We start from the raw sequence: 57,671 nt of genomic DNA on the forward strand, positions 1-57,671 counted from the left end.
TAACAAAAAGAGATAATTCAATGGTATTTCGATATTTCTAAGCAAAATGGGATCAGCGATCAAGGGATTCCTTTTTGGGATGATCTTTATTTAGATGTGATTGTTCTGCCGAATGGGAAATATCTTATTAAGGATATAGATGAATTGGAGGATGCTTTAAATACAAATGTAATTGAACAAGCTGATTATCTTCTAGCAAAGAATACAATGAAAGACTTAATGAAGAATTTACATTCGATGAGTCTTTCTTTTATGAAGAGTAGTCAAGAACACCTTCATCTATTATTAAAAGCTCACGAAAAACATTCCAGTTGAGTAAACGATTATGGTAGCTGAAGCAGCCGATTTTTTTAAGTGAGCCTGATAAATAAAGAATAACACGGATTCCAATATGAGTTATGTTATTATGGAATTTATATCCATATCTTCTTACGTTGGAGGAGATTATTTGTTTAAACGAGAAAATAAGGTGTCTATAGGTTGGTGGTGGATAGGTGTATTGTTTATGGTCCTGATCCTAGGCTGCAATCACTTCTACGGATACTCATTGTTGGACAGTCTTTTAAACTACATCGGGATAGGGAGCTGGACTACTCACAACGATCAAGTAAGATGGCATATTACATCATTTTTCACAATTCCTCTCATCCTGATCAGTATGATTCAATCAACACGGCATCTTAAGGAAAAATTCCCGCGCATTTTCATGACTTTGTTTATCTCTACTATGGTATGGAGTGCGGTATACCCTGATCTAACTGAATGGATCGTTAGTTCTAGTCAAGTATTGATTAGATAGCAAATGATTAGGCAGCAAATACAAAGCGCCCTATGCAAGGATATTAGTTAACTAAGGCAGGGGCGCTAGTAAAATACTAGGAGCCGAAATGAATGAGAAAGATTTTTATCGTAGGTATTGTAGCCAGCGGCAAAACAACTCTAGCAAAGCAATTAGGGGCAGAGATGAAAATATGTTGGTATGAATTGGATTCTATTGTGTATTATCAGACAGGGGACCAAAGAGTTAAACGTACACCAGACGAGCAGGTTGAAGTAATTATGGATATTGACCGAAAGGGATCCTGGATAATGGAAGGTACTGATAGAGAATCATATCGCTGTTTATATGAAATGGCGGATACTATTATTTTTCTTGATCCTCCGTTATGGAAGCGTAGAATAAGGATATTTACTAGGTTTCTAAAACAAAAACTACATATTGAACAGTGTCAATACAAAGCAGATTTAGCCATGTTAAAAATGATGTATAAATGGACAAGCGATTTTGAGAAGGATAGAGAAGCTTTTGAAGCAAACTTGAGCTTATATAATCACAAACTTATCAGATTAACTGATAATAAACGTTATAAACAGCTTATAACAATGGATTTTCGCTAGAAAATTATCCTAAGTAGGAGTTGGCTTATGAATATTGTCCTTATAGGTATGTCAGGGGCTGGTAAAAGCACCCTGGGTGTGCTGCTCGCAAAAGCATTAGGAATGAATTATGTAGATACCGATATTGTCATACAAAATCAGGAAGACAGGTTATTACCAGATATCCTTGCTGAAGAGGGTGTCTCTATGTTTATGGAGATCGAAGAGAGGGTCGTGTCTGGGTTAGAACTGGAAAACTGCATCATATCTACAGGTGGAAGTGTCATATATTCCGACAAAGCAATGAATTTCCTTAAACAAGGCGGGCAGATTATTTATTTGCAACTCCCCTATGAAGAACTTGAAAGAAGACTAGGTGATATAACAACTAGAGGAATTGTGATAAAGGAAGGGCAAAGTCTGAAGGATGTTTTTGATGACAGGGTTCCTTTATACATCAGGTATAGTGATACCATTCTAGATTGCTCAAATAAAAGTATAGAAGATTGTGTAAGTGAATTAATTGAGATCATTCAATGAATGATGCGGTAATTAATGGAGCAACTTTATGGAACAACTTTAAATCCATTCACGAGGGAGTAGGCGAATGAATCATTTTTTAACGTTAAAGGATTTAACTCAAGAAGATATCTCAAAACTATTTACCATGGCAGACCAAATAAAAAACGGGGACTTCTCAAAAATTTTAGAAGGAAAGACGTTCGCTTTATTTTTTCCAAATACGAGCATAAGGACTAGGATAACGTTTGAAAAAGGAATCAAAGAGCTTGGCGGGGTGGTATTATCCCCTCATGGTAGACAGTGAAAAAAGAGAACATGTTACAATGAACTCAAACACTGGAAAACCGGAGGGGATTTTTGTTATGTCAGCGAAGAAAGGTCAAACTTTTAATCGATATAGTGAAGAAACGAAGAAAGAGGCTGTCCGTTTGCGAGTAGAAGAAGGGTGGACGTACAGTCGAATCATGGAGAAGTTTGGAATCAAAAGTGAGAGCCAGATTATCACATGGGTTCGTAAATGCCAAAATGGTGAGGGGTTTGAGGATTACCGGGGACGTTGGGCGAAGAAGCATTTTAGTAGTGCGGAAGAAGAAAATGCATATCTGAAAGCGCAGGTAGAATATCTAAAAAAGCTAAATCCAAACTTGCACGGGGAGGGAAGCTGGATTTCGAAGCCCGGTGCCAGTCCATTCGAGAAATAAGCAAAGTGGCTCCCGTAGTTTGGCTATGTAGAATCGCTGAAATATCACGTGCAGGCTACTATAAATGGAAGAAGAATTTAGTTCATCGAGAGAAACGAGCAAATCGTGATGCAGATCTAAAGGCACACATCTTGAGCATTCATCGAATTCGTCCGTATTTCGGTTACAAGCGAATGCGTACTGCTTTAGGAAAAGAAGGCTTCGTTGTGAATCACAAGAAGGTCCGTCGCTTAATGAGAGAACTTCAGATTCGTTCTGTTATTCGCAAGAAACGTCCGTTTTGTGGCCGCAAACCATCGGCCTTGTTCCCTAATGTCTTAAATCGGGAATTCTCTGCGACTGCTCCTGTGCAGAAGCTTGTGACAGATATTACATATGTCCGGATTGGGCATGAATTTGCTTATCTCTCGGCTGTAATGGATTTATATAACAACGAAATAGTAGCCTGGGAACTCTCCGAGCGCAATGACCTAAAACTCGTTATGGACACTGTGCAGCAACTAAAAGATGGACCCTCTTTGCTCCATTCGGACCAAGGGTTTCAGTATACCTCGAAAAGCTATGCTAAGTTGCTTGAAGAGAAGCAGTTGACAGGGAGTCATTCCCGACGTGGAAACTGCTATGACAATGCTTGTATCGAGTCGTTCTTTTCCCACTTAAAGACGGAAAAGCTGTATTTGGAAAAGCCTAATAATCTGGAACAAGCAAGAAGCCAAATTACGGAGTATATTTCATTTTACAATAAGGAACGTTTCCAAAACAAACTCGGCGACCTCTCCCCAATCGAATTCCGGGAAAAAGTCGCCGCGTAAATGGAAAATCCTCTTTTTTTAATGTCTACTTGACGGGGCTATGACCAGGGAATGTATTCTTTTCCCTCCGGAGTCCCTAAATAAGAAGGAGAAACTCTCGGATGTAGCTGGTTATCTGAATCAATGGATCGATGGAGTGATCATCCGTCATCCTAGTTTTGAGGTAATGAAAGAATTAGCGGAACATGCAGAAATCCCTATTGTTAATGCAATGTCATCACAGAATCATCCGTGTGAAATCGTTGCTGACCTATACACAATCCGAACTATGAAGCCTCATTTTCAAAAACTCACCTACACCTTTGTCGGTCCGCCGGGAAATATTCTAAATTCATGGATAGAAATAGCCAGCGTATTTGATCTTACGTTTCAACACATTTGCAGCCCAGGAAATAGGGTCTGTATGGACGGACAGAATTATCAGTTTTGGACGGAGCTAGAAGATAAACTTGCGGGTAGTGATGTGGTGCTCACAGATTCGCTTCCTTCCGAATACCAAACTGAAGATTATATTAAAAAATATCAAATAAACCTAGAGAGAATGCGGCTAACGAATCCAGGGGCGATTCTCAATCCTTGTCCCCCTTTCGATCGAAATCAAGAAGTAAGTGAAAATGTAATGCAGTCAGATTACTTTGTCGGGCATTCTTTTAAAAAGAATTTACTATATGTTCAGCAAGCCATTATCATTCGATCGCTGGGTTTATCAGTTTAAAACGAAGTAGAGAGTGTCATGGGGAAGAACATGTCAGTAAAGAAAGAAGTGTGATCATATGAATATTTTATTTCTGTGTACTGATAACTATACTCGCAGCGTAATTGCAGAGTTCTGCGCGAAAAATTACCTGAGACTAAATCACATCACGGATATCACCATTGCTTCAGCAGGAATTAGGGCGAGTAGCGATATCAGCAGCTATTCAGATCTTCATTTTCAGGTGATGAGGGACATGGATATTGATGTTTCCGAGTTTAAGCGAACACCATTTGGAGAAAAGTCATTTGAGGAATATGATTTTATTATTGGAATGAGTGAATTACATAGGGAGTTTGTAAGAAAGGAGTACAATCAGGACATTTATCTATTTAATGAAGTTTATAAGAGACAAAATACTCCTGTAAACATCGGGGCTCCTGATGAGGAAGGTTTTGATCAGAAGATGAGGGGATTAATAGAGTATTTCAATAACGCCATACCTGTTGTGATAAAAAATATAAAAGCTTATCAAAATTAGGGAGGGCGAACGATGGGTTCGAGAATAATGCATTTGGTTATTGCGAATCGAATAGCACAGAATCTGTCTATGGAAGACAGAACCTTATTTTTACTAGGAAGCATTGCTCCGGATGCAGTTTCACTTAAAGATCAATCACATTTCTTTATTGGTGATGTGCAAGATTTTTCAAGAAGTGTTGATTATCAAAGCTTTTTAGAGAAATACAGATCGCAAGCAGATTCGCCTTATATTAGAGGATATTACACTCATTTAATCGCGGATGATGTATGGCTGAGAGGTTTTAATCTTCCTTGGCTGAGGAACAGAATGGAAGCAGATAAGGAACTTTTTAATTTGTATTATCATGATTTTTGGTTGTTGAATGGGAAATTACTAGAGTACTATAATTTTACAAATGAACTGAGTAAAGCGCTGAGTGTTGTACCAGAACTCTTGGACCTAGAAGAAGTTACCTCCAAAGAAGTACATGAATTCCTTCCTTGTGTAGTAGATGATATGAATTATGATACAGAAAGGATAAAAAAGAATCTGAATGTGTTTACCTTTACTCAAATGATTGGTTATATAGAGACATGTGTTGACCTTGGGACGTTACATATACAGCGTATTAATGAAGTAAAACGATTCAGATAACATCATATTATCCAGCGCGTTAATGAACATCTAAGCCTGGGAAAAGGAAAGGGGGTTGGGGGTTGCTGAGTGAGTAAACGTTCACAGATGATTATTTTATCCTTTGTCGCGCTGCTCATCCTTAGTGTTCTTATTATCTCCGAAGTCAGTTCCAGTACCTCATTTAAAGAACTAGTTATAAGATCAGATTGGTGACTCACATGGTTCACAAAAAATCTTTTCAATAAGTATTTCAGAGTGGGACGATAATACACTTAATAAATCAATTGAAATAACGGACATGGAAACCATAAATAAGGTAATGAATGTTTTTGCGGATCTCAAATTAAAGAGAAGTAAAAGCGATCATCCGGATTTAAGGGAAAGTTACTGGGTAACGATACAGCCAGATAACGGACCTACGCTAAGTGTAACTTTTGCAGATGATAAAATAATGCGTGTAGGAAATAGTTTTAGTACCCATAAGAAATATGGCTGGACCTATGAAGCTGTAGGTGGTTTTGACCTATCGACTATACAGACAGTGTTAAAGTAATAAACAATCCTCTCAGAATTTTGATAAAAATGTTTACCCATGAAAAGGTTTTATATATAATGATCATAATCATAATAAATGCGATGAAGAGAAGAGTAGATAAATGAATTCTTGTACAGAGAACTCCGGCAGCTGAGAAGGAGGAAAGGATTCCTTATTGAACAAAGACTCAGAGCAGCTCACCGGAAACGTAACTTCGTAGTGGATGGTGTGCCAGGAGCTCCTGTTATAGAGCTAGAGTATACGTATTTATAATACCGTACTCGATGAGGCTGATATGGCGACATATGAGCAAATTTGGGGTGGTACCGCGAGTATAATAATCTCGTCCCTAAGACTTTGCGTCTTGGGGGTGGGATTTTTTTATTGTTATACACTGTTATATAGAGATAAAATGTGAGAAACACACACCAAATCGTATGGTTTGCATAGTTAACTAGAAGACCATTTGAAAGGATTGAATCACGTATGTCAGAGAAACTTAAAGTAGGTATTGTCGGTGGAACAGGAATGGTAGGTCAGCGTTTTGTCCAATTGCTGGATGGCCATCCTTGGTTTGAAGTTACTTCGATTGCAGCAAGCAGTAACTCGGCAGGGAAAACTTATGAGGAATCCGTAAAAGGAAGATGGAAGCTTGCAACACCAATGCCGGAGAACGTAAAACAGATCGTCGTTCAAGATGCATCCAAAGTGGAACAAGTTGCTCAGGACGTGGACTTCATTTTCTGCGCAGTAGATATGAAGAAAGATGAGATTCAAGCGTTAGAAGAAGCATATGCAAAAACAGGTACACCTGTTATTTCAAACAATTCAGCTCATCGCTGGACACCGGACATTCCTATGGTTGTTCCTGAACTCAATCCAGAACATATTGAAGTCATCGCAGCACAAAGAAAACGCCTGGGAACTTCCACAGGATTTATTGCAGTGAAACCAAACTGTTCTATTCAAAGTTATGTTCCTGCACTCCATGCTTTGCTTGATTTCAAACCAACGAATGTGGTTGCTTCTACTTATCAAGCGATTTCGGGAGCAGGCAAGAACTTCACGGATTGGCCGGATATGCTGGATAACGTAATTCCGTATATCGGCGGTGAAGAAGAAAAAAGCGAGCAAGAACCGCTTCGCATATGGGGCAGTGTTCAGAATGGAGAGATTGTGAAAGCAAGCTCACCACTGATCACGACTCAGTGTATTCGCGTTCCTGTAACAGACGGCCATTTAGCTACTGTATTTGCTTCGTTCGAGAATAAGCCATCGAAAGAGGAAATTCTGAACCGTTGGAAAAACTTCAAAGGTCGTCCGCAAGAACTGGGCCTTCCAAGTGCGCCAAAACAGTTCATCACATACTTTGAAGAAGATAACAGACCACAGACGAAGCTCGATCGGGACATTGAACGCGGTATGGGTGTCTCCGTAGGAAGATTACGTGAAGACTCGATCTATGACTATAAATTTGTCGGACTGTCACATAATACACTGCGCGGAGCTGCAGGTGGTGCTGTTCTGATCGCGGAACTGCTAAAAGCAGAAGGATACATTCAAGCAAAATAGAAATCATTCTGTTTACCTGCTTTGATTCTTTTTATCCGTTAAATAAAATCAAAGACAAAAAGGCCCGAAATCATTGGGCCTTTTTCTTTTTTGCATCACTCTTCAGATGTTTATTTCACTTTCAGTTGAACACTTTTCGCAGTATAGACTACTTCCACTTTATTCTTACTTGGCAAGCCTTTGATTTCTACGGAAGAGAATGAACCCTTTCGTTTGTCAAAAGTGATAATTGCATCCCCGTTTTTAGGAACATAAAGGTTTGTAAAAGTAAGGCTCAATTTCCCGCTAAGCACAGCTTCTTTCTTTATTTGAAGCAAATCTTTCTTACTGCCAATCGTTAGTTCTGTTGTACCTTTATCTGATTGTCTGTAACTACCTCCAATCTTCCATTGACCATCTACGTTTTCACTCAGAATCCCCCCGTTATTGGTCACACTTGCTGCCCCAAATGCAGTCTTGGACATACCTTCAAGCGTGCCCTGTTCAATGAGAGTTCCGCCGGAGTATGTATTATTTCCTTCAAGTGTTAAAGTCCCGGTTCCTTTTTTAGTCAGTTTACCTTTGCCGGAAATATCATTACGCCAGCTGTCTTCTGCATAAAAACCTCCTTTATTCGCGTCCATCGTTACCGTTACATCTGTATCAAATGCACCATATCCATCCGCTGCTGCGAAGAGATTCAGTCGACCCCAGCCCTCAGGATCGTCCAATACGGGGTAACCGGAAGCAAGTCCAGTGGTTGCTAGTACCCAGCGACGCTGCGTATCATTTAGATAAGGAAGTCTTGTTTCGAGGAGAACTTCAGCACCTTTAGGGACTACGACCGGAGCAGTGGCTTTTTTGTCCCGTTTAAACCCGTAAGTTAGTCGTTCGGTATATACTTTTTTATTTGCAGCATGGTTACTGTAATCATCTGTTTCCGTTCCTTCTTGTGTTAACAGTAGTTCATGAGCTTCCTTATAAGCCGCTTTTTTGAGCTCTTTATTGGCTGGATCTGATAAGATAGCAGCCGCGGTTGCTGTAGCCATAACACGTCCTCCCATTACATCGAGTGGAGAATGCATTCCTGCAACAATACGGTTATTCCCAAGCTCTGATGCACGGGTAAGCAGCTCCTGATAACGTTCTGGTACCGCATAGGCTAGAGCAAAGGCACTAAGATAGGCAGCGTTGGTATGACCACTAGGAAAACCGCCGTCTTTCGTGGGGTCCGCATTTTGCACAGGGATTAGAGTGGGAAGGACTACTGAATTATTAACCCAGCGGAAGGGACGAGGATAACTAAAATAGCTTTTCGCCGGATTGGTCGATGAATATTGTCCCCGAAGCGTATTCACCAAGTTCACCATACTGCCGAGTTCGGATTCGGGATCTCCTGCATTATTTCCTTCATCACTGTACTTCTTAGAGGTGGCATCTGCGGCTACATCTTGAATGGTTGTCGTCGCCTTTGCTTTAGAACGGTAGACATCGGCTAGGGTACCAAGACCATCAATTACGCTGTAGCTCTGATTTCTGCGATCATCTAAGTAGGCCTCTTTTTCCTCATTTGCTGTGCGCCGCAGTGACATGTGGAGCACCTTTTGAATGTTGAGATCCAGCACTTTATGGTCAAGTATCGTTCCCGTGTTCCAAGAATCACCTGGAGTCCACAGTTTGTTAAATTCAGAGAGTAGACCGATCGTTGGATTATTTCTCACAGTTTGGTTATCCGGCACATTATTTTTATATTGATCTACAAAATGGCCCCAAGCAGGAGCTGCCGGGGGATTCACATTTTTAATACTAGCACTAGCACTGGCACTACTATCGCTGGCGCTGGCGTAACTACCGCCGAGCGAACTTAGAAGTATGCTTATAGATAATATTGCAGCAGATATCGTTGTCTTTTTCTTATTCATTCTATATACCGATCCTCTCTTCATTCCAATTTGTTGTATTATCGTACTTTAATAATGGTATCTTTGGTTTGTTAACTAGAGAAAGCAGGAATGTAATTTTATTGTTAGGAAAAGAAATTTTCTCATAAAATAAAGAAAAAGTGCGGAAGTAGGCAGGGTTATTCTGCGTACATTCAGCACTTTCGCTTTTTACGATACCAGTCCGGTATGTGTAGTATTTATATTAGAAAATAGACATGAACTTATCCAGTATTCCTGTAATATCAAGAAAGACGATGATGATCACGATCGGAATAATATATCTCATAATAAAGAACCAAATCTGAAATGCTTTTCCGCCTAAACGTGAATGTTGTAATAATTCTTCGCGGAGCGTGCTTTTCTTTATCTTTTGGGTCACGAAAATGGAGATTAAAAATACACCCAGCGGCATTAAGATATTACTAACTAAATAGTCCGCAGAATCAAATATCGTTTTTGAAAAGATCAAGAAATCGGACAGCACACTGTACGATAAAGCCGAAGGGACCCCAACGATTAGAATGAGAGCACCGACAAGATAGGTATACTTCGCTCTATTTTCTTCCTTCCCTTTCACAACAGAGGCAACGATGATTTCTAACATGGAAAAGGCAGAAGTTAAGGTAGCAAATAAGAATAAGGCTAAGAAACCAATTAAGAAGGCTTCACCAAAAATAATCTGATCAAAAACCGCCGGTAAGACGACAAATAGGAGTCCTGGTCCTTCAGCCGGTTCTAATCCTAGTGAAAATACCGCTGGGAAAATGGCTAACCCTGCTAGTAACGCAATCAGTAAATTCATCGATACAATCGAAATGGCAGGCTGGATTAAGCTTTCTTTTTTAGACAGATATGAACTGTAGGTTACCATGACCGAGACGCCGACACTTAAGGAGAAGAATGCCTGTCCCATCGCAAATAAAATACTCTCAGAAGTAATATTTGAGAAGTCAGGTGCTAGAAAGAATTTGACACCCTCAACCGCGTTAGGCAGGGTAAGCGAGCGAATGATCAGAACCAAGAATAATACAAATAAAGCAGGCATCAATATTTTACTAACTTTTTCGATGCCGTTTTGAATTCCTTTTGCGACCACAAGAACAGTAAACGCGAGAAATACGAACTGAGCAGCAATAACGAGAGCAGGGTTTCCAATCGTCTGATTAAAAACAGAACTATAATCTGCACCATCGCTTATAATACCGCCGAATAATCCCTTTACAAAATAGATTACAATCCAGCCGCCAATCACACTATAAAAAGATAATAATAGGAAACAAGTGAATACCCCTAATTTCCCAATCCAATGCCATTTCGTGTGGGGAGCAATACTACGATAGGCACTGACGGCTTCTTTTTGCGTACTGCGTCCAATCACAAACTCTGCTAGCAATAAGGGGAAACCCATGAATAAAGAAAATAGAATGAAAAGAAGAAAAAATGCGCCTCCTCCGCTGATGCCCGTGACATAGGGGAGTTTCCATATGGCGCCTACCCCGATGGCTGACCCTGCTGCTGATAAAATAAAACCGATCTTCGATGACCACTGCTCAGATGTTTGCATGTTAATCCATCCAATCTATTGTTATTAGGTCCTCTACAGGTGTTAAAGTAGAAAACAAAAAAAGCCGCGTCTCTATCTTAAAAGATAGGGACGTGGCTATTCACGCGGTACCACCCTAATTGGAAGCAGAACATCCTGCTTCCCACTTGAGAAAATAACGGTTTCCTCCGTTTTCACACTGCACTCTGACTTGTATAGTGCAGCATAAAAAAGCTCCAAGAATGAAATTCACCAAATCTATGTATCAGTTTCCACCAACCACTGATTCTCTGTAAACAGGGAGACCGGCTTAATAAAGTTCTCTTCGTTGCTTATGTCGTATTTATGATAATAGTCGAAATTATAGTATGGTAATTCCCAGCGGTCAAGTATTTTTTGCTCCCCCTTGGGAGGTGAGCGTCTGTTTAATATATAACTAGGTGGGTAATTTCATTGTACGAGCATGAAAATACAGAAAGAATGAGGTATCAAATCAAATGAAAAAACAACTAGCTTTACTGAGTGCAGCAGCCATTATTGTCTTAGGTGGATGTGGAAGTGAGCCGACTGAACAATCAGATCCAAACACGAATCAGACTCAAACGGAGCAAAGTGGTACGGGGCAAAGTGGGACAGATCAGAACCAAACGGGACAAACTGGTACGGAACAAAATAATTCAGATCAAATGGATATGAATCATTCGAGTTCCGGAGAAGTTCCCGATGGTCTAAAAAAAGCAGACAACCCAACCTATCCGGTTGGTAGTAAAGTAATTCTGAAATCCGATCATATGGAAGGTATGAACGGAGCAGAAGCAACGATTGTTGGTGCTTATGAAACCACTGCCTATGAAGTTTCTTATACCCCAGTTACAGGCGGAGAACCTGTAAAAAATCATAAATGGGTCGTACATGAAGAAATTAAAGATATGACGAACCAAACGTTGAAAGATGGAACAGAAGTTACTTTAGAGGCAGATCACATGCCTGGTATGAAAGGTGCACCTGCAGTCATTGATTCTTCAGAGATGACTACCGTTTATATGGTGGATTATACTCCAACAACCGGTGGAGAACCTGTAAAAAACCATAAATGGGTAACGGAAGATGAGCTTTCCGCGGAATAAATAGGGTGTAATATGTAAGAAAATAGCTTGAATATAAAGCAACCTCTTTTTGGTATCCAAACGCCAAATAGGAGGTTGCTTTTTTGTATGGAATAAACAAAAGTTTGAGAGATTTGATCTTCCTAATGACGAACTAGTTTATTAGTTCGGAAATAAATATATAAATTTCAATCGATTTGCTGTTCTAAACCGTCTTAGTAATGTGAGAATAGGATATATGTTTTTTCTAGTACATCAATTTTCAAAAGAAGGAGGGACGATAAACGATGGAGGAAGCAATACATAATCGATCGAGAGCAACAGATGTTAATCTACTAGATGAAGAACATTTTAGTAGTTACCTATCTGGTCAGCAACATAAACTCTATTCGGTCGCATACAGTTATATGCGAAATGAAGCAGACGCGATCGAAATTGTACAGGAAGCCACTTGTAAGGCTTGGATGAAGAGAAAGAAATTGAATAGCGAAGAATCCTTCACCCCCTGGCTCATCCGAATCACGATTAACTGCTGTATGGACGAACTGAGAAGAAAAAAACGTGTATTTCCTGTGGATCGTTGGGTGAAAGAACCATCAGATGAAATGAAAAGGAACGACAGTTTGGATCTAGAGCGGGCAATGAATCGACTGAAGAAGAAATATCGCCATGTAGTTATGCTCAAATATTACCAAGATATGACGGTTCCTGAAATCGCAAAAATACTACAGAAACCGGAAGGGACCATAAAAACGTGGCTTCGTGAAGGCCTCATACAGCTTCGGAAGTTCTTATAGAAATAGAGAGGAGGACTAAACATGTGGAATAAAGAAGAACGTATTCTTAGTGACGATGCCCATGAGATGAAAGCAAATAGTGAACAAGTTCGAGAAATGAAATTGACGAATGCGGTTCAGCGGGGGATTGAACAAGGGAAACGGCGACAGAAGAAACGACTCTTATCCTATGGAGGCGGTGCATTCATTACAGCAGTTGTTATCGTACTGTTTATTCTGTCATCTATTGATTTCCCGGATAACGGAGAGAATAGCTTGACAGGACAGCCCGTCACCCGCTCAGTCACGACTAAAAGTTGGAGCGATTCCGACTTGTTTATTGAAGCTCCTGGGTTAAACAAGGCACTCGGGAACGTGCTGAGTAATGACTTAATTCAGCCGGTATATCAGAGTACAGAGAAAAATGGATACCGGTTTGAGGTGCTCGGTGCGGTTACAGATGGTCGAAAATTGTATATTTTGTATAATATCAATAATAAAACAGATCAAATGATATATCATGTAGGTGAAAGTTTCCGTTATGGAAGTTATGAAGATTCTGGTCTAGGTGCTTCTACAGAGTTGGCTCAATCAGGTGACAGTTACATCCAGCCGAATTCAACTAAAAACTTTATTTATGCTACGAATCTCCCTGAGTCCAAGATCTATACTAGTCATCAGGCGATTTATGAAATCAATGTGTATAAAGAGAATCAGAGTCAAACTAGCATAGAAGTCGCTTTTGATTTAGACATAAATAGGTTTGCAAGCCAGACTGATTCTTTTGATATCAATAAAACAATGCAGATTGATGATCAGAAAATTCACATCAATAAAGTTGTCTATACACCGCTGCATACTTATTTGGACTTGGAATATGATTCGAGTAATACAAAAGATATCTCTCAGCTGATCAATCCCGTATTGATTGGAAAAGCAGGGGAGAAATCCGAAAAGTTATTTTATCCAAAGGTGCTTACTCCTAGTAACTCAGATCTGTTTTCGAAGGAGAACCAAAGGACTCTTGTATTCTACAGCAGTAAACTGAATCATTTTGATTCAATAGCACTGAACATTCAAGGGATCTCAGCACTTGAAGAAGAACAGAAGAAGATTGTAATTGATCTGAGCAAGAATGAGATTGTCCAAGCTCCAGACAACGATCTGCAAATGATAAAGTCATCGGAAGAAGCAGATGTCGGCGATGTATTGTTCCTACGTGAAATCGAAAATGCGGTTACTTTGAGGAGCGGTTCCATGTGGTTGGATTCACAATTTCAGGATGCAGATGGAGTAAGCCATGACCAAGAACCAAGTGGTGGGGTGAGGGCTAGTGGTTTCTCTACGTCGTCAAAAGATGATATAGGGGAAGACCACTACTCTTATAATTTTGGAGCTGATGCAGTGAATTATCCGCAGCCCCTTACAATCAAGATCAAAAGATATTGGAACCCCATACTAGAAGATCAAACTTTGCAGTTGTATTCCTCTTCTAAATAAAAACAAGCAGTGGACTATGGCTATATACATGCCGCAGAACACTGCTTTTTATTGCTTTTATAAACCATTCAAATGCTTTATTCATCCGATTTACATTTGGAGAAGGTCTCCTTAATCTCTTCAAAAAAAATATTGGCGGCCTTGGAAAACACTTGATGTTTTTTCCAAACGATATTTAATCCAGATTCAAGTCTTGGTTCTAAGGGTCTAAAACAAAGATTGCTATCACTAGATGTATTTGCAATCTTATCAAGGGTAACTGCATAACCGATCCCTTCTTCAACCAGTATGGCAGCATTGTAAACTAGGTTATATGTCGTCATCGTATTTAATTTATCGTAATCTTGCCCAAACCACTCCGAAAATTCATTCCTAGACAGTCCTGTTTTAATAGCTTGTCTTGATAAAAGGAGAGGAACGCCTATTAAATCCGACTTTTGTATGCTTTCCTTTACAGCTAGGGGGCTGTCTTTTCTCATAACAACTCCCCACACATCTTTTGCCGGGATGTTGATATAATTATATTTTGACAAATCGGCTGGTTGAATTAGAATTCCAAAATCAAGTAATCCCTTATCAAGTTGCTCTGTCACATCATCGGAGTTTCCGCTATGAATGTGATATCGAATCGCTGGATATTTGATCTGCAAACTTTTTATGGTTTGCGCTATTAATTTCATAGCCTCCGTTTCTCCGCCCCCTATGTAGACATCTCCCCCAATCGTTTCTTCCATGGAATGAAATTCCTCTTCCACTTTAATGACCATATTCATGATTTCTTCCGCTCTTTTTCTTAGGATCATGCCTTCCTCTGTAAGATCAATATGGTGACTTTTACGAATAAATAATTTCTTTCCTAGCTCCTCTTCGAGCTCTTTCAATTGTCTCGACAAAGTGGGTTGTGTTACATGCAAAAAATTGGCTGCCGCTGTTATACTACCTTCTCTTGCTACCGTGAGAAAATAGCGCAGAACCCTTAATTCCATATCCAATCCTCCTTTTTATAGATTAGTATATACATTTATGAAATGCTTATAAAGCATAGGTTGATATAAGATATAGGTAATTGTTATGTAAAATAATCACGCTAAAATAAATAACCAAGGAGGTTTTACTTTTGATCTTCACAGATAATGAATTTGGGGGTTAGTATTTTGGCAAATCAAAAAAAGTTACTCGTATTTATTTTAACAATAGGCGTTTTCGGCATCCTGAATACGGAAATGGGGGTAATTGGAATCTTACCGGAGATCGCTGATCGCTTTCATGTTAGTGTATCTTCGGCTGGATGGCTGGTTAGTATTTTTGCGATCGGTGTTGCCATATCCGGACCTATTATGCCGTTACTGTTTTCAAGATTTAATAGAAAAAAAGTGATGGTATTTGTTCTCAGCATTTTCGTAATTGCAAACCTCATATCTATCTTTACAACTAGCTTCACTGTTCTATTAATTGCCCGAATTATCCCTGCTCTTTGTCATCCGGTATACTGTTCTCTGGCTTTTTCTGTCGCTGCTGATTCAGTCAGTAAGGAAGAAGCTCCAAAAGCAGTAGCGAAAGTTTTTATTGGTGTATCAGCAGGAATGGTTGTCGGTGTACCTATCGTAAGCTTTATTGCGGGGATATCCAACGTACAGATGGCGATGGTGTTCTTTGCTATTATTAACATTGCAGTACTCATAGCTACAATACTATTCGTACCGTCCATACCTGTTAAAGAGAAAATCTCTTACGGAAAACAGCTAAATGTATTAAAACATGCCAACACATGGATTGCGATTATCATTGTCATTTTAATTAATTCGGCTATATTTGGTGTTTACAGCTATCTAGCAGAATTTTTACAAACGGTAACCAATGTATCAACTAATATAACCAGCCTTATGTTATTCATTTATGGCGCAGCTAATATTATAGGAAATATCCTAGCTGGAAGATTACTTATTGATAAACCCGTTAAAACGATTGTAGCTCTTCCTTTTCTGATGGGAGCTACCTATATCCTATTGTTTTTCGCAGGACAGTTTACCGTACCAATGGCTCTTATAACATTGATTTGGGGAATATTAGCGGGACTAGCAGGTAACATCAATCAGTATGTCGTTACAACAGCAGCAGAAGAAGCTCCTGATTTCGCTAACGGTTTATTTTTATCAGCTTGTAATATAGGAACAACAATTGGCGCTGCAGCAGGCGGGGTATTTATATCCGGTATGGGTACACAATACGTGGTGTTAGTAGGATTATTGTCACTCATATTAACAGCAGTGTTTATCTTACTCAGGAACTACTTGAATATAAAACAAATGAAAGGTTCGGTTAATCTTGAGAATTAATCGGACAAGAAGATCCTTTTATCATAGAATGATATAGAGGTCAGGACGCTTTCTTAGACCGTAACGTATACCATAAAATAAAGAGAAGAGGGGGAATTACGAATGAATTATAAGAATATATTATTTGACCTAGATGGAACTCTTACCGATCCGAAGATTGGAATTACAAAATCAATCAGCTATGCTCTAAACAAAATGGGAATCACGGTAGAAAGTTTAGAGGAACTTGAGATATTTATAGGACCTCCATTAGCTGTTACTTTTAAGGAATTTTATGCCTTTGATGAAGACAAGACGAATACCGCGATTGAATACTACCGGGAATATTTTAGTGTAACGGGTCTTTACGAAAACGAAGTGTACACCGGAATAAAAGAGCTATTGGAGCTGCTTACTAAGGATACGAGCAATCGTCTATTTGTAGCTACTTCAAAACCGCAGGTTTTTGCCCAGCAGATCATAGACCACTTTGAACTCGGTTCGTACTTTGAATATGTTTGCGGCAGTGAACTTGATGGAACGAGATCAGCCAAAGCAGAAATCATCGGTTATCTACTGGAGAACTTTAATCTGAATCCGGAAGAAACCGTCATGATTGGTGACCGTAAATATGACATCATAGGAGCACAACATCATGGAATTAACTCGATTGCTGTAGGTTATGGGTTTGGCAGCAGAGAGGAACTCACCGATATTCAGCCTACGTATCTAGCGAAGAACATTCAAGAACTTACTGAACTTCTCAGCGCAGAACAAATGTCACATAGCCAAAAAAGATAACAGAGCATACCTATAAAGGAAGAATTACCTTCACGGTTACCTATAAAGTTTGATGACAGAAGAGGCTCAAAAATGAAAAGAGATGGATCATTTAGAACTTATTAATCTGATCATCGAGTGCAAAAAACCTCGAATTTTGAGGTTTTTTGTTGTAAAAAGATTCAAAATCTTGAGAATACATCCTAGAAAGTGATTTAGAAAACGCTTACAATTACTTTTGAAACCAAGCGTGGATGAAACAAGGTCCACCGAATAGGAGGATGAATGATGTTGAAGAAGAAGGGATTAGGGAGGAAATTAATGACCGTATTACTCAGCGTATCAATGCTGCTATTGACGCTAGGTACAGTAGGCAACTCGTCTGTTGAAGCTGCACCTAGTTTTGCAAAAGGAGCTGATATAAGCTGGGTGGCAGGAATGGAAGCACAGGGATATAAGTGGAAAGACAAAAACGGTGTCACTCGAGATATACTGGAAATATTGAAAAACGATTATCAAATGAACTCCGTTCGTATACGTGTATGGGTAAATCCAAATATGAGTGATTACGCAAGCGGTTACATGAATGCAGAGAAAGCATCAGAATTAGCCGCACGTGCAAAAAAACTAGGGATGAGTGTTATGCTTACCATGCATTACAGTGATTCTTGGGCAGACCCAGGACAGCAGAACAAACCCTATGCATGGCGCAATTATACATTTGAGCAGCTAATGGATGCGGTATGGTCTCATACGGTGTACGTGATGAACACGATGAAGAACAAAGGAGTTACACCAGATTGGGTGCAGATCGGTAACGAGACAAATGATGGAATGCTGTGGGATGACGGAAAAGCATCAGTCAATATGAAAAATTACGCTTGGCTTGTAAATACAGGTCATAATGCGGTTAAATCAGTTAGCAGCAGTACGAAGACCATCGTTCATCTAGCAAATGGTGATAACGGAACAGTACTTGACTGGAACATTGGAGGACTTGTTGCGAACGGAGCGAATTTTGATGCGGTGGGTCTATCTTTGTACCCGTCATCTACAGATTGGTCTAGCGCAGTAACAAAGACCGTAACAAATGCGAAACTTATGGTATCTAAATATGGTAAAGAAGTACTCATGTCCGAAATTGGAATGGACTACAATCAACCCACTGAGGCTAAAAACTTTATTACCAAAATTAAAACCGAGTTCCGCAATATCTCCGGTGGTAAAGGTTTAGGCGTATTCTACTGGGAACCGCAAGCTACACCTGGTTATAATGGGGGATACAATAAAGGAGCTTGGCAAGCAGATGGTAAACCAACTATCGCATTAGATGGATTTCTGAATTAATTGTGCACTACTATTTTTCAAATCGTTAAAATAGACAGAAAGAGCCGCGAATAAACGCGGTTCTTTTTGTTATCACATAGCGAAACGGTTTTTCACTCAACTCGAGCATATAAAGTGTAAGAATTTCATAGATATAATGATAAATCATAGGCTATAATTAGCCAAAGGGATTATTCCTCTTTCTGCATATCAATAAAGGCCAGATCGCTTGAAGAAACGGCTAAGCTAACTAGACTAACTAGACATAGAGGGGGGGATTATAGTTGGTTGAGATTGTAAGAGGCGATATTGCTTATGCTGGGGAGGATATCATTGGCCATTTGGTGACTTGTAAGGGAATTATGGGAGGCAGTATTGCAAAACAGATTAAAGTAGAATACCCAGAAGCTTATTCATCCTACATTACACTGACCAATAGCGAGATTTCACTATTAGGACAAGTCCAATTGATTCAGACCAAAGGAAAGTTTATCGCGAATCTCTTTGGACAGAAATATTATAGAAGAGGTATCTTATCTAAAAAGCAATCGTGTAATAAAAAAGCGTTAGAAAAAGCATTAATGGAACTTCGCCACTTTGCTGAGTCTCATCAATATTCTATCGCTTTACCTTATCGTATGAGCTTTAATCGGACGGGTACGGAGTACCGAGATATCCTCAATATAATACACCGGGTGTGCGCTGATTATCCGGTCACTCTATATTCTATTATTGATCTAGAAAATAACAGTGAGGAAGAGTGAATTCATAGATATGCTTCTCCGCAAGAATGCTTACATACATATAGCTTCTTTCATCTTATATTTCTTCATGAAGCCGTCATTTTGACGGTTTTTGTTGTTTTAATATCTAATAGATGAAAATAAAGAAACTTCTTTATTCCTGCGACAATGAAGGGGTATGAAGCCAGTATCCAATTTATTGTAGGATTTTACGAAGAGTTCAAAGGAACGTTAGATAAAATCATTACAGCTTGTGAAGAAGGTGATTCTGATACTGCCTTCTTCACAAGCATTCATGTGCAGGATGAAACTGCTCGTTTTTTATATTTCACTGAAAAGGGGCACTGGCCAACGTACCTGACCTCACATTCGGCCTACATGGAAGTATATATAAGAGCAAGACTTCCTGAAATGATTCCATTATTAAATGTTAATCGTTTATCCGTAATACAGGTAACTGTAGAGCGCCTAAGCACATTACCCTACTGGCGAAGTGCTGGTAGGGTCTTTGCCTTGTTTCTAAGAGATCTCGTTTTTATTGTTACCTTTAACCAATAATGTTGTAAATATAAATGTTAATAAGACGATGATACCCAAACTTGCTATTTGTAAAAAGGTGTTAAGTGGTTCAGGGAATGTGATATATTGGAAAATTATATCTTTAAAAATAAAAAATAATATTTTGAAAATTCCCCAAAACACCAAAACATTAATTATCCATTTTCTGATGTTGATGATAATATCACCTTCTTTATTGACTTATTAAGTATTTAGATACATTTTCCGCAACTTCTCCATTATCTTGAAAACTTTTATTTAAATCAATATTTCGAGGCCCTCAGTTTTTTCAACAACTTTTAATTTTCAAATACATAGTATCACCGACTGAAAACGATTTGTCAGATCATCAATATAAGCTTCGTCCACAGATGTCACATTAAGTCCGTACCAATAGTTATATATCATAAGCAGCTAAAAATGGTGGACGAAGGGAGGAAACGGGGCGTTGGAATTAAAAGATCGTATTCATCAGATTCTCCAGGGACATGTGGAGTTATTTGAGCAGATTGTGCAGGAACATCAGCGAAGTATCTCTACCTTTTGTTATTTTATGCTTGGTGACCGGCAGGAAGCAGAAGATGCGACGCAGGAAGTGTTTTTTAAAGCTTACCGGAGTTTAGGCAATTATCGACATGACAGTGAAGTGCTTTTTAAATCATGGCTGTATAAGATTGCATCGAATTACTGCAGCAGTTTACTGCGAAGGAAGAAAATGTGGCATCTTCTCATGCCATTGATTCGTAATGAAGAATCCGAGAAAAGTGCCGAACAGATTTACTCTGAGCAATTTGATCTTCATCTGCACTGGCTTGAAGACTTAAATCCAGGCGAGAAAGAGATGTTAGCGCTGCGAGTCATCGAAGATAAGCCTTTTGATGAGATTTCTGAGATCTTAGGTATTAGTCCGGCAGCCGGGAGAAAGAGATTTGAACGATTGAAGAACAAACTAAATAAGAATAGAACCCAGTGGGAGGCTTGGAAGTATGAACAACGAACAGAAAGTTGATCAATTGATTAAGTGCATGCAAAGTCAAAGTACAAGCTTACCTGATATGGATGTGAAGGATCGGGTAATGGATCGGGTGCGCAGTTTTCACAGATTCCATTACACAAAAGATTTAGGGAGAAAAATATGGAAGTATCCGGTATGGCTTACAGCGGCAGCACTTCTATTCGTCACAACGGTATCCGTCAGTGCGGCCACATACTTTACAACAGACTGGAACGGGATTCAAGTTAGAACTGATGGTTCTACTCAAGCTTCGACTCCAAATGCTTCTGCGGGCAGTAAAGCACCTTTTAAAATGCAGCTGGATGAAGCCATCGCTAAGATGAGTGATACTTGGAAGGTCGTATCCATAGAAGAAGCGGAAGAGCAAATGGATTTTACTGCATTAAGACCGAAAATGATAGATTCTAATTATTCGTTATCTGAATCATTTGGCGTACTCACGCATGATACCAACTACCGAGTAAAGTCAGCAGATGAATGGTGGTTAGGCGGGATTTATGATGTGTTTCGCCTGGATCAAAACGATATTGTAGTTAAACAGAATTTGGACCCAGCGATGACACAATCAATAAGGGATGAGAAGACAATGGCTCTCACCTTCCAAGATGCCTCATGGGAAAATATCGAAATAGCTAATGATGCGCTTGCGATGTATACTACAACCGGTGATGAGAATTTATTGATAGTTCATTATAAAAATTCGCACCGTCAGGTGATCTCTATTGAACTGCAAGGAGATGTTACAAAAGAAGAGTTAATCCAGCTGGCTAAAAGCTATCTTTAAGGTGATAGACATATCTTAGATCAATTAGGATGAGCAGGCGCTTTGGCGCTTGCTTTTGTTTTTTTGACTGTATACACAAACAACTATAATATAAACACATGAATTACATAGGAGAGGAATTATACCATGACTAAAAAGATGTACTACGATTCTGCTTATCAGACAGAGTGGGAGACCAATATAATAGAAGCAGTGGAGAGAGAGGATGGTTATGATGTCGTTTTAGAAGAGACGGCTTTCTATCCGCATGGTGGTGGACAACCTTGTGACACAGGCTACATTCAGGGCCAGTATGTCTGGATTTGTATGAAATGAAGACACTGAGCTTTCATTTAGGTGTTGATTATTGCACAATTGATGTGGAGACAGCTGAACTGAAAGCGGAGCAGGTTGAAACCATTGAACGCGAGGTAAATCGCCACATTTATCTCAACCATCCGATTCTCTCTTATTGGGTGGATGAGTCAGAAGTGAAATCAATCAACCTAGTGAAACAGCCTACCGTGAAGGATGATATTCGAATTGTAGAAATCAAAGATATAGAATATAACGCATGCGGCGGAACACACGTCTCCTCAACAGGTGAAATTGGTATCATTAAGCTGCTTAAAATAGAAAAACAGAAGGGTAATACTCGTATTTATTTTAAATGTGGATATAGAGCGCTTGAAGAGTTTAATGAAGCACAGCAGATCCTAGGAGCCTTGTCGTCTCGATTCAAAACAGCGAAGGATGAGATTCTTCACCGAATTGAGAAATGGGAGCAAGAGCAAAAACAGCTGCAAGCTGAGCTTACTCTGCTTAAAGAACAAAATAATGAGTATCTTGCAGCGCAATTACTAAATAACCAGGACGGAAATCTCATTGCAGAGATCTTTGAAGATAAAACAGTTAAAGATCTGCAAAGCTTAGCAAGTACACTTTCCGCTCGCAGTCACGCTGCGATATTGCTGGCAACCAAGTCAGAGAATAAAGTTGTCTTGTCACAGAATAAGGAAGCAGGTCATTCCTGCGGGGCATTTTTCAAAGCTCACTTAGGAGCATATAACGGAAAAGGTGGAGGCAGTGACATCCTGGCTCAGGCAGGATTCTCCACTTGGGAGGATGCACAAGCATTTTATGATTTTTCCTCTCAGACCCTTAAAGGACAATAGAAAAGTAGTAGAACAGGATGAGCCTATTAGGGCTTGTCCTTTTTTTGTGAGAGGATACAGCGAAATGTTATCGAATTAGGTGAATACCAGACTTTTGGAGGGGATAACTTGATTTCTGAACTGACCATACAAATTCGAGTTTCGGATTTTGAAGAAGGGCTGCATTGGTATACAACGTTATTACAAAGGACACCTGATTTTATTCCTCACAACGGTTTTGCTGAATGGCAGGTCTTACCTAGTTGTTGGCTTCAAGTAGCCGAAGGTATTCCCTCTGAAGGAAGCGGCCCTATCCGGTTCGGGGTAACTTCAATTGAAGAAGAAAGAAGCAGATTGAAGAGTGAACTTCATATGGATCATTTTGAAATATACGCAAGAGAAGAGGTACCTGCTAAATGGGCTACTTTTGCAGATCCTTGGGGGAACCGGTTAGGTTTCTTTGAAAATATTAATGAGTAGCGGAGGTGGGACATGTTTGGGTATATGAAAGAATTCGCTGAGCACTACACCATGTTGCTGAAATATACTAATTTTACCGATACGGATCAGTCAATATCTCCATCTTATGAATTTACATATCAGCATCCAAATGATCCTCATCTTCGCAGGCTCCGCGAGCAATACCATTTGAACGAAGCAGCAGGTACAGGGGATGAAGTATCACAGATAATCAACTTGATGAAATGGGTCGACCAACGTCTGATCCATGGAAATGAACCTCCACCAAAAAATGCTCATGCTCTTTCTGTGTTAGAGATGACGGAACATAGAGATATGAAAGTGAATTGTTACGTAATAGCAACAGTACTAACTGAAGTTTACCTCAGTTTAGGTTTTCCCTCCCGCCGTATTCACTGTGGTTCGTATGATGCGTACGATCTGGACAGTCATGTGGTTACTGCCGTGTATTCGCATCAGCTTAGAAAATGGTTGTATATGGACGCTTCCTGGGGTGTTTATGTTACCGATTCTGAAGGAGTCTTAATGAGTCCAGAGGAATTCCGTTACCATACGGCGTCAAATGTCCCCCTCATGATTCAAAGCACACATAAGAATGAGGAATGGCGCGATTTCTATAAAGGCTATATGGCCAAAAATCTGTTTTGGTTTCTTTGTCCATGTGATAGTCAATTTCATTACGAAGGTACCAACGAGAAGAAAGAGTTCTGTGCCTTAGTACCGGAACATTATTATCCCCTTGAACTTATGACAGAATCTTCATATCGATCTAGTGTTCATGTCACATCAGTGAACTCCGCATTTTGGCGCGCTCCCGGAGTATAACATCCTATAATAGAATAAGAAAAAGCCGTAGTCTCATGACTTCGGCTTGTCTCATCACGCTGTTTTTACAAAAAAAGTGGTTAATAGATGAGTTCAATCTCATGTTCTTGAAATAGTTGTTTCCATGGGTCCGAAGGTTCTTGGTCCGTAATGACGACATCAATGTTGTCAAAATGAGACAAATGAACAAAAGCGGTTCGATCAAACTTAGTATGATCAGCCAAAAGAATAACCTGCTCCGCTTGTTGAATCATTTTCCGTTTAAGCTCACACTCTGCTTCATTAGAATCCATAATACCGTGATCAAGAGATAAGGCTTTACAGCTCATAATAAACTTGTCTACATGATATTTACGGGCTGTCTCATGCGCCACGGTTCCCACTAATGACATAGAAGGAGCTCTTAGCGTACCTCCCGTAGAAATAATCTGGTGACCTGAAGCAGCAAATTCCTGAAGTATAATTGAACTTGTAATTACGGTTAGACCTTGGCGCATATTTAGTATTTTCAGTAGTTCGATAGAACTTGTACTTGGATCCATCATTAATGTGTCACCATTATGAATATAAGAAAGCGCTTTCTGTGCAATTTCTTGTTTAATATGCAAATTGGTAGCATGACGTGTGTAGAAGGGGAGATCTTCATTAGAATGCCGATTCATAATCGCTCCGCCATAGGTCCGGGTCAGTACTCCTTCTTTCTCCAGTTTCTCTAAATCTCGCCGTATGGTCTCTTCGGTGACTTGAAATTTGTGGCTAAGTTCGGATACGAGTACTCGTTTATCCTTGTTGGCAATGTCGATGATCATCTGGCGTCTTTCAGCTGCGAGCATACGAACTCCTTTCTGTGTCGAGGCAATATTTGTATAATTATTATAATTTGAAATGAAGAAAAAGTATAGAAATCACCTGATTTTAGACTGATATGTGTTAACTTCGAAAATAAATCTTGATGTTTTGATCTATATTAGATATAATCGGGAACAATTCAATTCTTCGTTACATAAAAAGGAGATTGCCTTATGAACTGCTTCTCACTATTACAATCTTATTATCATTTTAATCAGCGTTAGCACGCCTTCGATAAATTCGGAGGAGGGCTAACGCATTTCGCGTTCGGCCTTCCTGCGGCAAGTAGAAACGCGCAGGACCAAAAGGTCCGGCGCGTTTTTTATTTTTGCTAATGGAAGGGAGAGAATCACGATGATGAATACATTAATCATTGCTAATCAAAACTTAGGGAACAAGGAACAAATCGAACATTATATAGGGAAGGTCATCGCTTTATTTTCTAAGGGTAACGATTTTATGGTTTCCAGCGAAAATTGCTCGAATGAAAAAGAGTTAGCTGGATGGGTTAGGATTCATAATCATAATAACGAAGCCCCTCTGATTTACAGCCCAAAACGAGAAGGTCAAATGTTATGCATGGTGTTAGAACTATTTGAACATTTGGAGATCCCAATCATCATTCGGTGGAGTGCAAAACACGGAAGGGGAGATGCAGATTCCTCTTCACTCATTGATAATATGATGGATAAGTTAGGGATTCTGACCCAATCAGAGTATGAAGATCAAAACTCTTATTTATTAGAAGAAGGGACCGTCAACTACGAAATTATAGAACAGGAGAGCCGAGAGGTACTAGCCACGGGAACAAGCTGGAGTAATACGGGGGTTGCTGCTTGGCAGTTTGACATTCGGTCGATAGGAGAGTTCTGCATATCAAATCAAGAAAAGTACCTTGCGATACATAGACCGCACAATGTGCTGATTCTATCCGAGTTAGAATTCTTGCCTGCATCCAGACTGCTGGCTGCTGAACTGCGAGATGCTGGCTTTGGAGCACGGATCAAGCAAGTATCGGCTGTTTCCGAGGATAATGAACACGTAATGTTTCTTTCAGATTCTGAGCCTCGTTTCTTCATTATACCGGGAGAGAGACGGCAGACGATCGGTGAAAGCTGTGTACTTTTAAAGGATCGGCTAGAGCAGACGCTACTAAAAGTTAAAATGGATCAAGCAATTCATTTAATGACTCAAATTTTATTATAATGATAAAGTAAACCTCAAACCTCGCACTAGCGAGGTTTTTTGCACTTTTACGCCGTAGATTCAAAGTGTACAAAATGGTGTATAAGCTCTATATGCTTTTCAAATCAGAAATTTTCATGTACATTAAAGAGGAATACTTGAAAATAAGGAAATTAGAGGAAAATAAAAATGAATCATAATGTAGATATCTTAACGAAAGAACATATGACAATGGCTAACCTAGAAGAGTACGATCATCCTGATCTATATGACGCGGAGAATGAAGGATTTGATAGTGATTTTGCTTTTATTGAGAAATGGGCAGCACTCATGGGAGGCACGGTTATAGACCTGGCTTGCGGAACCGGTCGAACAACGATCCCTTTAGCAGAGCGGGGATACCCTATGATTGGAATTGATATTCATGAAGGGATGCTTGAACGGGCTAGACATAAGTCTGCACAAGAGCATTCGGATATTCGCTTTGAACTGCAAAATTGTGAGGAACTGAACCTTGATGTGAAAAGTTCGCTTATCTTTATGGTAGGTAATGGTTTTCAGCATTTTCTAACGAACGAATCGCAAGATAAACTGCTTGATTCCGTATGTAAGCATCTTAAGGAAAGCGGTATATTTATATTCAACACGCGTTTCCCTAACAAAGAAGAGTTGCTTGCACCAGCAGAAGAGGAGTACTGGAAGACTTATAAAGACGAGCAGGGCAAAGAGATCGATGTATATACGAAAAGTGATTATGATGCGTTGACGCAAGTACAAGATTATGAAATATCTCGCAGGTTAAAACGAGAAGATGGAACAGTACAGTCTGTTTATCAAAGCAGAATTAAGCTTCGCTATACGTATCCGATGGAAATGGAAAGAACGCTGGCAAGACATGGGCTTAAGGTTATTGAATTGTATGGAGACTGGGAAGAGAATCCTCCCGCGGATTCGAAACCGGAACTCATATATGTCTGTCAGAAAGAAAAAGAATGTATGTAATAAGGAGGACCGAGAACCTTCTCGAAAGAGATATTTCTCGGTCTTTTTATAAGAAAACTTGCCTGCGAGAGGATGAAGAGTTTGAAACAGAAGACATTCTTTATGATTGTTCTCTTTATCATCGTAAGCCTTGTTGGAGTGACGATCGGGGTGCAATATGCACGTTCTTTTACCTCTTTCCAGAATCTCGTCATGAAACACATAAGCGATACAGATGAAGTGACATCCCTGCGAATTAGTTATTCACCACGGGAGGAAGAGTGGATTGAAGTTACCGATCCGAATCAAATTCATGAGATAGTGGATGATTTAGCTGACATTCGGCTGATGAGAACAAAAGATATGCCATCCTTCGATTCCATGATTTACAGGATGGAGATTGTGGTTAACAAGTCAGATCATAGATTTACTATTGTTTATGGAGCAGATAATTATCTATTTATTCAAACTAGTGGTAAGCTCAAAAATCACAAATCTTATTCTCAGGGTTATAGAATCATAAGTGATTATAATCCAGCTGAGGTATTGTCTATCAGTAATAATCATTAAGATAGAAATGGTGTAGATCCAAGGGGAAGGAGTGAGAATGTTGGACAATGAATCGTTTGAAATAAAGAAGATCAGAAAAAAGACGTTTCGCATGATTACAATTGTTGGTTTAGCCTGTATCAGTATCTTAGGCTATGGTGTCTACTGGGCCTTGTTCGATACGAATCGATTACCAAAAGGAGAGTATCTTACAGAAGTGACCTCACCAGACGGTGCCTATACATTAAAAGCTTACCGTATAAATGGAGGAGCCACCACGTCCTATGCGATCCGAGGGGAGCTAGTCATGAACGATAAGAAAGGTAAGTCCAAAACGATCTATTGGAATTCCCGCGAAGATAACGTAGCTGTAAAGTGGATAGACAGTGACACGGTTCATATTAATGGGCATACTCTAAACGTGCCTGATGAGAAATTTGATTTTAGAACACAATAAAATACATACAAAAAAGGCACTGCTCCAAGGGAACAGTGCCTTTTCAAGTTAAATAAATAGATCCATAATGAGGACGCCAGCAAGTCCGACTAACGAAATAATAGTTACCATGACAGACCAGGTTTTAATGGTTTTACCGATACTAAGGTTAAAGTACTCTTTGTAAATCCAGAAACCTGCATCATTTACGTGTGAGAAGGTAACACTTCCTGCGCCAGCAGCAAGTACCATAAGCTCGGGGCTGACGCCGGTTGCAGCAACAAGAGGTGCGGCAATACCAGCGGCTGTCATACCTGCTACTGTAGCAGAACCTACTGCAATTCTAAGGATAGCTGCGATCAGCCAGGTAAGAAGCAGTGGAGAGAGGCTCGAACCCGACATAAGATCGGATATATACTGGTCAATATGGCTGTCAACCAGCACTTGCTTGAACGCACCGCCGCCTGCAATAATGAGGAGGATCATTCCGATACCGCTTACAGATTCACTAAGAGAATGCATAACTTCCGGCATTTTTTTACCTAAATTTAAACCGAACGTGAAAATCGCGACAATAACAGAGATTAATAGAGCTACATTCGCGTTACCGATAAAATTAGTGATCGGTGCAATCGCTGAATTCGGTGCAACAAGTTCAACCACCGTTTGCAATGCGATTAAAATCACGGGTAATAGAGCAGTGAATAGGCTGATTCCGAATTTAGGAAGTTCTTCTTCTTTAAATTCTTTTGGATTAAATAGACCTTTTGGAATTTCAATTTCTAAGAAATCTTTTTTGAATAACTTAGTATACACAGGGCCTGCAAGAATAAAGGCAGGAACAGCAATGATGATTCCAAGAATCATGGTAAGCCCGATATTAGCTTCAAACACATTGGCAACGGCTGTTGGACCAGGGTGCGGGGGTACAAAACCATGCATCGTAATTAGAGCAGCGATTACAGGCATCCCCAGATAAAGCACGGGAACTCTAGCTGCAATAGCAATGGTAAATACTAAAGGAATTAAGACTACAACGCCTGTTTCAAAGAATAAAGCGATTCCAACTATAGCAGCTGTAAAGACAGCCGCAAGCTGAGTTCTCTTTTCTCCAAAAGCACTAATCATCGTTGTCGCAATACGCTGAGCACCGCCTGAATCCGTCATTAACTTCCCAAGAATCCCCCCAAAGATAATAATCATGGTGAGATGCCCAAGGGTTCCTCCCAGCCCAGATTCAATCGATCCTATGGCCTCGGTGGGTGTCATGCCTTCTAGCATGGCAACCGCTAGAGAAACAATAATTAGAGATAAGAAAGCGTTTAACTTACATACCATCATTAATACTAATAATAGTACAACCCCAATAGTAACAGATATAATCGGCATTCATTTTTCCTCTTTTCGTTTATCACTTCATTATAGAAGGCCGCTTCCATAAGGAGTGCACTCACATAGTAACTTTAAAATGAATAAACACGTTTTCATGAAAAAGTATTGCAGCGTTACACTCCTTACTTCCGGGCTCAGTTACAAGTACAAGTAAGACAGATTACTTATTGCTTAACATTTCAACAACTTCTCTTAAATCCGTTTTCGTACCTACGTTTCCAGGGAAGATAACATAGGAGATTCCAGGGAATTTGCTTTCATTGTCTGTAGTCCAGACCGGAATTCCCGGACGAATCTGACCTGCTACTGTCGCTCTTTTTACTTCAAGACCGTTTGTTCCAATGTCACTTGAGGTAATGCCGCCTTTAGCAATAATGTAGGAAGGTCTAACTTCTAACCGTTTCACGATACTTGTAACCGCATCTGAAATTTTTACAGAAAGCTTCAATTCTTCTTCTTGTTTGCCTTCTCCAAGATCTAAACGTTCTCTTCTTGTGTATACAGCAACATTAGTTCCATTTAGGATCAGTTTATTGGTTTCTTCAACAACTCGATCCAATTCTTTTTCGAATTTTTCTGGTTCTAATACAAGATGAACATCAAATTCTATGAACTCAATGTCGTTTGATTTTTTCAGTTCCTCGAATTGTTCCGTCGTTTTCTTAACATGGGATCCGATAATCACGAGTCCGCCGTGGTTAGTAGATTCACTCATTATTTCATCGCGAGAGAGCAGCGCTTTATCACTCACTCCGCCGATAACTTTGGTAAGTGCTGCAGCACTTCTGAACAGGAAGTTCTTCCCTTTATTCATTGCTCGAATGAGGGCAATAGTAAAGACTTTTACATCAGAATAGTCGACCGCATTCACAATTACTTTATTAAAATCTTCCACTTTCAGCAGCTGCTGTTCAATCGTTTCGATATCCACTGCGCGCAGGCTGTCCAGCGAAATATAAGTCATATGCTCAGCTTTATATTCACCGTTTGATTTTTCTTCAGCCCACTCACCTAAATGAGATTTGGTATAACCAAAGGTGCGGTCTTTCGCAAATTCAGTTTCGCCGGCAGGAACGAGCTCCGTATCGTATTGAACATAGTGAATATTATCAATGGTAAAACGGCCGCCTTCTTTAAAGAAAGGAAGGATGATCTCACCGTCAAATTTCATATCCGAATTTGCTTCCACCGTTTCTTTCAACACTTGTGTTTCCAGTGGGTAGTGTCCGCGTAATGTGGAATCACCACGGCTGATGATAGTAAATTCGCGATTGCTTTTCTTCGCAGCTTCTACGATATTAGCAGCAATTTCTTGATGCGCCTTTGTTGTTTCTGCTGCTGTAAATCCACGTGAGTTCGTTAAGATAAAGAACATGGAGTTCTCTTCTTGAAACCCTTTTTCGATACTGTCCAAAGACCAATCCGTATAAACGGAAATACCGTGTACGGTTTGAACACCTGTTGGGTCATCGTCGAGAACAATGATTTTTTTATTGAAATTGGATAACTCATTTTGAATGGTTTCATTCACAATCGTTGTATCAAAAGCAGGGATTTTGCTGAAGACTTCTTCCACTAATCTTTTATTTGTGCTCATTGCTAGAACCCCCAACTTCGACATTTGCGAGTTTTTCGTAGTACTGTACGATACCGCCGTGGTCATCCATCAGTTTGCCGTCAACTTTCAAGGCATGGAAGATTTCTAAAAGGTGGCTGGATAGAGGAAGAGGTACGCCAATTTCATGCGCAGTATCCATTACATTCGTAATATCTTTCATATTGATGGCAATCGTGCCGCCTGGAGCAAAGTTTCTATCCAATATTAAAGGAACTTTAGCATCGAGGACTGCACTTCCTGCTAGTCCGCCACGGATGGCTTGGTACATTTTTTCAATATCAATCCCTGCTTTTGCAGCTAGTACGAGAGCTTCTGACATCGCAGCAATGTTAAGGTTTACAATAATCTGGTTTGCAAGTTTCGCAGTAACACCGCATCCGCTGTCTCCGACGAGAGTAACAGCGCTACCCATATCAAATAGAACTGATTTTGTTGCTTCGAATACGCTTTCTTTACCGCCAACCATAATAGCTAAAGTTCCATCAATCGCTTTAGGTTCACCGCCGCTGACTGGTGCATCTAAGAAACCGACGCCTTTTTGAGCTGCTTCTTCAGCAAGTGCTTTGGTAACAGCAGGAGTAATAGAACTCATATCAATAATAATAGAACCTTCTTTAGCTCCAGCTAAAATTCCGTTCTCACCGAGTACAACAGATTGTACATGTTTTGAAGCAGGAAGCATGGTGATGATAATTTCACTGTTTTCCGCAACTTCTTTTGGTGTAGTTGCCGTGAGTGCACCCGCTTTTACTAATGTTTGAACCGCTTCTTGATTGAGATCATTTACCGTTAGTGTGTGTCCAGCTTTAATCAGGTTTAAGGCCATTGGTTTCCCCATAATACCTAGTCCGATAAATCCAACTTTTTTTGTCATGATTTTTTCCTCCTATTTAGTAGTTTTATGTAAGGCCTGGTATGACCTTGATTTGGTTTTTGCCCATGTACTTCACTATAATCAGTCATTCGCTTATCGTTATCAGATCAGTGATTCTGTGGAAAGTAAAAAGGCAACCGCTTACAATATAGTTTTCGTTATCATTGTATACTATATCAATAAATTTGTATACAATTCATTAATATTTTGTATACATTAAATAATATTTTTGTATACAAAAAGGTGTTAGTTGTACACTATCATGAATTTATCGTATGCTATATTCTCATTGCCAATTATATATATAAGATTTTTCTGTGGTAATTTGGTAATATGGGTAATAACTTGGAATGAAAACGGAGGTGAAGTTAGTGCTTGAAGGTAACAACTCACGACCGGCGTATCATCAATGTTACGAAATTCTCCGTGATAAAATATTAACCGGTGAGCTTTCTAGCGGTACGAAGATCGTTGAAGAAAAACTCGCTGCCGAACTTGGCGTCAGCAGAACCCCCATAAGAGACTCTATACGTAAATTAGAAAATGAAGGTCTTATTGTTAAGAAGAAAGTAGTAAAACCAACGGAGAAGGATTTGCGAAATATATTTAGTGTGAGAATCTTGCTGGAAGGATACTCAGCTCGGTGTGCGGCTATTTTCTTGAAAGAAAATGAAATTGATAAACTGTATCAATATGTGGAGGTTGGCAGAAAGGGTACAAAAGAAGAGATTATGTCTGCCAATGAAGATTTTCATAATGATATTGTGAGAGCAAGCAATAATCCGTTGATGATTGATATCATTGACCGGATGCAAGCTATCATTTATTTACTCCGAAAAACCGTGGTTATCTATAATCGGCCTCATCTGATTGATGAACATGAAGAAATATATGAGGCAATCAAGATAAGAGATGGAGAAAAAGCGGAAGAATTGATGAAAAAACACTTAGAAAATGACTTAAACTTTTATCTGCATGTCATGAGTAATGACTAATGATGACTAATGACTAACGTTTTCATTCTACTAGTGTTTTCAATCTAAACGTATGGAAATCATCTCACTTCACTTTAAGTAAAAATGTTTTTCTTTCTATTTTCGTAACTGATTCATATTACATGTCGTTATAACCTACATATGAATACAGGTAACTGAATACGAATAGGTGGTGACGGTATGGTAAGTGAACCAGCTGGTTTTTGGTCGCGTTTCTTTGCGGGGCTGCTTGATGGGATCCTCGTAGGTCTCCCGTTGTACATTTTGTCTAATATCCTGACTGGATCTACAGACGACAATTGGGTGACGGAGCTGCTCCTTTTCCTATATTCGCTGCTTCTCCCTGTCTTTTGGGGAGGATGCACGGTCGGGAAACGACTATGTGGTATCAAAATACAAAAGGTAGCAGACGAGGGACCTCCGGGGATTGGAACGATGCTGCTGCGCAATCTGGTAGCAAGTTTCGTATATGGAATTACGCTCGGCATAGGCTGGATTGTCAGCCTGTTTATGGTCGTATTCAGAGAAGATAAACGTGCTATTCACGATTTTATTGCAGGGACAGAAGTAGTTCAATTTAAATAAGAACTAAATAAGAACTAAATAAGAACTAAATAAGAGCTAAGGAATCAGGACCGTTGGGATTTTCTCAATGTCCTGATTTTTTTGTTTTCTCCTATAAGAATTGGTTATCAGAAGGGGACTTTGAAGAAAAACATATTCAGGTTTACATAATTATAGTTATGTAAACCTGAATCATAGTAATGAATACTAAATAATCTAATAAAGCTTTTTAGGTATACAATGAAAGTTACTCTATATTGGTAGAGACTAATTTATAGAGTATCATTCGTTTTCATAAAAAGGGATATGTCCTTTCTCCTCAATACAAGGTATTATTTAATAGATATCAAATCATTGCTGTAAATATATTAAGAAAGAGATGACCTAAGATGAGTACATATAAGACGTTGTTTTTTGATGTAGATGACACATTGCTTGATTTTGGTGCGGCAGAGAACAATGCCCTTCAGCTGTTATGTAAAGATATGAAGCTTCCTTTCACACCTGAAATAGAAGCTAGTTACCGAAAGATTAATAAGCAATTATGGAGGGCTTTTGAAGAAGGGACAATTAGTAGAGATGAAGTGTTACATACTCGATTTTCGCTTTTCTTTAAAGAATGGGGACTTGAAGCAGATGGAATTCAGTTAGAACAAACCTATCGTACCTATCTTGAACAAGGACATATGCTGATGGATGGAGCCATGGAATTAGTAACAGAGCTGCAGCATCGTTATGATCTGTATATTGTAACCAATGGAGTTTCAAAAACGCAAGATATCCGGTTACGAAGTTCAGGTCTGTATCCACATATGAAACAGATATTCGTATCCGAAGATACCGGTTATCAGAAGCCGATGAAAGAGTTTTTTGATTATGTATTTGATCGAATTCCTGATTTTGATCCTTCTACCGCATTGATCATTGGCGATTCACTAAGTGCAGATATTAAAGGGGGGCAGCTTGCCGGTCTTGATACCTGCTGGTTTAATCCGAAAGGGCTCGTTAATTCTACAGAGATCATCCCCACTTATGAAATATCAGATTTACATCAGTTACATAGCATATTATGAAAAAATACGATTTGAACTGGGGGAAACCGCATTGTCTATATACAATGTGGTTTCTTCTTTTTTTATAAAAACACTCCACCTACAGGATGAAATATTCAATGTTTCGACTCTATAAAAATCCTCATAATACCCCAATTCATTAACATAATGTTCGGAAATAAAACAAAATTCGACATAAAAATACTAAAAACGTTGACAATGTTCTGCTTTTTACTTATGATGAGGTTGTTCTTTTGACATGTATATCAATTTAATTAAATATAAACCGACCTAACTGGGGGACACAGCATGAGTACTTTCACAAAACAGTATGAAGAAATCAAACACATTGCTAACCGGATTTTCGACAATCCTGAACTAGGTTACAAGGAACATAAAACACACCAAACGGTGCTGGATTTTTTACTTGAAGTTAATCCTGAGCTTACATATGAGGTGTTCTGTGGCACAGGGATTAAGACAACACTCGGGGCAGGTAAATCGCTGAACCTTGGATTTATTGCTGAACTCGATGCAGTTTATGCACCGTCTCATTTTCACGCCGATCAGGAAACGGGTGCTGCACATAACTGCGGGCATTACACACAAGTAGCAATAGCTCTCGCACTGTATAAGCACTATTTTACAACGAAAGCATATGAATCCTTGGATTTTGCTCTTACCTTTATTTTTGTTCCTGCAGAAGAATATCTTGATTTACCATATCGTGATGGACTGAAAGCGAAAGGGGAAATAACCTACTACGGAGGTAAGCCCGAAGCGATGAAACGCGGCATATTTGACGATATTGACCTCGGAGTATGTGTTCATGCCATGGGTGGAGAATATCCGAAACGTACAATTGAAATCAATTGTGATCTAGCAGGTTTCCTGTATAAGAAGTATACATTTAAAGGTCGTGCATCTCATGCCGGTTTTGATCCATCTTCAGGTACAAATGCGTATAGCATGTCGACTTTATTTAATGTAGCGCTTGGTATGCAAAGACAGCATTTTAAAGATGCAGAAAAAGTGAGAATGAACCCCATTGTAATGCAGTCGGATATGTCTACGAATGTAATCCCTAACCAAATCACCGTCGGAACGGATCTGCGTACACAGTCTGTTGAATATATGAAGGAAGTTGCTAAACAGATGGATCAGGCGGCAAAAGGAAGTGCGATTGCTATGGGCGGAGAGGTTGAAGCTTCTACACAGATGGGCTATCTGCCTTTTGTACAAGATCGTTATCTTTCTGAATTTGCACTGGCTGCCTATAAAGAGAATGAAGCAATTGAAGATATACTGGAAAATAATGCGATTAGTGCAGCAGGGGATATTGGAGATTTATCCTTTATGATGCCTTGCATTCAGATTGGCTACAGTGGTTTTACAGGTACCATTCATGGTGATGATTTCAAAGATATTGATCCGGAATTCATTTATGAAATCTTCCCTAGATATTTGACAGAAGTCTTTAACAAAATGAATGGCCAACTCGACAAATCTAGAATCTATCGCCGTACGTTCGCTGAGTATGAAGCACTTCTGACTTCCATTACGGAGTAATCTTTATTCACTAAATAGATCAATGAGACAACAAAGAATATACAGAAATGAGGATTTTGGTTCATGAAATCAAAAGGACATCTTGTTTATCTTATCTTATTTGCTTTATTTCTCATTACAGCAGCAGAATGGATTGGAACCCAGTCCATACCGATCGGCAACATTACCATTAACTTGCTTCCTCTGGTGTTTGCTATTCTAATTGCTATGATTCTAGGAACTGCTATCTTTAGACGCGGTATTATGAAAAAGGTGTACAGTAAAGAAAACGTGAACTTTGCAAGTAAATATCTAATTTACATCATGTTACCTCTAATGGCGCGTTACGGAGCGGATGTTGCTCCTAAACTAAGAGAAATTCTTGATGTTGGCTGGGTCTTCTTGCTGCAAGAGATCGGTAACCTCGGAACTGTACTGCTTGGTCTTCCTGTGGCAATTCTACTGGGTCTTCGCAGAGAAGCGATTGGAGCTACCCTGGGGCTTGGACGTGAAGGTGAACTTGCTTATATCTCTGAGAAATATACACTCGATTCCAGTGAGGGACGCGGGGTATTATCACTGTATATTATAGGTACACTTTTTGGAACTTTGTTCTTTAGTATTATTGCACCTGTTCTTCACGCTTTAGGTTTCTCTATTGAAGCACTGGCGATGTCTTCTGGAGTAGGTTCATCTAGTATGATGGTGGGAGCTTCTTCATCTCTAATCGCTTTAGCTCCAGATCAAGCTGAGGTCATCAACAGTTATGCTGCAGCGAGTCAACTACTGACAAGTTTCCTTGGAACGTACACTATGGTATTTTTGGCTGTTCCGCTGCAACGTTTTATGTATAATCTGTTTACTGGAGGTAAAAGGTAATGGTACTGGATAAAAAACATTGGATGAAAGCAGGACTTGTACTTTTGCTAAGTGTCTCGCTTATCCTATTTACAGATATTATGAAACAACTTCGGATCGGTGAGGGCGTTACCGTCTCATGGCATACGATTGGCGGACTAGCTGTATTATGGCTGTTCTCGATGATTGGGATCTTAATTTCTTCTTTAATGAAGAAAGTGCCTGTGAAAGTGCTGCAAGAGTTCCCTGTACTTGGCTGGGTATCGATTACATCACTCATATTCTGCCTTAGTTCTGATGTGTTTGTAGAAGCTATTCAAGCGGTTAACTTCTTATCGATTACTACACCTATTTTGGCTTTCGCTGGGATCTCCGTAGTAGATCGTCTGTCAGATCTTCGTAAAACATCTTGGCGTGTTGCTATTGTTGCATTATTCGTATTTACCGGCACATACCTTGGCAGTGCCATCTTATCTGAAATTGGTCTTTCGTTAACCCGTTAGTAATGATAATTTCACTTATGCAAATACTATACAAAAGAATGGCGAATAACCTATTCATATGAATAGGTTATTTCTTTTATTTCGGATAATAAGACAGGGAATCTCAGATAAACGATCTCGCACAGGTATAATCAATCAGATTTATGTATATAATTGCAAGATGTCCTCTTTGTAATATATCTTGACATGAAAAAATCATTTTTATACTATAAAATTAATATAGCGTAAATTAATAAAAATAAGTATAATAAAAAAATGCGTTATTAAATTTTTATGTTAATAATACTAACAAGAGATCGTTAAGGACATCGTTCCCTTATACGAATATACAACATGATGGAGGTTAGAGATGCAAGACTTCTTACAAAAAGGAATCAGTTTGATCAACGATGTGCTTTGGTCATATGTTCTAATCATTTTATTGGTTGCGATTGGGCTTTACTTCACATGGAAATCAGGGTTCATGCAGTTCACTTACATAAAAGACATGTTCCGTGAACTTAAAGGATCAAACAAGAAACAAAAAGGTGAAATTACTGCTTTCCAAGCATTTTGCATCAGTATGGCTGCTCGTGTTGGGACAGGTAACATTACGGGGATCGCTCTTGCGATTGGTATTGGAGGTCCAGGTGCTGTATTCTGGATGTGGATTATCGCGATCATCGGATCTGCGTCAAGTTTTGTGGAAAGTACACTTGCTCAGGTCTATAAAATCAAGGACAAACAAGGGTTCCGCGGCGGACCTGCCTACTATATGGAGCAAGGGCTTAATAAGCGCTGGATGGGAATTCTGTTTGCAGTCCTGATTACCATATCCTTTGGACTCGTATTTAATGCAGTTCAAGCCAATACAGTAGCAACAGCTTTCCAGAATTCATTTGGAGTAAATCCATTATGGCTCGGGATTGCTTTGGTTGTAGCTTTTGGAATTATCATTTTTGGCGGTATTAAACGAATTGCGAAAATCTCCGAGTACATTGTCGTTATCATGGCCGTTATTTATATCGGTATTGCTTTCATTGCGGTCCTCATCAATATTACTGAAGTTCCTGCGATGATTGCTACTATTGTTAAACATGCATTTGGATTCGAACAATTTGCGGGCGGTACCCTTGGTGCAGCGCTCATGCAAGGGGTTAAAAGAGGATTATTCTCTAATGAAGCAGGTATGGGTAGTGCACCGAATGCGGCTGCTACAGCAACAACAAGTCACCCAGCTAAACAAGGTTTAATTCAAGCATTAGCTGTTTTGATTGATACGCTGGTTATTTGTACAAGTACTGCTTTCTTGGTACTGCTCTCAGGTGCTTACACAGACCCATCTGTTAATACAGAAGGGATTGTGCTTACACAAACTGCACTAGGTATTCATTTTGGTGATTGGGCGTCGAGCTTGCTTGCTGTTATGATTTTCCTATTTGCATTTAGTACGCTGATTGGTAACTACTATTATGGGGAAACGAATATTGAGTTTATTAAATCAAGCAAAACAACGCTTGTGATCTACCGAATTGCTGTTCTTGCTATGATCATGTTTGGTTCAGTCGCTAGCGTGAAGCTGGTCTGGGATATGGCCGACCTGTTTATGGGCTTCATGGTTATTGTTAACTTAATAGCCATCGGGCTCTTATCAAAGATCGCATTTGCTGCGTTGAAGGATTACTCAAAACAAAGAAAAGAAGGCAAAGATCCTGTGTTCTACAAAGATTCCATTCCAGGAATCGAGAATGTAACAGGCTGGGAAGAATCACCTAAAGTGAAATCCTAATCTAATTGTCATTTATCAAAGCTTCTACCTTTCGGTAGGAGCTTTTTTTGATGCAGGCGATTGTATGGATCAGTTAAATTTATTATAATTAGCAAATAACCAGAATTTTCTATTAATTATTCTAATTAGGAAGTCAATGTGTAATAAGGTGTAATAAGGGGGAATAGGGCTGAAACAGCTCAAGATGGTTCCAAATAGTAAGACGAAGAGAGTGCATATGTTGTTTGGCTATTCTAATGAGAACTCATCTCGATCCCGAATATACAGATCATCATTCCGCTCATCATGGTGAATTGGATCCTATTCAGATCGTTCAGCAGATACCACAGCACGCTCAAATTGTAATTTGGGGTGGAGATTCAGCTTATGAAACAATAGGATCAAGGTATGTTCAATATTTATTAAAAGAGTATAAGAATGAAATCATGGAGATCAATGCTGTTGCGATATGTGAAAGAAAGTACAATATACCAGAACAGTCGCCATATTATCGTCATACAGGAGAAATCGTCCCAGAAAAACTTGTTGAAGTATTTCATGTACTGGAACGAATCTATCCTTTAACTACAGAACAAAGAAATAAGCATGAACAAGAATGGTTGGTATATGCCGAGTCAAAGCAGGTACTTAGGTTTTGGAATGATGGGGAAGTAGATACAGTAGAAGAAAATGTATTAGATGAATATTTGCTTCATACGGTTTCTAAGTTACAGAATCGCTCTAATGCAGATGGTTTTATAAAAGCAGCGCGGGTCGTAGGGGAAGCGATGGGGTATTTGGAGCAGTATATCGGTGATGCGTTTTTTGAGTACCGGTTACGGAGTTTAATCAATGAGAGCAAACTTGAGGTATCAGGAATACCTAGTGCGATGAGGTATTATTCGGTTCGTATAAAATCTTAGCAAGTGAGGTGAGCTTTATGGGGAAGGTTGTGCTAGCCGGAGGTACAGGATTTATCGGCCAATATTTTGAAAAGAAATTCAGGGAAAAAGGTGACAATGTATACATTATATCAAGGCAAGAGGGCCATATCTCTTGGGATGATAAATCTTCCATTGTTGAAGCACTGGAAGGAGCAGAGTTGCTCATTAACCTTGCGGGAAAATCAGTCAATTGCCGTTATAATGACCGTAATAAGCGTGAGATCATGGAGTCCAGGAAACGGACGACTCGGATCTTAGGAGAAGCGATAGAGGCTTGTATAGAACGGCCAAAGCTATGGATCAACTCAAGCACAGCCACAATCTACAGACATGCAGAAGATCGTCCCATGACAGAGGAGGAGGGAGAGATTGGCACAGGCTTCTCAGTAGATGTAGCAAAAGCGTGGGAAGAGGCGTTTTTCTCCTTCTCATTAGATCGAACTCGTCAAGTTGCCCTCCGGATTTCCATTGTGCTGGGTAAAGACGGGGGAGTGATGACTCCTTATCTCTATTTAACTCGATTTGGCCTCGGGGGTAAGCAAGGCCCTGGAACGCAGAAATTCAGTTTTATTCATGTGGATGATTTGTACCGGATTGTACAGTTTATTCAGCAGCGTGAGGACCTTTGCGGTGTATTTAATGCGGCGACTCCTTATCCAGTATCGAATCAAAAGTTAATGGCCGAAATGCGTAAGAAGATGAATGTTAAAGTAGGAATCCCTACCCCTGGGTGGATGTTAGAGATGGGAGCTGTATTCATTCGGACGGAAACGGAGCTAATTTTAAAAAGCAGATGGGTAGTACCTGAAAGGTTACTAGCGGAAGGTTATGAATTTCGTTATCCCACAATAGAAGATACATTAGAAGCTGTGCTGTAATAAATCTATTATTTATGTATAGCTCGCTCACATGAACTTAGCTAATTATAAGATGTCGAATTACATGATCATGATCAAAAATTACATTGCCAAAGTCGTGTCTGATTCTTACGAATCAGGCACCTTTTTTATGCTTATACAGGGAATAAAAGAGAGCGAAGAATTCTAGCGCGTTTCGGCATTTATTTTGTTATGTCTTATTATGTAGCGGTTTTAGGAGGATTAGGGGCAATTTTAAGTCATCGTATTACATAAAACGTCGTTATTTTACTAGGAAATAAGGATTATTACAAAACTTCATATAACAACGATGAATCACGGAAAAATGAAGCTTTCATTACGCTAAAAAACTGCGTATAATATAAATTATACGCAGTATCTGTTTATATTCGATTTATTTAATAGAGTCGACCACTTACCTAAGTTCGTAGACGTAGATCGACACGTATTTTGCTTAAAAACTCTAATTTTGAAGAATGGCAGGTGATGATGTTGAATGCAGAAATGTTAGAAACGATTTTAGAAACCTATGCAGAAGAACTCGAAGCATTTGATATCTGGCTGAAAGATGCGGGGTACACCAGCCACACTATTAAATCTTATAAAAGTGATGTGTTTGAATTTTTATCATCTCTAAATGGGAAGTCACTAGATAAAGTGAAGAAACTACATATTCTCTCTTTTCTGTCGAGGGCTCGTGATCGGGGGATCAGTGATTCAACTCGGAATCGTAAACATGCTTCGGTGCATTGTTTCTTCAAAGCGCTGATCGAGCTCGAACTTCTGGAACTGAACCCGGCAACAGGAATTAAGAAATCGAGAACGGAAAAGAATAAAGCCCCCGTATTTTTAGATGAAGAAGATCTGCCAAAATTCATGAAATCGGTAGAGGGGAAATATCGGAATCGCAATCTAGCGATTTTTCTGCTCATGGCATATATGGGTCTGCGGGTAGGAGAAGTTCATTCTTTAAATGTGGGAGATTATAATGCGCAGCGTAGTACGATCGATGTATTTGGTAAGGGGAGAAAGTGGCGGACCTTGCCTGTTCCTGCAGCGGTAAGAGGTGTGCTAGATGAAGTGCTAGCCGAGAGGATCGAACCTCGTAAATCAAAGGAAGAAGCTTTCTTCATCTCCCAACAAGGGAGAAGATTGTCCATTCGGACGATTCAGCTGATTGCAGCTGAGACCTTTGATCGTTTTCAGGAGAATGAAGGGATCACCCGCAAAAAAGCATACTCTAGTCATAAACTGCGGCACTCTTTTGCAACGATGATGCTTCGCAAAGGAGCTGACCTCAGAACCGTTCAAGAGTTGCTTGGGCACTCATCGATTGAGACGACTACCGTGTACACTCACGTAACCAATCGGGAGAAGGAACAAGCCATGGCTATGCTTGAGATTGACCTATCTTAATCTATCCTAATCAGTGATTTAGTTTGGGTTATTCATATAAAAATACTTTGTCATTTTTAAGCAAATTCCAATCATACACAGACCATATTCATTTCTACAAGTATTAGTTAACATATTTTATATTATGTAAACCTACGCTTAGACATACAATTATTATTAATATCTTGATTAGCATTTTAAGTAAGCCATTAATAACATATCAATTAAACATGATTTCATAAAAAAGACAAACAACATAGATTATTAGAAGCAAAGGGCTGCTTTATAGGCAGCCTTTTGCTTCATTATAAAAAGTGTTTAACATTCCTGTGTATAAGAGTGCCTTAAGCTATAGATAAATAATAGTGAGTGTCACCCTATGCGGGTCTACCTTTTTCGGGCAGGAGGAATACTTTGTGGATTATGAAACATATTCTTAGGATCATATTTTGCTTTCACTTTACGTAATCTTGTATAGTTTGTTCCATAATATACTGGACCTGAATCTTTAATACCTTGGTCTGGTACATTAATATAAGACCCTACGATATATGGTTGCAGCTTTCGGCGTGTATTACGGGTTAAGGCGATATTTTTAGCGGCATTGGCTGGATTAATCCAGGAGGTATTCCATTCTACATAGAATTTGGCGTTACGCCAGAAGAAAGCACTCGCTTTTGGAGAAACCCGGCTTACCGCACCACCCCAGTTGAGGAAGAAGAATCCGGCTGTTGAATCTGCCTCAGCGTTCTCTAGAAATTCCTTCATCACTTTTATGGCACTGTCAGGAAAAACGGACTTTCCAAAACCTGAAGAGAACTGGTTGCTATACTTTTGGGTAAGTACAGGATCAGGTGCTAATAAGAAGTTCACTACTTCCGGGTAAGGTAATAACCGAATAGTACTCTCCGTGGGAGTTCCGACCGATGTGATTGGCTTAAGTAACCGGACTGCCTCTGTTTTTGGTCCGAGGAACAAGCCTTCCATTGTGACATTGCCGCCTTTTTTAGGGCCAATATTCAGTTCACTTCCAAGCCTAGTATCGACAGAAGGAGCCCACCGTTGCCATACTTTAAGTACCTTTTCGAATTGGTTCCATGGCCATGTAATCTTGAATACGGTTGCCTTCGTGGGGGCCTTTCGCACTTTAAATTTGTATTTTGTGCATATACCGAAGTTACCACCGCCGCCTCCACGGGAGGCCCACAATAAATCAGCATTCTTCCTATGATTAGCGACAATTACTTTTCCATTTGCATCGACCATTTCTAGTCCAATCAGATTATCGCTGATCAGCCCGATTGTTCGCTGCAAAGGCCCAATTCCTCCACCGAGTGTAATCCCGCCAATTCCTACGGTGGGACTGTCACCAAATGGGGCTATAAATCCTTGAGCAGCCAGGGTTTTCGCGATTCTTCCGACTCGGTTCCCCGTCTCAACAATGACTGTTCCCTTCTTCTTATCCAGTTTAATCCCTTGCATCTTGCTCACATCTATTACAATGCCTCCGTTAACCTGCGAAAGGTTGTTCTCGAGCGCATGCCGTCCACTTCTGGCCCGGATGGGGATATGATGATGACGAGCCCATTTTATAGCATTAGACACATCTTGCGTTTTTAGAGCAAAAACAAATACTTTCGGATATCTGTCTGTATGAGGATCCCAATTTCTACGTGCAGCCTCATAACCTGAATCTCCTCGGAAAATCACTTTACCAGTCAGTTTCACTTTTGAACTCACCATAACAACTCCCTAGTGCAAAAATGGATTACACCGATATCTTACAAACACGGTATTGTCCATTATATGGAGAACAGCAGTCCATGGTGTAGGATTTTGGATGAGAAGGAGAATGTCGATTACCAAAAGGAAGACGCTACTAATCAAGGGTTATATAATTCTATATTTTAGTTTATATAATATAATTTATGTTAACAATTTGATCTTAATAACTGTTCCATTACGAACATCTTTTATTAATTGTTAAATAAATTATGATACATTTTACAACATTAATTTAACTTTATCGTCAATATTGTTAATAATATGTAAATCAACTTTATATTTACTTTGCTATAATTTCTTTTGCGTGAAGAAAGGGGCTTACCAAGTGAAGAAAGTAATTGGGTTAGTGATTTTAAGCGGTACATTGTTGTTGTCAGGTTGTAGTTATGGTTATGAAGATCCACCACCAGGTACATATACGCAAGGTAGAGATGAAGTGGAGCAAGTAACATCAGACACCAAACTAGATCATGGAGAAATGATTACATCTTCTGAAAATGAAGAGGTGCGTCTATATTCTGTAAACGTAATCAAAGATGAGTATCAAGGAATGGTTGTAGACGTTAATGGTAAACAAAAAGAATTTGATTGGAACTTTATTAATCTTGTTGATCCGCAAATTTTCTATACGGATGTTACAGGGGATGGGAAAGCAGAAACGATTATTGTTTTAAATACAGGAAAAGGTACAGCAATGTCGATAAATGAAATACATGTCTTAGATGAAAATCTTGATGAAATAAACGTCCAAGATGTGCTGAAGGTTGTCTCTGAACGAATAAGTTCACAAGTTACTAAGAAGAATGATACTACGTTATCCATTCAAGTTCAGTTTGATAATAAAGAGCTCGATTTAGAACATCCTGTGGACTCTGATTATATTCTTAATCAAACCGAGCTTGGTTTTGGAGCAATTATGTACCATAAAGTAGAAGATCAAAAAATAAAGACAATAGCTACAGGGCTTATTGGAATGGCTCCAACGTATGCAGCTTCTTTTGAAATATCATATAAATATGTAGCTGAATCAAATGAGTTTATAGCAGATGAAATTCAGTTTATCCCAAGTGAAGACAGATGAAAAAAAGGTGGCCAACATTTTAAAATGTACCCCTTGTAAAGGACATTTAATAAAAGGTTAGCCAACTTCTTTAAGCTGCTGTCTGTATTTTGCAGGCGGCAGCTTCTTTAAATTCCATTGCCCTCGATAATGATTGTAGTAAATCATGTAGCTCTTAATTTCTTTTTTTACTTCTTCTAACGTTGCACATGCTTTTATATTTGTTTCATCTTTAAAATGCCCAAAGAATGATTCTTGTGGCGCGTTGTCCCAACAGTTTCCTCTACGAGACATCGATTGACCTAAGCCTAGATTCTTCACAAGCTTTTGGAATTGCGGATTTGTATAGTGAAATCCTTGATCCGAATGAATAAACGCATCGTTGGTTAGATGACGATGTTTCTTTAGTTGATGAAGTGTGTTTATTGCAATCTTTAAACTCAGCGTAGAAGAGACCTCATAGGCGAGAATTTCATTGGTTTCAGCGTCTTTAATTGTAGATAAATAGGCTCGATTTCCTTTCCCATAAGTTAAATACGTAATATCTGTTAACAGTACTTTACCAGCCAGACCTTGCTTAAATTTTCGGTTTAACTTGTTTTCACAGGATCGATGTTCTTTTGTTGCTTTTGCCATACGGCGTGCAGGATTCGCTTTGCGAATAGGGCAGTAGATATTAAATTTATTCATCACACGACGGATCCGCTTAAGATTGTAGGTGATACCGTATTGATTTTTTAACGTCATTTTGATTTGCCGTGCACCCTTCTTTCTTCCCCGGAAATGGTATGCCTTCAAAATGATTTCTTTTACTACTTCATCTGCTTCATCCTGTTTCTGACGAGCCTGCATTGCTTCTTTACTGAAATAGCGATAATAGCCTGAACGTGAAACATGGGCGATTTGGCAAAGATACCGCACGATACGTTTTAATTGATATTTATCGATGATTTGATGAATCAACTCGAATTTTTGTGTAGTCGTTATGTTTATTTCTTTTTTCTCATCTGCCTTTCGAGTAGATCGAGCTTTTTTAAGAATTCGTTTTCTGCTTCTACCAAGTTCAGCTTTGCTTCTAAGCGGGCATATTTTTCTTCTAGACTTAATTCACGCTCTAAAGGGCGACCTGACGCATGTTTTCTGGCATCTTCTAATCCGATGAGCCCGTGATCTTGATAAGCCGAACGCCAACGATTCGAAGCTTTATGAATCCGTGTAAGACCAAGGGCTCCAATGTCAAAACCAGCCTCCAGAAAAATTTCACTCGGGATTTTTCCTTTGTCATATTCATCAATGAAAAATCCTTTAAATTCTTCTGTGTACGTAATGGCTTTTGCACTCACGTTTTTGACATACGGATTTAATTTTAATTGTGCCTGTTGTTGGTTTGTGAATATTTTCTTTGTCATTTCAGTTACCCCACCGCTCGTTTTTTCTTGATTATAAACAAAAATGCACCCTAATAAGATGACTTTTTTCAAAGTGTCTATCTTATAGGGTACATTTTATTTTGTTGGTCACCTTTTTAAATGATTCAGATTACATGAACTTTCATTAATTCAGCCATTTAAAAATATCTTCTTGAGCTATGGTCGCTACACTATACAACAGAAGCATATCATCATAATGATGTTCCTGTAGATACTCGTCTACATTCATCCGGAAGTAACGCATGTCAATCATATGAATGGTGGAGTAATGCTGGGCTAGAAACGGCACCATTGCATTAGCATAGGAGTCTTTAAAGACGATAATACTGCGATCTTTATTACCTTCCTCATGAGGTATATGGATCGTGACAAGCGGGAAGTTCCCGCCAAAGAAAACCTTATATTTATCCCGCTCATTCTGTGCCTTCATATCGTAAAAAGAATTCTCACATGCGCTTTGTCCCTCGATACAGACTTCGTATTCGGGTAGAGAAGTCTCAAGCAATTCCAAGCGATCTGGAGTAATATCACGCTGGTTTGCCTTGGTATAAAATGTACCGTAGAACGCATCACTAAACGGCTTTGCCTCAAGTGCTGCTTCAGGAGTAGGAGAGAGGCCTATGGAGTTAGCAAAGGCTTGATATCCATAGTACGCTCCTCGTGTCGTCCAGTGATGATCCGTACGAAAATAGATTTGTGCGGTATTTTTCTTCTGTTGCAGTATTTCTCTGATATCAACGGGTGCAACCCGTCCATTCAGCTCGCTAAAGATTTGATCCATCAGCGGTGACTGGGGAGTGTCCGTTGCATCTGCATATTTGGGTAAATACTCGCCATTCAGCGTCTGGGAATTCGGAACAAGCAGAAGAGATAACGAATCAACATCCTTCTGATGACGCTCAGCAAAACGAGCAATCTGCTCTATATTCTGACTCAGCTGCTCCTCATCGTACGTAAACCGTTCAAATAGATATCCTCTACTGCCAAAGAATACTTGCTTATTTTCCGTCTTGCCTGACATTCGCTCCATATCTGATTTGAGTCCAACCCAGTTGTCACGACCTACAAACTGATCCACTAAATAATCGTCTAGTTGATCTGTATATCGTCCACTCCAGAGTTTGTCCCAGGAGAAGGAGGGGAACTTAGCCAAGACGCGATTTTCAAATTCAGATAAGGTCCGGTCCGGTTCCCATAAGCTCCATATACCAAAACAGCTGATAAATAGAAGAAAGCCGCTGGTTACGATAACTGCTCTTTTCCGATTCAATGATCTTCACCTCCTAAAAACGGAAATACAGAAATGGATTATACGAGTCATCGATAATATATGCAGTGGAAGCGAGCAGAAGGATGGTTAGAACAATCACTTCAAGGATCGCCATGACTGTAGGATTCATTCTGTTATTTAGTTTGGATGTCAAACGCGCCGCAATCGGTGTCGAGGCGAACGTTAACACGATGAGCAGTGCTCCATACGATTGTAGATAGTAAAGATTCGTTCTACTTATCCATTCCGCTTGGGTAAATCCAAGCATTACCTGAAGATAGTGAGGAAGTTGAGTAAGATCCTCAATAGCGAATAAAGTCCAGCCAATCAGGATGACAGCTATAAAATACAGATGCCGGAAAGGACGCCAGATCCTTTCAAGCCATTTTCCAAGCCATAACTTCTCGATCGCAATGAGGAAGCCAAAATACAGACCCCACAGTACAAAGTTCCAGTTCGCTCCATGCCATAATCCAGTCAAAAACCAGACAATAAATAGATTTACGAGAAGCCTCCACTTACGAACCCTGCTTCCCCCGAGCGGGAAATATACATAATCCCGAAACCATGAGCCGAGCGTAATATGCCATCTGCGCCAGAACTCGGAAGCATTCTCAGATATGTAGGGATAACGAAAGTTCTCAGGAAATTCAAAACCGAGCATCCTGCCGAGGCCAATGGCCATATCCGAATACCCGCTAAAGTCAAAATAAATCTGAAAAGCAAATGCTATAATACCAATCCACGCACCTGCAATGGTCAGTTCACTGCTTCCAGACAGCGTAGTGTCCCAAAGCATTCCAATGTTATTAGCGAGCAGTACTTTCTTGGCGAGACCAATGATAAAACGCCGCACACCACTTGCAAAAAGTTCCATACTTACGTGACGGCGAGCGAGCTGTTTATCAATATCCTCGTACCTCACAATAGGTCCTGCTACTAGCTGCGGGAACATGGATACAAACGCTGCAAAGTTGATAAAACTCCGCTGAGCGGGGACATTTCGGCGGTAAACATCAATCATATAGGACATCGTCTGGAACGTATAAAAAGAAATCCCAATCGGAAGCGGCAGATCGAGAACTGCAAAGTGAGTACCCAGCAGATCGTTCGCAGAAAGAATAAGAAAATCAGCATATTTGAAAAAACTGAGTACGCCAATATTTACGATCAGGGAAAATACAAGGATGAATCGGCGTATTTTCTCGCGCTGCTCATATCGATCCATTAGGAGACCGTTCATGTAATCTATTACTGAGGAAAACAGCAATAGAAGAATATATACGGGTTCTCCCCAAGCGTAAAAGAACAGACTAATAAGAAGAAGCGCCGCATTCTTCCATCGCTGCGGCGCTGCATAATAGACTAATAAAGCTATGGGTAAAAAGTAAAACAAAAAGGCTACAGAGCTAAAAACCAAGGATATTCCCTCCAGTCTTCCTTCAAAGGGCTCGTGAGTTATTTGCTCTCAGAAGTCAAAGCGTTTGTAAAGGCTTGTTCCATTTTTTCAGCGTCGTCTGAAATAAGAAGTGCCAAATAGTTGCCTTGTTGCGTAATAATATGGTTCTTCACTTTCTCATATTGCTCCGGTAAATAAGTACTCCAATTTCGTTCTTGATTAGCAACTTCTTTCTCCAGTGCAGCTTTTAGTTCTTCAATATTCGAAGCGTCAGTTGCTTTTAAAATAATGAATTCATCGGCATGTACGTTCATCATTGCTTTCATGTATTGTCCTTCTTCAATAATGGTCGGATCAATGCCTAAGTTTCTCGCTGTCTCTGTATCTTCTTTGAGATTTATGTCGAAGAACTGGTCTTTATTCATCTCCGTTTTTTGCATAATCACTTCCATTAAATCACTTACGGGTACGTTAACTTCGTTACCTTCCTTCGCTGTTTGGGTTCCGCATCCCGCGATCACCACCATCAACGCCAGTAACATCAAAATCATTTTCTTCATTTCTTTGCAACTCCTTCTCATTCTCATGATGTGAAATATTTTTCCTTAGATATAGACAATTTGATTATTAAAAAGGTTCCCTTTTCAAAACTTTTTTCAGAACTTTTTCTGAAAAATCCTCTTTTTTCTACAAAAAAACACAATCGAACGAGATAAATAAAGCTACGAAGAGATTTTTCATCTGCGGTACATCATTTCTGTATGAATTCGGCTTCGTTTGATTTCTTTTTGACCTTCGTACTCCTTTACCAATGAAAGGCATGGGAGTATGATTCATCTGCTGAGAAAATAAAGACATCGAAAAGAGAACTCAGCACTAGATACGGGGTAAAGAGGGAGATCTTTATGGTTAGCAAAATGAAACGATTATTGATTGGCCGTCCTATGAAAAACAGCGAATTAGAAGGAGAGAAACTAAGTAAATTAAAGGCGCTTGCGGTACTTTCTTCAGATGCGTTATCATCCGTTGCTTATGGTACAGAACAAATTCTCATTGTTTTAATGGCTGTGGGTGCTGCAGCGGCTTGGTATTCCATCCCTATTTCACTTGCAGTACTTGGACTGCTCGTCATTCTAATATTCTCATATAGACAAACGATTTATTCATACCCGACAGGCGGAGGCGCCTATATTGTAGCAAAAGATAACATCGGATTATCAAGCGGTCTGCTTGCAGGAGGTTCTTTGCTTGTCGATTACATCCTGACCGTTGCGGTAAGTTCTTCGGCTGGTACGGACGCGATCACCTCTGCTTTTCCCGTACTTCATGATTACCGGGTGCTTATTGCACTCACCATGATTTTACTGCTCACAATCCTAAATCTGAGGGGAATTACGGAGTCAGCTTCCGTACTTGCATTACCGGTTTACTTATTTGTCTTTGCTATTATTGTGCTGATTATTACCGGATTTATAAAATACGCGATGGGCGGAGCAGAACCGGCCGTACCCGTGGAATGGGGGAGCGCCGCAAACAATGTAAGTCTTTTTCTCTTGCTAAAAGCTTTCAGTTCCGGCTGTTCTGCGCTGACGGGGGTAGAAGCGGTATCCAATGCCATTCCTAACTTCCGGGCCCCGGCAGAGAAGAACGCTGCAAAAACGTTAATTATGATGGGATCGATCCTTGGTTTTATGTTTATAGGGATCAGCTTACTTGCCTACTGGTATGGGATTATACCAAGCGAAAAAGAAACCGTCGTATCGCAAATTGCGAATTCGGTTTTTGGCAGGGGGACGATATATTACATCATCCAAGGGGTTACAGCACTAATTCTATTTTTAGCAGCAAATACGGCTTATTCTGCTTTTCCATTACTTGCTTTTATGTTAGCCAAAGATAAATTTATGCCGCATATGTTTCTTGTTCGCGGTGATCGGCTCGGTTATTCCAATGGCATTATTTTTCTTGGTGTTCTATCTGCAATACTCGTAATTGCTTTTCACGGGAATACAGAAGGGCTGATCCCGCTGTATGCAGTTGGGGTGTTTATCCCCTTTACCTTGTCCCAACTCGGTATGATGATTCGCTGGATTAAGCTAAAACCGTCTGGCTGGCATGTTAAACTGCTTATCAATACGATTGGGATGCTGACTACGCTGAGTATTACATTGATCTTTATTTTCACTAAATTCAGTCAAGTATGGGCCGTCTTTATATTCTTACCGCTGGTGATATGGATCTTTATGCGGATTCACCGTCACTATATTCATGTAGCCGATCAGCTGCGAATTAATATTCAGGAAGAGAAACTGCAAATCAAAGGCAGTACGGTCGTCGTTCCCATCGGGGGAATTACAAGTGTTGTTCGCAATTCACTCAGTTATGCTAAGTCATTAACCGATAATGTGGTTGCCGTATATGTAGGCTTTGATGATGACAGCATTCATAAGATGGAAGAGAAGTGGGAGGTCTGGAATCCAGGCGTAAGACTCATCACTCTGAAATCGAGTTACCGAAGTATTGTAAAGCCGCTTATTAAATTTATAGATACGGTGGAATGGAAGAAAAATGAGACAGACCATATCACCATTTTGATTCCGCAGTTTATTACAAAACATTGGTGGCAGTATGTTCTTCATAATCAAACCAGCCTGCTGCTTCGTGCTTATCTTTTCCGTCATAAAGACGTCGTTATTTCTACAGTAACTTATCATCTAGATAAATAATAGGGAAGAAGCCGTCTTCTAAGGAGACGGTTTTCTTTTTAATAAGGGGGATTCGATAATCAAAGCTAAATATGTTACTCTTTAAGGTAGCGTTTGATTATTAAGTAACTAGAGGTGGATTAGCACTTTGAAACGAGAGAAAAACAAAAAAAACATACTCACTTTTGTAAAAGAAAATAAGGAACTTGAAGTACCGATCAAAGCAACAGGTTCTTTCAACTGGGTTGGCTCTTTTCGCCTATTTAACGTATACCGAAAAGTAAAACCTACGCGTATGATTTTGCCTGCGCTTATCATATTGTATTTTATTGTGGCTCAGATCATCATTATGTTCTTCTCCATCCTGGTGTCCACATCATTTTTCCCAGCCTTTCTGGTAGGTTTTGCGGTATGGGCACTGCTGAACAAATATTTAATCTGGGTGCTAAAAGAAACTACGGTCAGAACGGTGATCAAAGAGGGATATACACCTCTTGAAAATGCAGACAAGCAGTATGTAGATTCTTTGTATCTATAATTTTGATGTGTCACATCACTATCACTCCAAAAAACCGTCATGGACGGTTTTTTTGTGTTTTATAAACCAAGATAAGCTAAAAAACCCATTTTAATGTAGATTTATAGTAGAATAGTAGGGGGAGTTACTAGATTTATAGTTAATTACCACCACTACAAGAGAATGGGGAAAACATATGAGACCATGGGGAAAATTAGTTTTGAGCTGTGCCATACTACTAGGAGGTACTGTTGGAAGTACCGGTGTTCCTTCTACTTATGCAGCAACAAATCAAGTAAAAATCGTACTGGACGGTTACTCACTTCCGTTCCCAGTAGCACCTGTCGTTATTAGCGGAACAACAATGGTTCCTTTCCGTGCTATTTCTGAAGCACTTGGCATTGAAGTACAATGGAATCAGAAACTTAAAAAAATTACAGCAACGAAACAGACTGATGAAGGAAGTAAAGTCGTAGAACTTACCATGGGAAATAAAACAGCGAAAGTAAATGGACAAAATGTACCTCTTACTCTTGCACCAAGAACGATCAGTAATACAACGATGATCCCGCTTAGCTTTTTCAGTCAGCAGTTTGGAGCAGCCGTCGGTTGGAATCAAGCCGCAAAGACCGTGTCGATCACTTCTCCAAGAGAAGAAATGTACACACTGGGATTCTATGCTCTTCGCTCTTATGATGAAATCAATTATCTGCCAAGCCTGGATGCTGCCGCTTTCGGTTGGGGACGAATCGACCGGGAAGGAAACTTCACAACCACAGGTGATGAATATAAATGGCCTTCTTCACTAGGAGACATCACAGGAGAGAGTATTATACAAGAAGCACAAAGTGCGGGGACAACCTCTTCTTTCATGGTATACGCCTTAGATGGGCAGCTTGAGCTTACGAAGAATTTGGAAGATAAGCAGCTTCAAGCTAAGACCATTGAGGGGATCGTGACTACAGCGGTAGAAAAAGGATTTAAAGGAATTACACTTGATTTTGAAGGCCTTGGACTTACGGGTGATGCTGCCAAGGTGAAAAGTGATTACAATGCTTTTGTCAAAGCAATTGCTGCACGGGCTCACGCGGAAGGACTTACCTTAACGCTTGCTCTTCACCCAATTAATAGTTCCTACAAAGGCTACGACTACAAAACATTAGGAAGTCTAGCTGATGAGCTTATCATCATGGCATATGCCTTTGAAAATGAAAAAGGACCCGAACCTCTTGCTAAGGTAGACGAAGCGATTCGCCTTGCACTGAAAGAGACAAGTAAAGATAAACTGCTCCTTGGTATCTCTAGAGGCAGTGAAGATGCAGCGAGCATTAACAGTAAGATTGGTCTTGCCAAACGGTACGATCTCAAAGGAATAGCACTGTGGAGACTAGGCATTATTGGCCCTGCGGCTTGGGCTGAGATGAATAAGTCCATTGTACTTGACTAATGAGGCTCATTTTCATATAAGTAAGCGAAAGAACACAGTCCCTTGTTTGTGAGGCTGTGTTCTTTTTCCTGAATTTAACTGATCTTTTCGATAAACATCCTATATAATATGGAAACAAATGATTTAGAAAGAGGGATGAGACATGGGTTTCTTTGATGGATTGCTGGGAAATGCTTCGCAAGTCAATTTAAATGAAATACAGAAGGAGTTTACTCCTTTGCTTGCTCCAAATGAACAAATTGAGCGTGCGTACAAGTTAATAAGGGATCTGTTTATTTTTACGAATAAGCGTCTGATTATTGTCGATAAACAAGGATTAACTGGGAGAAAAGTGGAGTATCATTCGATTCCTTATAAAAGTATATCGCATTATTCCATTGAGACGGCAGGACACTTCGACATGGAAGCAGAGCTGAAAATCTATATCTCCAGCAGTACGGTACCGATTCAGAAAAACTTTAATAAAAGTACAAATATTTATGAAATACAAAGTGTGTTGTCCTATTATATTTTGAATTAAATGAATGATCAGATTGTGATCACTTAGTACAGTCATCATGGACAGTCAGGAGCGAGAAAATTAGTTCAATTGAAGTGTTAAATCAAATACTCTTTGCAGCAAGCGTGGTCTTCGTTTGCTGCATCGTTAGTATATTCTGTATTTGGCTAAGTAGAGGTATGTTAAAGCTCTATAGAATGGTTAGAAGTGTACGGATCAACCAAGTGTATTTAAACCCACCGGAACGTTTGAGGCTAGGAGAGTGGGCTGAACTGTTTTTATATGGGACAGCTATAGTAACTCTTTTATTGTTTTGTATCATTCGTATTGTTATCGTTTTTCTAGCACCCGAAGATGCGATGGTACTACCTGAATCTGAAGGTCTAACATATAGAGATATTGTGTTGTACTTCTTCAATGGACACAGAAATGAACTTGGGTGGAATCATTACATTGCGATTATTTTAAATTCTTTAGGTGCGTTCTTTTTTGTTATTTTACTCATTATCTTGATTCTGAAACTGGGGTTAGCTATATCTAATAAATTGCGAAAAGAGCGATCCTTTCGAAGTGGAAAAGGAATGAGATTGTTACGTAAAGAAGAAAGCAGGATAAGTTCGAAATCTGTAAGTATATTCGTTTTTTTATCCGGATTTTTTCGTTATACAAGCCAACTATTTCTTTATTGGTATGAATAGATAAAAGTAAGATTCCTCTTAGTACAGTCAGAAGGAGAAATGATTTTGGATCATAGGGTAGGGACTGGGTTTACAGTAACATCGCAACGTATCCTAAGCGGAGAACTGAGCGAAATCATGTGGAACGATTATGTGGCTTTAGCCTTATACTTGACGGGCGCGATCTGGCTTATTTCTTCTCTATATGTAGATATTAGATGGTTCTTTGAGAGGAGAATGAAGAAGCGCCAAGGAATGAGTGAAAGGGACATCTTCTCAAGAAGACGGGAACAACATGCACGGGTGCGTAAGTCGCGAGGATATATAGAACCTGGGATACTCATCGCGGTTGCTTTTGTGTTTAGAGATTGGTATGTCCTTTTTTAATAAGGATCGATCTAGACGTTCTGTGTATGAAATCTTTTTTATGGGGCTTACATATTGTCTATAGCATTTATCGTCATTTGATATTATACTGTAAAAAATATACATATATTTGTGATGATGGGTCTCGTTATTCGGAAGCATATCTACAGAGAACTGCTGGTACGCTGAGAGGCAGGATGATGGCCGAAGAACTGCTCACCCCGGAGCAAGGGTGGATCATTATGTCCTAATGAATGATTAATACTCCGTCTAACCAGCGTTAACAGGTCTTTAAGATGTGGTGGGATATATATAAGATGTAGGATTGTCTATATTCCATCACGAAGAAGAGTGGTACCGCGTCAGACGTTAGCCTGTCGCCTCTTTTGAGGCGGCGGGCTTTTTATTTTCGATAAGGGAGGCAGTTACGATGAGTCATATTATTGATTACTATTCCCGCTTTGATGAATGGGGAAGGCTTGACCGTGAACCACTGGAGTTTATCGTGAACATGCATTTTATCAATAAGTATTTACCGCAGGAGGGACATCTGCTGGATAACGGAGCGGGTCCTGGTAAATATGCAATGAAGCTCGCACAGGAAGGATACCGGATTAGTATATCTGTTTTGACGCCTGCCCTTGTAGCATTTGCGAGAGAACAAGCAAAAAACTTGCAATTGGAGTCTTCCTTTACTGGTTTTCACGTTCAGAATGCGACAGATTTACATGAGCTGGCAGATAACTCATTTGATGCAAGTCTGATGCTTGGACCTATGTACCATCTTCAAAAAAAAGATGAAAGGTTGGCAGCAGTACAGGAACTATATCGAGTGACAAAAGAAGAAGGGATCGTATTTGTCGCTTTCCAATCCCGGACGAGAATGCTGTTCAATTCACTCCAGAATCCAGGGCATTGGAAGCCGAATCATACGATGGAAGGGATTGAAGCATTTTTATCCAGCAGCAGCTTTACACATGATGAACCAGGCAGATTTACGGGTGTTTACTACTACGGTGTGGAAGAAATTCAGCCTTTTATGGAGAGTAACGGGTTCAGTACGATTGAACTGATTGGTTCAACCAGTATCGGGGGATTGCTGGATGCAAATGCACAAGAATACTGGAAAGAGCAGGGGGAAGAAGCTTATCAGAGGGTTATATCGATGATGATTCAAACGGCAGCTGACCCTTCAATCCTTGGTCTATCTTCCCACTTGCTGTATATAGGACGTAAAAACAAAATAAACTAGGAACGATTTCCTGATTCATACTTTTTCTTGTGAAGCGCAGCGCTGAGCAGGAGATACACACATCATAATAAAGACAATCAGCAGAAGACCGCTAGCGGCCCATACAGCTTGATCTTCTAGACGATGCGTGGCAAATGTTCCGATAAAAGCCCCGCCCAGAAAAGAACTGATGATGGTGGCAAACTTTTTAAACTGAACAGATGCAGATTGATCTTTACGAAACAAAGAAATATAGAGGGCTCTAGATGCTGTATATAAATTCCCTGTCGTCACGGTCGTATTATATGTCCACCCCTCTAAGGAACGAAAGGTCGAGATTTGCAGAGAGCCAACAAATACAATCAGAATGGTTACAATCATGTTAGGAACAGACGCAGGAAGAAACCCGACACCAAAAAGCACGAGAATCTCTAACAAAAGTACGGCTCTCGAAGGATCTAATAATTTCCGTATGATCCAAGGATGATTGAGCATTTGCGCGACGAATACTCCGGTGATAAAGGCTGCTATAGGTGGAATGCGCACAAGAGCTTCATGCACGTTCCCCTTGGCAGCCTCAATACCGAGAAGAACCATATTTCCGGTCTGGGCGGTAGAGAAGACACCATCTCTGCCTATGTATGTATAAGCATCAAGATAACCTGCTACAAGTGATAATATAGCACCGATATAAACCGATTCTGGTGTTAATTTCAGCGTCTTTCGTTTACTGTACATA

At 39.7% G+C, this 57,671-nt stretch carries 57 protein-coding genes, 1 pseudogene and 2 other annotated features (1 of these 60 running past the window's edge); of the genes and pseudogenes, 45 read left to right on the forward strand and 13 right to left on the reverse strand.

The genetic code is table 11. The annotated features are described in order from the left end of the window. The 12 genes from QPK24_RS11530 to asd all read left to right on the forward strand — a co-directional run. Positions 1-16, forward strand: the 3' portion of a protein-coding gene (locus QPK24_RS11530) for a hypothetical protein (protein WP_285748837.1). 239 nt of this gene lie to the left of the window's left edge; only the last 16 of its 255 coding nucleotides appear in the window; the start codon falls outside the window, past its left edge; its stop codon occupies positions 14-16. A gap of 50 nt (positions 17-66) precedes the next feature. Then, positions 67-315: a DUF402 domain-containing protein gene (locus QPK24_RS23585; RefSeq protein ID WP_407083016.1), complete on the forward strand. Its 249-nt coding sequence runs from the start codon at positions 67-69 to the stop codon at positions 313-315. A gap of 576 nt (positions 316-891) precedes the next feature. Next, the gene (locus QPK24_RS11535; RefSeq protein ID WP_285748839.1) at positions 892-1,398 is read left to right on the forward strand and encodes a P-loop NTPase family protein; all 507 of its coding nucleotides are present in this window, start codon (positions 892-894) and stop codon (positions 1,396-1,398) included. A 27-nt stretch (positions 1,399-1,425) separates the two neighbouring features. Beyond that, positions 1,426-1,917 carry a shikimate kinase gene (locus QPK24_RS11540; RefSeq protein ID WP_285748841.1) on the forward strand — a complete coding sequence of 164 codons (492 nt, stop codon included), beginning with the start codon at positions 1,426-1,428 and terminating at the stop codon, positions 1,915-1,917. A gap of 67 nt (positions 1,918-1,984) precedes the next feature. Further along, on the forward strand, positions 1,985-2,203 hold the full coding sequence (locus QPK24_RS11545; RefSeq protein WP_285748843.1) for a hypothetical protein: 219 nt from the start codon (positions 1,985-1,987) through the stop codon (positions 2,201-2,203). Between the two features lie 58 nt (positions 2,204-2,261). Beyond that, positions 2,262-3,412 (forward strand): IS3 family transposase gene (locus tag QPK24_RS11550; protein WP_407082915.1). Its coding sequence is split into 2 segments (ribosomal slippage): positions 2,262-2,523 and positions 2,523-3,412, totalling 1,152 coding nucleotides; the frame shifts between segments, so codons are not numbered across the junction. 40 nt (positions 3,413-3,452) lie between these two features. Continuing rightward, positions 3,453-4,127, forward strand: coding sequence for an ornithine carbamoyltransferase (locus QPK24_RS11555; RefSeq protein WP_407082976.1), 675 nt, complete (start codon positions 3,453-3,455; stop codon positions 4,125-4,127). Between the two features lie 58 nt (positions 4,128-4,185). Beyond that, positions 4,186-4,647 (forward strand): arsenate reductase/protein-tyrosine-phosphatase family protein, encoded by a 462-nt coding sequence (locus QPK24_RS11560; RefSeq protein ID WP_285748848.1) that lies wholly within the window; start codon positions 4,186-4,188, stop codon positions 4,645-4,647. Between the two features lie 12 nt (positions 4,648-4,659). Then, positions 4,660-5,283: a zinc dependent phospholipase C family protein gene (locus QPK24_RS11565; RefSeq protein WP_285748850.1), complete on the forward strand. Its 624-nt coding sequence runs from the start codon at positions 4,660-4,662 to the stop codon at positions 5,281-5,283. 69 nt (positions 5,284-5,352) lie between these two features. Next, complete coding sequence (locus QPK24_RS11570; protein WP_285748852.1) at positions 5,353-5,478, forward strand: hypothetical protein; 126 nt, start codon at positions 5,353-5,355, stop codon at positions 5,476-5,478. A gap of 19 nt (positions 5,479-5,497) precedes the next feature. Beyond that, complete coding sequence (locus QPK24_RS11575; RefSeq protein WP_407083017.1) at positions 5,498-5,818, forward strand: hypothetical protein; 321 nt, start codon at positions 5,498-5,500, stop codon at positions 5,816-5,818. Between the two features lie 74 nt (positions 5,819-5,892). Continuing rightward, positions 5,893-6,154 (forward strand) — a binding site (T-box leader). Positions 6,155-6,286: 132 nt separating this feature from the next. Then, positions 6,287-7,372, forward strand: coding sequence for an aspartate-semialdehyde dehydrogenase (asd, locus tag QPK24_RS11580; protein ID WP_285748854.1), 1,086 nt, complete (start codon positions 6,287-6,289; stop codon positions 7,370-7,372). A gap of 110 nt (positions 7,373-7,482) precedes the next feature. Here asd and QPK24_RS11585 read toward each other — a convergent pair whose 3' ends face one another. Next, the gene (locus QPK24_RS11585; RefSeq protein ID WP_285748856.1) at positions 7,483-9,273 is read right to left on the reverse strand and encodes a phosphatase PAP2 family protein; all 1,791 of its coding nucleotides are present in this window, start codon (positions 9,271-9,273) and stop codon (positions 7,483-7,485) included. Positions 9,274-9,496: 223 nt separating this feature from the next. Beyond that, positions 9,497-10,858, reverse strand: a complete 1,362-nt coding sequence (locus QPK24_RS11590) for a sodium-dependent transporter (protein WP_285748857.1) — start codon at positions 10,856-10,858, stop codon at positions 9,497-9,499. 83 nt (positions 10,859-10,941) lie between these two features. After that, positions 10,942-11,175 (reverse strand) — a binding site (T-box leader). Positions 11,176-11,334: 159 nt separating this feature from the next. On the opposite strand from QPK24_RS11590, the gene QPK24_RS11595 reads away from it, so the two are divergent. The 3 genes from QPK24_RS11595 (at position 11,335) to QPK24_RS11605 (ending at position 14,219) form a co-directional block, all read left to right on the forward strand. Further along, positions 11,335-11,964, forward strand: a complete 630-nt coding sequence (locus QPK24_RS11595; RefSeq protein WP_285748859.1) for a YdhK family protein — start codon at positions 11,335-11,337, stop codon at positions 11,962-11,964. Positions 11,965-12,230: 266 nt separating this feature from the next. Then, positions 12,231-12,740, forward strand: a complete 510-nt coding sequence (locus QPK24_RS11600; protein ID WP_285748861.1) for an RNA polymerase sigma factor — start codon at positions 12,231-12,233, stop codon at positions 12,738-12,740. 21 nt (positions 12,741-12,761) lie between these two features. Continuing rightward, entirely contained in the window at positions 12,762-14,219 is a 1,458-nt protein-coding gene (locus QPK24_RS11605; RefSeq protein WP_285748863.1) for a DUF4179 domain-containing protein, read from the forward strand. A 77-nt stretch (positions 14,220-14,296) separates the two neighbouring features. Here QPK24_RS11605 and QPK24_RS11610 read toward each other — a convergent pair whose 3' ends face one another. Further along, positions 14,297-15,205 carry a LysR family transcriptional regulator gene (locus QPK24_RS11610; RefSeq protein WP_285748865.1) on the reverse strand — a complete coding sequence of 303 codons (909 nt, stop codon included), beginning with the start codon at positions 15,203-15,205 and terminating at the stop codon, positions 14,297-14,299. A gap of 168 nt (positions 15,206-15,373) precedes the next feature. Here QPK24_RS11610 and QPK24_RS11615 point away from each other — a divergent pair, with 168 nt between their 5' ends. From QPK24_RS11615 to QPK24_RS11655, 9 genes and pseudogenes are all read left to right on the forward strand, one after another. After that, positions 15,374-16,555 carry an MFS transporter gene (locus QPK24_RS11615; RefSeq protein ID WP_285748868.1) on the forward strand — a complete coding sequence of 394 codons (1,182 nt, stop codon included), beginning with the start codon at positions 15,374-15,376 and terminating at the stop codon, positions 16,553-16,555. A 102-nt stretch (positions 16,556-16,657) separates the two neighbouring features. After that, the gene (locus tag QPK24_RS11620; protein WP_285748869.1) at positions 16,658-17,335 is read left to right on the forward strand and encodes an HAD family hydrolase; all 678 of its coding nucleotides are present in this window, start codon (positions 16,658-16,660) and stop codon (positions 17,333-17,335) included. 300 nt (positions 17,336-17,635) lie between these two features. Next, positions 17,636-18,661 (forward strand): glycoside hydrolase family 53 protein, encoded by a 1,026-nt coding sequence (locus QPK24_RS11625; RefSeq protein ID WP_407083018.1) that lies wholly within the window; start codon positions 17,636-17,638, stop codon positions 18,659-18,661. Between the two features lie 263 nt (positions 18,662-18,924). Next, positions 18,925-19,404, forward strand: coding sequence for a macro domain-containing protein (locus QPK24_RS11630; RefSeq protein ID WP_285748873.1), 480 nt, complete (start codon positions 18,925-18,927; stop codon positions 19,402-19,404). A 985-nt stretch (positions 19,405-20,389) separates the two neighbouring features. Next, positions 20,390-20,950, forward strand: a complete 561-nt coding sequence (locus QPK24_RS11635) for an RNA polymerase sigma factor (protein WP_285748875.1) — start codon at positions 20,390-20,392, stop codon at positions 20,948-20,950. Next, complete coding sequence (locus QPK24_RS11640; protein WP_285748878.1) at positions 20,928-21,740, forward strand: hypothetical protein; 813 nt, start codon at positions 20,928-20,930, stop codon at positions 21,738-21,740. Before QPK24_RS11635 ends, QPK24_RS11640 begins: the two co-directional genes overlap by 23 nt. 126 nt (positions 21,741-21,866) lie before the next feature. Then, positions 21,867-22,894 (forward strand): annotated as a pseudogene (locus QPK24_RS11645) (DHHA1 domain-containing protein). 108 nt (positions 22,895-23,002) lie between these two features. Next, positions 23,003-23,353: a VOC family protein gene (locus tag QPK24_RS11650; RefSeq protein ID WP_285748880.1), complete on the forward strand. Its 351-nt coding sequence runs from the start codon at positions 23,003-23,005 to the stop codon at positions 23,351-23,353. A 12-nt stretch (positions 23,354-23,365) separates the two neighbouring features. Next, positions 23,366-24,178 carry a transglutaminase domain-containing protein gene (locus tag QPK24_RS11655; protein ID WP_285748882.1) on the forward strand — a complete coding sequence of 271 codons (813 nt, stop codon included), beginning with the start codon at positions 23,366-23,368 and terminating at the stop codon, positions 24,176-24,178. An 80-nt stretch (positions 24,179-24,258) separates the two neighbouring features. Here QPK24_RS11655 and QPK24_RS11660 read toward each other — a convergent pair whose 3' ends face one another. Continuing rightward, positions 24,259-25,011, reverse strand: a complete 753-nt coding sequence (locus tag QPK24_RS11660) for a DeoR/GlpR family DNA-binding transcription regulator (protein WP_160036152.1) — start codon at positions 25,009-25,011, stop codon at positions 24,259-24,261. 370 nt (positions 25,012-25,381) lie between these two features. Between QPK24_RS11660 and QPK24_RS11665 the strand changes: the two genes are divergently transcribed. The 4 genes from QPK24_RS11665 (at position 25,382) to QPK24_RS11680 (ending at position 28,199) form a co-directional block, all read left to right on the forward strand. Further along, positions 25,382-26,233 carry a hypothetical protein gene (locus QPK24_RS11665; protein ID WP_285748885.1) on the forward strand — a complete coding sequence of 284 codons (852 nt, stop codon included), beginning with the start codon at positions 25,382-25,384 and terminating at the stop codon, positions 26,231-26,233. Positions 26,234-26,401: 168 nt separating this feature from the next. Next, a complete protein-coding gene (locus QPK24_RS11670; RefSeq protein WP_285748887.1) occupies positions 26,402-27,214 on the forward strand; it encodes a class I SAM-dependent methyltransferase in 813 nt (270 codons plus the stop codon). An 81-nt stretch (positions 27,215-27,295) separates the two neighbouring features. Then, positions 27,296-27,763, forward strand: a complete 468-nt coding sequence (locus QPK24_RS11675) for a DUF5301 domain-containing protein (protein WP_285748889.1) — start codon at positions 27,296-27,298, stop codon at positions 27,761-27,763. Positions 27,764-27,800: 37 nt separating this feature from the next. Continuing rightward, positions 27,801-28,199: a DUF5412 domain-containing protein gene (locus QPK24_RS11680; RefSeq protein ID WP_285748892.1), complete on the forward strand. Its 399-nt coding sequence runs from the start codon at positions 27,801-27,803 to the stop codon at positions 28,197-28,199. Positions 28,200-28,247: 48 nt separating this feature from the next. Here QPK24_RS11680 and QPK24_RS11685 read toward each other — a convergent pair whose 3' ends face one another. From QPK24_RS11685 to garR, 3 genes are all read right to left on the reverse strand, one after another. Next, positions 28,248-29,567, reverse strand: a complete 1,320-nt coding sequence (locus QPK24_RS11685; protein WP_285748894.1) for a gluconate:H+ symporter — start codon at positions 29,565-29,567, stop codon at positions 28,248-28,250. A 163-nt stretch (positions 29,568-29,730) separates the two neighbouring features. Next, entirely contained in the window at positions 29,731-31,167 is a 1,437-nt protein-coding gene (locus QPK24_RS11690) for a four-carbon acid sugar kinase family protein (protein WP_285748897.1), read from the reverse strand. Then, positions 31,154-32,062 carry a 2-hydroxy-3-oxopropionate reductase gene (gene garR / locus QPK24_RS11695; protein WP_285748899.1) on the reverse strand — a complete coding sequence of 303 codons (909 nt, stop codon included), beginning with the start codon at positions 32,060-32,062 and terminating at the stop codon, positions 31,154-31,156. Before garR ends, QPK24_RS11690 begins: the two co-directional genes overlap by 14 nt. Positions 32,063-32,412: 350 nt before the next feature. Between garR and QPK24_RS11700 the strand changes: the two genes are divergently transcribed. The 10 genes from QPK24_RS11700 (at position 32,413) to QPK24_RS11745 (ending at position 42,567) form a co-directional block, all read left to right on the forward strand. Next, a complete protein-coding gene (locus tag QPK24_RS11700) occupies positions 32,413-33,057 on the forward strand; it encodes a GntR family transcriptional regulator (RefSeq protein WP_285748901.1) in 645 nt (214 codons plus the stop codon). A 180-nt stretch (positions 33,058-33,237) separates the two neighbouring features. After that, positions 33,238-33,642 carry an RDD family protein gene (locus tag QPK24_RS11705; RefSeq protein ID WP_285748903.1) on the forward strand — a complete coding sequence of 135 codons (405 nt, stop codon included), beginning with the start codon at positions 33,238-33,240 and terminating at the stop codon, positions 33,640-33,642. A 368-nt stretch (positions 33,643-34,010) separates the two neighbouring features. Beyond that, positions 34,011-34,694 (forward strand): YjjG family noncanonical pyrimidine nucleotidase, encoded by a 684-nt coding sequence (locus QPK24_RS11710; protein ID WP_285748905.1) that lies wholly within the window; start codon positions 34,011-34,013, stop codon positions 34,692-34,694. A gap of 288 nt (positions 34,695-34,982) precedes the next feature. Then, complete coding sequence (locus QPK24_RS11715) at positions 34,983-36,242, forward strand: M20/M25/M40 family metallo-hydrolase (RefSeq protein WP_285748907.1); 1,260 nt, start codon at positions 34,983-34,985, stop codon at positions 36,240-36,242. Between the two features lie 63 nt (positions 36,243-36,305). Then, positions 36,306-37,100: a DUF3100 domain-containing protein gene (locus QPK24_RS11720; RefSeq protein ID WP_285748909.1), complete on the forward strand. Its 795-nt coding sequence runs from the start codon at positions 36,306-36,308 to the stop codon at positions 37,098-37,100. Next, positions 37,100-37,582 (forward strand): hypothetical protein, encoded by a 483-nt coding sequence (locus QPK24_RS11725; protein ID WP_160036134.1) that lies wholly within the window; start codon positions 37,100-37,102, stop codon positions 37,580-37,582. The genes QPK24_RS11720 and QPK24_RS11725 overlap by 1 nt, the downstream gene beginning before the upstream one ends. Positions 37,583-37,931: 349 nt before the next feature. Further along, positions 37,932-39,350 carry an alanine/glycine:cation symporter family protein gene (locus QPK24_RS11730; RefSeq protein ID WP_285748911.1) on the forward strand — a complete coding sequence of 473 codons (1,419 nt, stop codon included), beginning with the start codon at positions 37,932-37,934 and terminating at the stop codon, positions 39,348-39,350. Positions 39,351-39,574: 224 nt separating this feature from the next. Next, positions 39,575-40,252, forward strand: a complete 678-nt coding sequence (locus QPK24_RS11735) for a DUF3658 domain-containing protein (protein WP_285748913.1) — start codon at positions 39,575-39,577, stop codon at positions 40,250-40,252. A 17-nt stretch (positions 40,253-40,269) separates the two neighbouring features. After that, the gene (locus tag QPK24_RS11740) at positions 40,270-41,151 is read left to right on the forward strand and encodes a TIGR01777 family oxidoreductase (RefSeq protein WP_285748914.1); all 882 of its coding nucleotides are present in this window, start codon (positions 40,270-40,272) and stop codon (positions 41,149-41,151) included. A 486-nt stretch (positions 41,152-41,637) separates the two neighbouring features. Beyond that, positions 41,638-42,567 (forward strand): tyrosine-type recombinase/integrase, encoded by a 930-nt coding sequence (locus QPK24_RS11745; RefSeq protein WP_285749277.1) that lies wholly within the window; start codon positions 41,638-41,640, stop codon positions 42,565-42,567. Between the two features lie 366 nt (positions 42,568-42,933). Here the strand turns inward: QPK24_RS11745 and QPK24_RS11750 are convergent, their stop codons facing one another. Then, entirely contained in the window at positions 42,934-44,289 is a 1,356-nt protein-coding gene (locus QPK24_RS11750; protein WP_285748916.1) for an FAD-binding oxidoreductase, read from the reverse strand. 367 nt (positions 44,290-44,656) lie between these two features. On the opposite strand from QPK24_RS11750, the gene QPK24_RS11755 reads away from it, so the two are divergent. Beyond that, positions 44,657-45,412: a hypothetical protein gene (locus QPK24_RS11755; protein WP_285748918.1), complete on the forward strand. Its 756-nt coding sequence runs from the start codon at positions 44,657-44,659 to the stop codon at positions 45,410-45,412. Between the two features lie 57 nt (positions 45,413-45,469). Here QPK24_RS11755 and QPK24_RS11760 read toward each other — a convergent pair. The 4 genes from QPK24_RS11760 to QPK24_RS11775 all read right to left on the reverse strand — a co-directional run bounded on the left by QPK24_RS11760 (position 45,470) and on the right by QPK24_RS11775 (position 50,050). After that, positions 45,470-46,800, reverse strand: a protein-coding gene (locus QPK24_RS11760; protein WP_407083019.1) for an IS3 family transposase whose coding sequence is annotated in 2 segments (ribosomal slippage) — positions 45,470-46,416 and positions 46,416-46,800 — 1,332 coding nt in all. Because the reading frame shifts where the segments join, the coding sequence is not laid out codon by codon here. A 145-nt stretch (positions 46,801-46,945) separates the two neighbouring features. Further along, on the reverse strand, positions 46,946-48,091 hold the full coding sequence (locus QPK24_RS11765) for a DHHW family protein (protein ID WP_285748920.1): 1,146 nt from the start codon (positions 48,089-48,091) through the stop codon (positions 46,946-46,948). 13 nt (positions 48,092-48,104) lie between these two features. Then, positions 48,105-49,511 carry an MBOAT family O-acyltransferase gene (locus QPK24_RS11770; protein ID WP_285748922.1) on the reverse strand — a complete coding sequence of 469 codons (1,407 nt, stop codon included), beginning with the start codon at positions 49,509-49,511 and terminating at the stop codon, positions 48,105-48,107. Positions 49,512-49,549: 38 nt separating this feature from the next. Further along, a complete protein-coding gene (locus QPK24_RS11775) occupies positions 49,550-50,050 on the reverse strand; it encodes a DUF4358 domain-containing protein (RefSeq protein WP_285748924.1) in 501 nt (166 codons plus the stop codon). Between the two features lie 345 nt (positions 50,051-50,395). On the opposite strand from QPK24_RS11775, the gene QPK24_RS11780 reads away from it, so the two are divergent. The 6 genes from QPK24_RS11780 (at position 50,396) to QPK24_RS11805 (ending at position 56,953) form a co-directional block, all read left to right on the forward strand. Next, complete coding sequence (locus QPK24_RS11780; RefSeq protein WP_285748925.1) at positions 50,396-52,216, forward strand: APC family permease; 1,821 nt, start codon at positions 50,396-50,398, stop codon at positions 52,214-52,216. A 127-nt stretch (positions 52,217-52,343) separates the two neighbouring features. Beyond that, positions 52,344-52,733, forward strand: coding sequence for a hypothetical protein (locus tag QPK24_RS11785; protein WP_160036118.1), 390 nt, complete (start codon positions 52,344-52,346; stop codon positions 52,731-52,733). Positions 52,734-52,908: 175 nt separating this feature from the next. Next, the gene (locus QPK24_RS11790; protein WP_285748929.1) at positions 52,909-54,159 is read left to right on the forward strand and encodes a stalk domain-containing protein; all 1,251 of its coding nucleotides are present in this window, start codon (positions 52,909-52,911) and stop codon (positions 54,157-54,159) included. Between the two features lie 142 nt (positions 54,160-54,301). After that, on the forward strand, positions 54,302-54,679 hold the full coding sequence (locus QPK24_RS11795; protein WP_285748931.1) for a PH domain-containing protein: 378 nt from the start codon (positions 54,302-54,304) through the stop codon (positions 54,677-54,679). A 722-nt stretch (positions 54,680-55,401) separates the two neighbouring features. Beyond that, a complete protein-coding gene (locus QPK24_RS11800; protein ID WP_285748933.1) occupies positions 55,402-55,722 on the forward strand; it encodes a hypothetical protein in 321 nt (106 codons plus the stop codon). A 409-nt stretch (positions 55,723-56,131) separates the two neighbouring features. Then, the gene (locus QPK24_RS11805) at positions 56,132-56,953 is read left to right on the forward strand and encodes a class I SAM-dependent methyltransferase (RefSeq protein WP_285748935.1); all 822 of its coding nucleotides are present in this window, start codon (positions 56,132-56,134) and stop codon (positions 56,951-56,953) included. Positions 56,954-56,968: 15 nt separating this feature from the next. On the opposite strand, the gene QPK24_RS11810 is transcribed toward QPK24_RS11805, so the two are convergent. Continuing rightward, the gene (locus QPK24_RS11810; RefSeq protein ID WP_285748937.1) at positions 56,969-57,670 is read right to left on the reverse strand and encodes a YoaK family protein; all 702 of its coding nucleotides are present in this window, start codon (positions 57,668-57,670) and stop codon (positions 56,969-56,971) included. Between the last annotated feature and the right edge of the window lies 1 nt (position 57,671).

Origin of the sequence: Paenibacillus polygoni, from assembly GCF_030263935.1 — a bacterium.
Classification (GTDB): Bacteria; Bacillota; Bacilli; order Paenibacillales; family Paenibacillaceae; genus Paenibacillus; species Paenibacillus polygoni.

What these genes read in the sequence shown, in the direction of transcription:
- QPK24_RS11535 (WP_285748839.1), top strand. Translation starts at nt 892, where the DNA reads ATGAGAAAGATTTTTATCGTAGGTATTGTAGCCAGCGGCAAAACAACT.
- QPK24_RS11540 (WP_285748841.1), top strand. Translation starts at nt 1,426, where the DNA reads ATGAATATTGTCCTTATAGGTATGTCAGGGGCTGGTAAAAGCACCCTG.
- QPK24_RS11545 (WP_285748843.1), top strand. Translation starts at nt 1,985, where the DNA reads ATGAATCATTTTTTAACGTTAAAGGATTTAACTCAAGAAGATATCTCA.
- QPK24_RS11555 (WP_407082976.1), top strand. Translation starts at nt 3,453, where the DNA reads ATGACCAGGGAATGTATTCTTTTCCCTCCGGAGTCCCTAAATAAGAAG.
- QPK24_RS11560 (WP_285748848.1), top strand. Translation starts at nt 4,186, where the DNA reads ATGAATATTTTATTTCTGTGTACTGATAACTATACTCGCAGCGTAATT.
- QPK24_RS11565 (WP_285748850.1), top strand. Translation starts at nt 4,660, where the DNA reads ATGGGTTCGAGAATAATGCATTTGGTTATTGCGAATCGAATAGCACAG.
- asd (WP_285748854.1), top strand. Translation starts at nt 6,287, where the DNA reads ATGTCAGAGAAACTTAAAGTAGGTATTGTCGGTGGAACAGGAATGGTA.
- QPK24_RS11585 (WP_285748856.1), bottom strand. Translation starts at nt 9,273, where the DNA reads ATGAATAAGAAAAAGACAACGATATCTGCTGCAATATTATCTATAAGC.
- QPK24_RS11590 (WP_285748857.1), bottom strand. Translation starts at nt 10,858, where the DNA reads ATGCAAACATCTGAGCAGTGGTCATCGAAGATCGGTTTTATTTTATCA.
- QPK24_RS11595 (WP_285748859.1), top strand. Translation starts at nt 11,335, where the DNA reads ATGAAAAAACAACTAGCTTTACTGAGTGCAGCAGCCATTATTGTCTTA.
- QPK24_RS11600 (WP_285748861.1), top strand. Translation starts at nt 12,231, where the DNA reads ATGGAGGAAGCAATACATAATCGATCGAGAGCAACAGATGTTAATCTA.
- QPK24_RS11605 (WP_285748863.1), top strand. Translation starts at nt 12,762, where the DNA reads ATGTGGAATAAAGAAGAACGTATTCTTAGTGACGATGCCCATGAGATG.
- QPK24_RS11610 (WP_285748865.1), bottom strand. Translation starts at nt 15,205, where the DNA reads ATGGAATTAAGGGTTCTGCGCTATTTTCTCACGGTAGCAAGAGAAGGT.
- QPK24_RS11620 (WP_285748869.1), top strand. Translation starts at nt 16,658, where the DNA reads ATGAATTATAAGAATATATTATTTGACCTAGATGGAACTCTTACCGAT.
- QPK24_RS11625 (WP_407083018.1), top strand. Translation starts at nt 17,636, where the DNA reads ATGACCGTATTACTCAGCGTATCAATGCTGCTATTGACGCTAGGTACA.
- QPK24_RS11640 (WP_285748878.1), top strand. Translation starts at nt 20,928, where the DNA reads ATGAACAACGAACAGAAAGTTGATCAATTGATTAAGTGCATGCAAAGT.
- QPK24_RS11655 (WP_285748882.1), top strand. Translation starts at nt 23,366, where the DNA reads ATGTTTGGGTATATGAAAGAATTCGCTGAGCACTACACCATGTTGCTG.
- QPK24_RS11660 (WP_160036152.1), bottom strand. Translation starts at nt 25,011, where the DNA reads ATGCTCGCAGCTGAAAGACGCCAGATGATCATCGACATTGCCAACAAG.
- QPK24_RS11665 (WP_285748885.1), top strand. Translation starts at nt 25,382, where the DNA reads ATGATGAATACATTAATCATTGCTAATCAAAACTTAGGGAACAAGGAA.
- QPK24_RS11670 (WP_285748887.1), top strand. Translation starts at nt 26,402, where the DNA reads ATGAATCATAATGTAGATATCTTAACGAAAGAACATATGACAATGGCT.
- QPK24_RS11680 (WP_285748892.1), top strand. Translation starts at nt 27,801, where the DNA reads ATGTTGGACAATGAATCGTTTGAAATAAAGAAGATCAGAAAAAAGACG.
- QPK24_RS11685 (WP_285748894.1), bottom strand. Translation starts at nt 29,567, where the DNA reads ATGCCGATTATATCTGTTACTATTGGGGTTGTACTATTATTAGTATTA.
- QPK24_RS11690 (WP_285748897.1), bottom strand. Translation starts at nt 31,167, where the DNA reads ATGAGCACAAATAAAAGATTAGTGGAAGAAGTCTTCAGCAAAATCCCT.
- garR (WP_285748899.1), bottom strand. Translation starts at nt 32,062, where the DNA reads ATGACAAAAAAAGTTGGATTTATCGGACTAGGTATTATGGGGAAACCA.
- QPK24_RS11700 (WP_285748901.1), top strand. Translation starts at nt 32,413, where the DNA reads ATGAAAACGGAGGTGAAGTTAGTGCTTGAAGGTAACAACTCACGACCG.
- QPK24_RS11705 (WP_285748903.1), top strand. Translation starts at nt 33,238, where the DNA reads ATGGTAAGTGAACCAGCTGGTTTTTGGTCGCGTTTCTTTGCGGGGCTG.
- QPK24_RS11710 (WP_285748905.1), top strand. Translation starts at nt 34,011, where the DNA reads ATGAGTACATATAAGACGTTGTTTTTTGATGTAGATGACACATTGCTT.
- QPK24_RS11715 (WP_285748907.1), top strand. Translation starts at nt 34,983, where the DNA reads ATGAGTACTTTCACAAAACAGTATGAAGAAATCAAACACATTGCTAAC.
- QPK24_RS11720 (WP_285748909.1), top strand. Translation starts at nt 36,306, where the DNA reads ATGAAATCAAAAGGACATCTTGTTTATCTTATCTTATTTGCTTTATTT.
- QPK24_RS11725 (WP_160036134.1), top strand. Translation starts at nt 37,100, where the DNA reads ATGGTACTGGATAAAAAACATTGGATGAAAGCAGGACTTGTACTTTTG.
- QPK24_RS11730 (WP_285748911.1), top strand. Translation starts at nt 37,932, where the DNA reads ATGCAAGACTTCTTACAAAAAGGAATCAGTTTGATCAACGATGTGCTT.
- QPK24_RS11740 (WP_285748914.1), top strand. Translation starts at nt 40,270, where the DNA reads ATGGGGAAGGTTGTGCTAGCCGGAGGTACAGGATTTATCGGCCAATAT.
- QPK24_RS11745 (WP_285749277.1), top strand. Translation starts at nt 41,638, where the DNA reads ATGATGTTGAATGCAGAAATGTTAGAAACGATTTTAGAAACCTATGCA.
- QPK24_RS11750 (WP_285748916.1), bottom strand. Translation starts at nt 44,289, where the DNA reads ATGGTGAGTTCAAAAGTGAAACTGACTGGTAAAGTGATTTTCCGAGGA.
- QPK24_RS11775 (WP_285748924.1), bottom strand. Translation starts at nt 50,050, where the DNA reads ATGAAGAAAATGATTTTGATGTTACTGGCGTTGATGGTGGTGATCGCG.
- QPK24_RS11780 (WP_285748925.1), top strand. Translation starts at nt 50,396, where the DNA reads ATGGTTAGCAAAATGAAACGATTATTGATTGGCCGTCCTATGAAAAAC.
- QPK24_RS11790 (WP_285748929.1), top strand. Translation starts at nt 52,909, where the DNA reads ATGAGACCATGGGGAAAATTAGTTTTGAGCTGTGCCATACTACTAGGA.
- QPK24_RS11795 (WP_285748931.1), top strand. Translation starts at nt 54,302, where the DNA reads ATGGGTTTCTTTGATGGATTGCTGGGAAATGCTTCGCAAGTCAATTTA.
- QPK24_RS11805 (WP_285748935.1), top strand. Translation starts at nt 56,132, where the DNA reads ATGAGTCATATTATTGATTACTATTCCCGCTTTGATGAATGGGGAAGG.
- QPK24_RS11810 (WP_285748937.1), bottom strand. Translation starts at nt 57,670, where the DNA reads ATGTACAGTAAACGAAAGACGCTGAAATTAACACCAGAATCGGTTTAT.